The following is a 57,671-nucleotide window of genomic DNA, read 5'->3' as shown; positions in this document are numbered from 1 at the left end:
ACAACATCGAGGGCATCTGGTACAACAAGCAGATCTTCGCCGACAACGGCATCGAGGAGCCCGCGACGTGGGACGACCTCATGGCTGCGGGGGAGGCCCTCAAGGCCGCCGGCGTGACCCCGATGACCCAGGCCGGGGCTGCCGGCTGGCCGCTCACCCGACTCATGGGCATGTATATCGTTCGCAACGCCGGGCCCGACGCGATGGTCAAGGTCCGCGACGGCCAGGCCAAGCTGACCGACCCGGAGTACGTCGCCGGTGCCCAGGCGCTCGCAGACCTCGCGTCGGCCGGGTACCTCGGTGAGGGCTTCTCCACGCGTGACATGGACCAGTCGCAGAACCTCTTCCTCACCGGCGAGGCCGCCATGACCTACGACGGCAGCTGGTTCCTCGGCGCCGTCAACGACCCCGACCGCAACACCGTCGGCGCCGAGAATGTGGGCTTCATGCCGTTCCCCGCGGTCGACGGCGGCGCCGGGTCCATTGACCACTACCCGGCCAACGCCGGCGCGCCGATGGTGTTCTCCTCGAAGGCCTACGGCCCGAAGGTCGACGCCTGGGTCAGCTGCATCGCCGAGAACTACGGCCAGCAGGCCATGCAATCCGCGGGCATCATCTCGGGCTTCAAGGTCAACGGCGAGGTCACCGACGTGTCGCCGAACACCCTGGAGATCCAGGAGCGGATCGAGGGCATCGAGGAGACGGTCCTCTGGTTCGAGGCGCTGTTCGATCCCAAGAGCAACTCGCTCGCCTCCAGCAACGTCACCCTGCTCGCCACCGGCCAGATGTCCGCGGAGGACTACATGAAGGCCCTCCAGGACAGCATCGACGCCAACCGCTGACCGCACCGAGGTGAGGGGCCCGGACCGGCCGACGCCGCCGGGCCCCTCGCATCGCGCCCACCGATTCCCGTCTGGAGCGACGCATGAACTCGATCTTCGGAGATCGCAAGACGATCTTCATCCTGCTGGGCCCCGCCCTGCTGCTCTACACCGGGCTCAAGATCGTGCCCGTCCTCTGGTCCTTCGGGTTGTCCTTCTTCGAAGGCAACACGCTGCGGGGCTTCGAGTTCGTCGGCTGGGACAACTTCGCCGCGTTCTTCGCGGACCCTGCCGCGATCCAGTCGGTCAAGGTCAGCGTCGGCTTCGCCGTCGTCGCGACGATCGGACAGGTGACGCTGGGCTACCTGCTGGCGCTGTTGTACGTCTTCGGGCTGCGCCGCGGCTCGTCGCTGGTGCGCACCATCGTGTTCTTCCCGGCCATCCTGCCCACCGTCGCGATCGCCCTGCTGTTCAAGAGCTTCGTCGCCGTCGGCCAGAATCAGGGCCCGGTCAATGACATCATCAACTTCTTCGGCGGCGAGAGCGTGGAGGTGCTCGCCTCCACGAGCGGCACGATGATCACCGCCATCGCCATGACGTTGTGGACGTCGATGGGCTTCTACGCCATCCTGCTCTACGCCGGCCTTCTCGACATCCCCGACGAGGTGCTCGAGTCCGCGCGCATCGACGGCGCCAACGGCTGGCAGCTGGTGCGCTACATCGTGCTGCCGCTGTCGCTGCCGATCCTCATGTCGTCGATCATCTTCAGCCTCAACGCCACCCTCAAGGTCTTCGACAGCCTTCTGGCCCTCAACAACGGCGGCCCCGGCACCTCGACCGCACCGCTGACCCTGTACATGTACCGCACCGCGTTCGAGTACGCCGAGTACGGCTACGGATCGACCATCGCGCTCGTGCTCACCATGCTCAGCCTGGTGTTCACGCTGGCCATCTTCAAGTCGTCGCGCAAGCGCGTGGAGGAGTGACATGACCATCTCGACCCCCGTGCAGCCCGGCGCCGCACCGGCCCCAGCCCTCCCGCGCCGTCGCTCCCCGATGCAACGCGCCGCCCGGCGCGCCCTGCGCCGGCTCCCGATCTGGATCGGCGTGACGATCCTCATGATCGTCGTCCTCTACCCACAGGTCTGGATGATCCTCGGGTCGTTCAAGAGCCAGGCGGAGTTCCTCTCCAACCCGGCGCTCTCCCTCCCCGAGACCTGGCGCTTCGACAACTACGTCACCGCACTCACCAACGGCAACGTCGGCCGCAACTACCTCAACAGCATCATCGTCACGATCCCCTCGGTCATCCTCATCGTCCTCATCGGCGTCGCGGCCGGCTACGCGCTCGAGGTGATGATCTGGAAGGGCCGGGGCGGGGTTCTGCTCTACGTGCTGGCCGGGATCATGGTGCCTGGTCAGATGATCCTGGTTCCCCTGTTCATCGCGTACTTCAAGATCGGCATCACCGACACCCTGCTGCCCCTCATCATCACCTACACCGTGATGGGGCTGCCGCTGACCACGTTCCTCATGGCGACGTACTTCCGGTCCGTGCCCCGGACGATCTTCGAAGCCGCGACCGTCGACGGGTCCGGGCCGCTCAGGTCCTTCTTCGTCATCGGCCTGCCCATGATGAAGAACGCCATCGTCACGATCGGCCTGGTGCAGTTCTTCTCGGTGTGGAACGACCTGCTCATCGCACTGACCTTCACGACGCGCCCCGCGATGGCGACGATCCAGGTCGGTCTGTTGAGCCTCGGTGACGAGTACGGCTCCACGCAGTACGGGCCGCTGTTCGCCGCGGTGAGCATCAACATCATCGTGCTGCTCATCGTCTTCATCGGCTTGAACAAGAAGATCATGGCGGGCATGGCGGCCGGCTCTGTCAAGGGCTGATCCTTCGCGCGCTGTCTCGATGTGTGGAGACCCTGCCTGCCTCGTTCGCTGAGGTCGCGCCTGTCCATTCGCTGAGGTCGCGCCCGACGGCGGAGCCGTCCGGGCGAGTCTCGAAGCCGACGCCACCCCGTTCACTGAGGTCGCGCCCGACGGCGGAGCCGTCCGGGTGAGTCTCGAAGCCGACGCCAACCCCGTTCGCTGAGGTCGCGCCCGACGGCGAAGCCGTCCGGGCGAGTCTCGAAGCCGACGCCGTTGGCGTCGATCCCTTGACCCCATCCGCTGAAGGTGTGGGGAGACGTGACCCGACGCTCGGGCGGCCCTTGTGGACGGGTGGTCTGTTCAGGTGACCGACTGGCTGGGGTTGAGTAGCCGAGGCCGCCCGAGCGTCGGCTCCCGTCTCCCCACACTCGTTCTAGCGGTGGCGTGGCCGGGTCCGGGTGCGTGCCGGTGGGGCGGCCCTTGGGTCGGGTCTGCCCAAGCGGGACGCCAGTGAAGTGATCCTCGGGTTGGGCATCACTGCGCGCAGCCGCCCCCCCGTCCCACCCCCTCGCGGACCACGCACGCTGAGGTCGCGACCACCCGTTCGCTGAGGTCGCGCCTGCACCGTTCGCTGAGGTCGCGCCCGACGGCGGAGCCGTCCGGGCGAGTCTCGAAGCCGACGCCGCAGGCGTCGATCTTCCGGCCTTGGAAATCCGAAATTGTCAGTGGCCTCCGCAAGAATAGTTCACATGAGTGATTCGATGCGCGAGCAGATGCAGCGATCCATCGCTGCACTGTGGGATGCCGCGCTGTCACTCACCACCGAGGACACCCCCGCAGACCGCCTCTCCGGCCTCGTCGCCGCGGTCACGGAAGCCGAGGCGCAACTGGCCGGTCTACGCCTCCACCTGCTGCATGAGGCGAAGCTGGCCGGGGCGGAGGCCGTGATCGACGGGGTGCGGCAGTCGGTGCGCACCACCCCCGCGCAGGCCACCGCATCGTTGCGGCTCTCGCAGGACCTGTGCGACCGCTTCCCGCTGATCGGCGCCGCCTTGAACGACGGCTCGATCTCGCTGCCCCAGGCCGACGCCATCGTCACCGGCCTACGCAAACTCCCCGGGCGATTGACCCGCGCGGAGCTGACCCTCTGTGAGCAGGAGATCCTCGCCCACGTCGACACCCTCGGCCCGTTCGAGCTGCGGGTCCTCGCCGCACGGCTGGCGGAGATCATCGACCCCGATCAGGCCCACGCCGACGATGGAAAGCGTCTCGCCCGGGAGGAAGCCGCAGCTCATCGGGGTCGCTTCCTGCGCCTGACGCCGGACTACCACGGATCGATGCGCATCACCGGACAACTCCCCGTTGCCGACGCAGCCCTCCTCAGCGCGCAACTGGATGCCTTGATGCCCGACGCCTCCACCTACACCGCCACCGGCGAAGCCCCGTCCCGCGACGCCAGGCGTGCCGACGCGCTGGTCCTGCTGACCCAGAAAGCCGCCAACACCGGAACGCTGCCCATCCATGGTGGGGATCGGCCGCAGGTGCACGTCACCCTCGACCTCGACACCCTCACCACCGGCCTGGGGAAGGTCGGGCTGATCGGTGTCAACGACGTCGACGGCCTGACCGCCGGCGAGGTGCGCCGACTCGCGTGCGACGCCGGGATCGTTCCCGTCGTGTTGGGCGGAGCGTCGCGGTTGTTGGATGTGGGCCGCACCTACCGCGCCTTCACTCCCGGCCTGCGGGCCGCTTTGATGCAGCGCGACGGGGGTTGCGCGTTCCCCGGCTGCACCGCCACCCCGGCGTGCTGCGAAGCACACCACATCGTCCCCTGGTGGCAAGGCGGGGACACCCAACTAGGAAACGGGGTCTTGCTCTGCCCGCACCACCACCGCCTGGTGGAGCCCGACCCGTTGCAGTCCGAGGCCTCGCAGTGGCAGGTGGATCTGGATCCGGTGACCGGCCTGCCGTGGTTCACCCCACCACGGCACATCGACCCGGCCAGACGACCACGGCAACACCGCCGCTTCCGACTCCAACAGATCCGCGCCGGGGCACCACCGGACCCAGACGGCGACCCGCCAGACACCGACCCCCCAGACGTCGACCCTCCGGACACGGAGTTGTCCGACGTTGGCCGGCCGGACCTGGACGACCTCATCCGCCGCTCCGCCGCGATCTGGACCTGCGACGGATAGGTCGGAGTCCGCTGTCAGGGCGTGGCGACCCTGGGGTGGTAGACGGTGAGGTGGTGCGTTCCAGGGCCGAGGGTGTCTCCGTCGGCGCCGTCGACGCGGGAGCCGGCGGTGAGCGGGAGGTCGAGGACGGCGGTCGATCCGACGGGGACCGTGAGGTCCAGATCCAGGGTGTCGCCGGACAGCCGCCACGCGATGGCAACCGGGCCGAACGCGGTCTCGATCGATGCCTCGGCCCATGTGATGGCCGCCGTAGGCCGCGGGGCCACGAGCACCGTGCGGTAGCCGGGTTCCGCGGGGGCCAGCCCGGCGAGGGTGCGGTACACCCAGTCGATCATCGCGCCGTAGGCGTAGTGGTTGAACGACAGCATCGAGCCGCCGTCGGCGATGTCCATGTCCCCGCCGTGGATGGAGCCGTCGGGGAGGATGGCGTCCCAACGCTCCCACACCGTCGTTGCACCGCGGTCGACCTGATAGAGCCACGACGGCGCCTCCCGCCGCAGGAGCATGCGATAGGCCTGGTCGACATATCCGGCGTTCGACAGGGCGAACAGCACCAGGGGGGTGCCGAGGAACCCCGTCTGGATGCGGCCGTCGGTGCGGTCCACGCCCTCGGCGAGGGCGGCCGCGACCACCTTCCGCTCGTCCTCAGGGCAGAGCCTGAACTCGAGTGCCAATGCCGCGCCGGTTTGGGTGCGGGCCGCCTCGGCGCCGTAGATCCGCCACGTCTCGGCGGCCACTGCATCAGCCAGAGCAGCCAGCTCTGCCGACCGCTCAGGGTCTCCCACGAGCGTCTCGGTGCGGGCAAGGACTCGGGTCGAGTGCACGTAGAACGCGTTCGCCACGTAGTCCGGAGATGTCTTGCCCTCCCATGGCCTGTCACCCGGGGCGTCGGGATCCAGCCAGTCTCCGTACTGGAACGGCTCGTGTGGGAGCAGCAGCCCGGTCCCGGCCCGACCGCGGAGGTGATCGACCCAGCGGCGCATGCTGGACAGCTGGCGGCGGAGAGCGAGGGGGTCGCCCGTGGCCTCATAACAGCTCCACGGCACGATCGTCGCCGCGTCAGCCCACCCGGCCCGGCCCATCGACTCGACGGGCCCGGCCCCGAACACCAGGTCATCCGGGCCGACGATGTTCGGCACGACAGAGGCGACGGCCCCGTCGTCGGCCTGGTCCAGCTCAACGTCGCGCAACCACGACAACCAGAACGCCTGGGCGTCCACCAGAGTGTTCGCCGTCGCCGCGAACGCCTGCGCGTCGCCGGTCCATCCCAGACGCTCATCGCGCTGCGGGCAGTCCGTCGGCACCGACAGGAAGTTCCCCCGCAACGACCACACGACGTTGCTGTGGAACCGGTTGAGTGCCTCGTGGCTGCAGGCGAAGGTCGACCTGGCCGGCAGGTCGCTGCTGATGGCGACAGCCGTCGCCGACAGCACAGTGCCCGTGGTGACGACGTCGGCGTACCGGAAGCCGTGGAAGGTGAAGGCGGGCTCCAGGACCTGGGGGCCACCGCTGAGGACGTAGGTGTCGGTGGCCCTGGCGGTACGGAGCGCGGCGGTGTGGAGGTCGCCCGACGGCTCAAGGACCTCAGCGTGCCGGATCGTGACCACGGTGCCGGGTTCACCGTCGACCTCCAGCCGCACCCAACCCGACAGGTTCTGGCCCGAGTCGAGAAGCAGGCGGTCAGCCCGCGTCTCGATGGACATGGGCAGCTCGGCGATTGTGCGGATCGGCGCCGAGCGGCGCGGCTCGAAAGTCGCCAGGTCGGCCTCCCACACGCTGCATGGTGTCCACGCGGAGTCGTCGAAGCCGACCTCGGCGAAACCAGCTGCCGCCAGACGCAGGTCGGTGTCGGTTCCGTCGTAGATACCGGCGCTGCGCACGGCCCCGAATCCGCCGCGCCAGGAGGCGTCACTCGCGACGATCCGGCGGCTCCCGTTGGCGAGCTCCAGCTCGAGTTGGACGACGACACCGAGATCGGAGCCGTAGAGGTCGGTCCGGCCGGTCCAACCGATGCGACCGCGGAACCAGCCGTCGGCCACAATGACGCTGATCGCGTTGCGGCCCTGTCGGATGAGGGCCGTCACGTCGTGGGTCGCGATGACGGTGCGGGCCTGGTGCGCGGTCCATCCGGGCGCGAGGTGCTCGTCGTCCGTGCGCAGGCCGTTGATGCGGCACTCGTGGACGCCGTGTCCGGAGATCCTCAGCAGCGCCCGCGTCACGGCAGCGGGCGCGTCGAACTCCGTGCGCAGGTGCGGCGCCGGCCCTCCCGTCTGTGAGGGGATCCCGACCAGGCGGGCCTCCAGCTCGGAGCCGAGCACGCCCGCCTCGATCCTGATCGGCGCCGACCACGGGCCCCATCCGTCGCGGTCACGGAGGCGGACCGAGTACTCGCGGACCTCCCTGACGCCCAAGGCCCCGCCCGGGGCGCGCACGCCGACGCCGCCAGGCCCCTCCTGGGCATCGGCCTCGACCCACCCGGCATCACCGATCCGCGTCCGGAGCTGGTGGGACGTCGCCTCCGTCGTGGCGCGCCAAGTGAGCGTCACCTCCTCCAGAGGGACGCCGAGGAGCCCGGCGGGGAACTGGCTGTGGAGCTGGCTGGCGACCGGAGGCATCGGGGGACCTTTCAGGAGAGGTGGGTGGCGAGCCGGGCAACGCCCAGTTCAGGGCTCGTCAGGACGGGGACGTGGACGCTCACCCGCTCCGCGGCGCCGGCCATGGATGCCTGAGCGAGCACGATGACGTCGGAGTCAGTTGCCGCCGCCGCGATTGCGTCCGACACCAGGGCGTCGTGCCGGTCCCGGTCGCCCTCGACGACGGCGTCAAACGCGCCCTTGACGAGGATCTCAGTGAGCGCCGGCTCGGCCCCGGCAAGCTCGGCCCGCTCGCGGATCAGGCGAACAGTGGGGGCGAGCGTGGTGCTGAGGGTCGCGATGACGACGATCCGCGAGCCGGTCGCCACCGCTCGGTCCGCCATGGCCTCGTCGATGCGGAGCACCGGGATCCCGGCTGTCTCCGACACCTCGCCTGCGAACCCGGAGATCGATGAACAGGTGAGCATCACGACGTCTGCACCGGCCTCCTTCGCGTCGGCCGCGAGGTGGGAGAGGCGCCCGGGGATGGACTCCGCGGCGGCCCCGCCGGCGGCGAGGTCGGCCACGATCCGGTCGTCGAGCAGGTTCAGCACCTCGACGCCGGGCAGGTAGCGAGTGGCGAGGGCGGCCGTCACGGGGATGACGACGGCGCCGGTGTGCAGGAAAGCCACGCGAGTCATGCGAGTTCCGATCTGTCGGGTGCGGTGAACGTACGGATGAACAGGTCGACGGGGCCGACCTGACCGCCCTTGAGGAGGATGCGGAGGCCGTCGGGCCAAGCTCCCGGTGCCGCGAGCCGCGACACCACGACGTTGCCCGTGATGTGCCGGTCGATCTCCAGGCTCTCGGCCTCCATGAGGCGAAGCATGCGGCTGGACGTGTCGCCCCCGCACACGATGACGGTCGGGTCGCGGTCGCCCCGGACGGTGCGGACGAGACCGGTGAAGATCTCTGCCAGCCGGGGCAGCAGGCCGACGACGTCGCCCGGGAGGTCCCGGGAGTGGACGATGGCGCACCCCCCGTGCAGATGACCGCGCGCCCAGGCCGTGACCGCCGTCGCGTCGGTGAGATCGTCGACGGTGAGTGCCCGCACCGGCCAACCGTCCGCGCGGGCCGCCTCGATCTGGAGGCCGGTCTGCGCAGACCGGCTGCCAGACACGACCAGCACTCCATCGCCCGCGGGACCCCCGAGGGGCAGCGCCGCCGCAGGTCCACCGAGGTGGAGCCCCACGGCGCGGCTGAGCCCGCCGGAGCCGATCGCGAACGTGCCCCGGCTCTCCAGAACCAGCTCCCCGGCCGCGGACAGGTGCTCGTCGGTGAGGGCGTCGAGGACCGTGAGACCCGCGGCGTCGGGCAGGGGAGTGCGGTGAGCGTAGGAGGGGAAGGCCATCGACCGCACGGGCAGGCGCGTCTGCCGCGCGAGGAAGACCCGCAGGTCCGCCTCGTCGACGGGAGTGCTGGGATGCGAGCTCATCGTGGGATGGCGGTCCAGGCGGTACACCTCGCCCCGGTCGACGGCGAAGTGCGTGGCGAAGGCGGTGTAGCGGCCGAAGTCAGGCTGCGCCAGCAGTACCGGGACGTCGCCCTGCCCGGTGGCCTCGCGTCCCAGCTCCGCGGCGTGTCCGAGGCTGCCGATGGTGGGCGAGGAGTCCGCAGTGGAGCAGGCCTTGTACTGCAGGAGGCGTGGCCGTAGGTCCTGCAGGGCCGTCAACGCCGGCATGACCTCTGCCCGCATGTCGGGGGTCGCCAGGGACCGGGCGATCCCCGCGACCCCGACGACGGCGCGGTCGCCGTGCTCCCGCACGGCCGCGGGATCGACGCGCAGCAGCAGCACGCCGCGCAGCCCGCAGCGCGCCAGCTGGAACAGCGCGTCGGTGGCGCCGGTGAAGTCGTCGGCGTAGAAGCCGACCGAGGTCGTCATCGCCCGAAGGTCTCGATCGCCCGGCTGAGCGCCGGGACCTTCGACGCCCGCTCCGCCAGCGGCTCGCCGTGCTCGGCCGCGTCCCACGCCTCACGCATGCTGGCGACACCGGCCGCGACGCCGTCGGGATGCCCATGGATGCCTCCGCCGGCCAGCGTGAGCAGGTCCGTCGTGCCGACGGCGGCGTACGTCTCGTGTGCCAGCCCGGCCCACTGCCCCGACGACAGCACGGGGACCACTCCGTATCCGCCCAGGAGCGGCTCCCGGACCGCGGCGATGGCGGCGAGAACCTCGTCGTCGGACTCGTAGAACTTGTTGTGCAGCCCGTTGGTGTGGAGGTGGTCGACGCCGACGAGCCGCGCGAGCTTCTGCCACGCGCGGAAGTGGATGCCCACCTGCGGCGACCGCGACACCGCGCCGAACATGGCGCGATGCCCGTGGATCGGCAGCTGGCTGTGCCGGCGTAGCCAGTCGACGCCCGCCAGGCCGACCATGTTGATGCAGGCCATCACGCAGGTGCCGCCGGCCTCGAGGACGAGGTCGTGGTTGCGGCGCATGATGTCGAGGTCGTCGGTGATGTTGAATGCGTACAACGGCATCCGGCCGGTCCGGTCGGCGTGGGCCTTGAGAACAGGCATGACGGCCGCGACCCGGTCCCGCAGCGGAGAGTGGGGCCCGTTGGCCTGCAGTTCGTCGTCCTTGATGAAGTCGATGCCGGCCTCCACGAGCTCGGCCACCACCTCGGCCAGCTCCTCGGGGCTGAGCCCGATGCTGGGTTTAACGATCGTGCCGATCATGACGCCGGTGTCGCGGCCCATGAGGCGCCTCGTCCCTTCGAGCCCGAACGCAGGGCCGGGATAGCGGTCGGCGAACGGCCGGGGAAGGTCGAGGTCCATCAGCTTGATCGAGGCGAAGTCGCGCATCTCGAAGAGGTTGCCCGCGACGGCGGCCTGGAGGTTGGGGATGGAGGGGCCGAAGTTGTCCAGCGGGAACGCCAAGCGCACGAGGCCGCCGCGGATGGCCGCCGGGTCGCCCGTGGCGCCCGGCAGCGGCTGACGACCGCTCGGTTCGCGTTCCTCGATCGACACCACCTGCGCGGCGAACCGGGCGCGAAGCTCGTCGGTTTCCCGGGCGACGCGGATGAACGTGCCGGTGGACTGCTCGCCCGCCATCTGCTCGGCGGCCCGCTGCAGGGGAAGGGCTGACTCGACCCAGTAGGTCGCGATCACCGTGTCGGTCATGGGACTCTCCTCACCAGTGCAGCGGCAGCCACACGGTCATCTCGGACGGGCCGCGGTTGGCCCAGGCGTGGTAGGGGATGAACGAGGCCGCCACCGACGTCGGATCGGTGTCCGGCAGATCTGCGTAGAGCTCGTCCTGTGCCGGGCGCCGCAAGACGTCGGCGTCGAGGGCGACGACGTCGGTGCCGGCGATGGTCACGCGCCGCTCGGTGAACGCGGCACGCCGGGGGAGGAGGACCTCCGCGGGGCGGGCGCCGCCCTCAAGGTCGTGATGCTCGAGGCAGTAGACGACGGGGCCGCGCTGCAGGGCGACCTGGTTGGTGGCCTCTTCGACGAGGTGGTGCGCTGCCAACCGCCGGACCCGCATCGGCAGGTCGAGCTCGATGGTGTCGCCCACCTGCCACCGCCTGGTCAGCCGGGCGTAGGTGCCGGGCTCGGCCGGGGCGTCCTCGCCCACCACCGTGAGGGTCGCGCCGGTGGCCCAGCCCGGGATTCGCACTCCGATCGAGGCGTCCCCGTCGGGGGCGTCGGTGACCACGACGACCACCCGGCCGTCCCGGGGGTAATCAGTGTGCTGCTCGATCCCGAGCCTGCCCCATGAGGTGTCGGTCGAGACGGTGCCGGCGGCGAACTGATGGACGAGCAGTCCGTCCGGGGTGGCCGACCAGCACAGCTCGGGGAGCCGGGCCAGGGTGCGTGCGATGTTGGGTGGGCAGCAGAAGCAGCTCAGGTAGCGCTGTCGCAGTCGCTCGTCCGACGGCGGTGGAGCGGGCACGGGGTCCAGAGCCGTGTCGCCGGCGCGGCGCAGCGGGTAGGGCAGGCCACGGACCTGGCGCAGGGGGTTGGTGTAGAAGTAGCTGGCCCCGTCGAGCCCGATACTGGCGAGCAGCGTGTTGTTGACGGCGACGTCGATGGCGTCGGCGAACCGGGCGTCGCCCGTGCGCAGCAGCATCCGCCACGCCCAGAGGATGTTGCCGATGGTGGCGCAGGTCTCGTTGTGTGCGGTGGTCTGCGGCAATTGGTAGGGGCGGCCGTAGGACTGATGGACCTTGGTGATCTGGTCCTGCCACGGGAAGCCGTCGGGCGATGCGCCGTCGTACAACGCGCCGTGCCCGCCGGTGAGGTAGACCTTCGAGGTCGCCACGTCCGTCCACAGGCGGTCCAGACGGGCGGCCAGCTCCGGGTCGTCGTCCTCGAGAAGCAGGTCGGCGAGCCCGGCGTAGAGGTAGTTGGCGCGCACGGCGTGGCCGACGACGGCCTCGGTCTCGGTGAGCGGGATCCGGTCCTGGTTGTCGTCGCCGCCCAGCCCGGTCGCGGGAACCAGCTCACGGAGCCGGATGAGATCGTGCGCGAGCTGGCGGTATCGGGGGTCCCCGGTAGTCCGGAACAGTTCGACCGTGCCCATGTAGTGGGAGGGGCAGATCGCGGAGCGGGCGATGACCTCGGGGGTGTTCTCGACCAGGGAGATGAGGAATCCGGCCGCGTTCTCGGCGAGGCTCAGCATGGTCGTCTTGCCCGTGGTCCGGTGGTGCAGACAGCCCGCAGTCATGAGGTGCCCGAGGTTGTACGTCTCGAAGCTCAGCCGGTCCGCCAGGGTGCCGTCCGTCCCGGCGAGCCGCTGCTGGATCTGGGTGGGAGTGTGGACGTAGCCGTCGGCGCGCTGCACTTCCCCGATCAAGGCGATGATCTCGTCGAGGGTCGCCTCCAGCGCGGGGTCAGGGCGGTGCGCCAGCGTCGCGATGGCGGCCTCCATCCACTTGTACAGGTCGCCGTCGAGGAACGGTGGGCCGACGTGGTCTCCGTCGGCGCGGCCGGCTGCGACGCGGAAGTTCTCGACGGCGCCGCTGAGGTCGGCGTCGAGGAGGTCGTCGCGCATGGTGGGCACCGTCACCGCGTGTGTGCGGCTCCAGGTGTCCCCCCACAGTCCGGTGGTCAGATGGGCGTCCCGCAGATCCAGAGGGGTTGAGGGAAGGGCATGGTGCGTCATCGGTGAAGACCTCCTCGGATTATCTAACCATAACCGAATGCTTATGCGGAATCCTCGTCGTGAGTCGGTGGTTCGGACGCGCCGCGGGCGAGGGTCGTGCTAGTTTCCGAGCGTGTCCATGCGCGTTGCCCCCGAACGACTGCCCCTCGTCGTGAAGGTCGCGCGCCTTTACCACGAACACGGACTGCGCCAGCCGGAGATCGCCGCACGCCTCAACATGTCTCAGTCGCGGGTGTCGCGCCTGCTCAAGGAGGGCGTCGAGGCGGGCATCGTGCGGACCATCGTCGTCGAGCCGCCCGGCATGTTCTCCGAACTCGAGGACCGGCTCCGCGACGCGTATGACCTGCGCGACGTCGTGGTGGCCGGCGGCCCTGACGAGTCCGCCGAATCCGACGCCGCGCTGCTCAGCGCCATCGGCAGCGCGGGCGCCCGCTATCTGGAATCGACCATGCTCCCCAGCGACCGGGTGGGCCTGTCGTCGTGGTCCGCGTCGCTGCTGGCCGTCGTCGACGCCATGACGCCGCGCACCACCCGCACCGCCGAGCGCATCGTCCAGGTCATCGGCGGCGTCGGGGACCCACGGGCACAGGTGCAGGCCACCCGGCTGGCGGACCGCCTCGCGCAGGTGACCGGCGCCGAGGTCCACTACTTCAACGCCCCCGGGGTCGTCTCCAGCCAGGAGGTCCGCGACTCCCTGCTGTCCGACCCGCAGATCGCGGCGGTGCGCGGCGAGTGGCGCGACCTCACCATGGCCCTGGTCGGCATCGGCAGCGTGCAGCCGTCGGCGCTGCTCGTCAGTTCGGGCAGCACCCTGCCGGACCGGGACCTCCAGTCCCTGGCGGAGCGGGGCGCCGTCGGGGACGTCTGCCTCAACTTCTTCGACGCCGAGGGCGTGCATGTCGAGTCCGATCTCGTCGGCCGGACGCTGGGCATCGACGAGACGACGCTCAAGACCATCCCGCGCCGGATCGCCGTGGCGGGTGGGCGGCGCAAGCTCGAGGCGATCCGCGGCGCTCTGGTCGGGGGATGGTGCGACGTGCTCATCACGGACTCGGTCACTGCGCGCAACCTGCTGGAGGCGTAGCCGAGGGCAGGTGCCCGAATGGTCCGACCGAGTGCTAGGTTGCTGGTGTTCGACGATGAACGGAGCACACCATGCACTCGCACGTGGCCACCCCTCGGGCCCATTTCGATATCGGCAACCAGCAGGCGGTCGAGGCGCTGCAGGCGCTCCTCGGCCCCGACATGGTCAGCACCCGCGAACTCGACCGCGCAGCCCTCGCGGTCGATGCGTCGCACTATCTCCGCATCCCTGACGCGATCATGCGCGCCCGCTCGGCCGACGACGTCGCGGTGGCGATGTCGGTGGCCGTCCAGGCCGGCTGGCCGCTGACGCTGAGGTCCGGCGGCACCAGCCTGTCCGGGCAGGCGCTGTCGGAGGGCCTGACGGTGGACGTCCGCCGCCATTTCCGCGACATCGAGGTGCTCGACGGCGGACTGCGCGTACGGGTCCAGCCCGGTGCGACGATCCGCGAGGTCAACGCGCGGCTCGGCCGGCTGGGCCGCAAGCTCGGCCCGGACCCGGCGTCGGAGATCGCGTGCACCGTCGGCGGCATGATCGCCAACAACTCATCGGGCATGACGTGCGGGACCGTGGCCAACGCCTACCGCACGCTGGAGTCCATGACAGTCGTGCTGCCGAGCGGGACCGTCATCGACACCGGTGCCGACGACGCCGACGCGCGCCTCGTCCGCCACGAACCGGCCCTGGTCCAGGTCTTGACGACGCTGCGCGACCGGCTCCGCGGCGAGCGGTTCCGGGCGGACCTGGAGCGGCGCTACGCGATCAAGAACACGATGGGCTACGGCCTGAACTCCTTCCTCGACCACGACCGGCCCGTCAAGATCCTCGAGCACCTGATGATCGGCTCCGAGGGCACGCTCGGGTTCGTGGCGGAGGCGGTGTTCCGCACCGTCCCCGTGCCCGCTCGCACCGCGACCGGCCTGCTGATGTTCGACTCGCTCGATGCCGCGACGGCGGCACTCCCGCGTCTGGTCGGCTCCGGCGCCGACGTCGTCGAGCTCATCGACGCCGCCTCGATCAAGGCGATGGGCGACGACGCCGTCGACGTGCTGCCGCCCGGCTTCGTCGTGGACCGGCAGGCGTCGCTGCTCGTGGAGTACCAGGCCGCCGACGACGAGGGCATCGAGCGTGCCTCCGCGACCGGTGGCGAGGTCTTCGCCGGGCTCCAGGGTCTGGCGGCCGATCCGGAACTCACGCGCGACGCGGCCCGCCGCGCCCGCATGTGGGTGATGCGCAAGGGCCTTTACACCAAGGTCGCCCGGAACCGCCCCGCCGGGACGGCCGCGCTGCTGGAGGACGTCGCGGTACCGATGGAGCGCCTCGGCGCCGTCTGCTCCGAGTTGCACGTGCTGTTCGACCGCCATGGCTACCGCGACGGCGTGATCTTCGGCCACGCCAAGGACGGCAACATCCACTTCCTCGTCACCGAGGACTTCGCCGGCGACGCCTCGATGCGCCGGTACGAGGACTTCACCGAGGACATGGTGCAGCTGGTCCTCGGGCAGGAGGGGACGCTCAAGGCCGAGCACGGCACGGGCCGCATCATGGCGCCGTTCGTCCGCCGCCAGTACGGCGACGAGCTGTACACGGCCATGTGGGACGTCAAGAACGCCTGCGACCCGTCCGGCATCCTCAACCCCGGCTCGGTGCTGACGGAGGACCCGCACCTGCACCTCAAGGACATCAAGCCGACCGGCCCGGTGCGCGACGTCATCGACGACTGCGTCGAGTGCGGCTACTGCGAACCCGTGTGCCCCAGCCAGCACCTGACGACCACCCCGCGACAGCGCATCGTCGTCCAGCGCGCGATCGCCGCCGCGGAGCAGGCCGGCGAGACCCACCTCGCCGACCGACTGCGCGAGCAGGAGACCTACGACGTCATCCAGACCTGCGCCGTCGACGGCATGTGCCAGACCGCGTGCCCGGTCCAGATCAACACCGGCGACCTCGTGCGGACGCTGCGTCGGGAGAATCAGTCGAAGGTCCTGGACCGCGGCTGGAAGGTCGCGGCTGACCAGTGGTCGACGGTGCTGAAGGTCGCCTCCGTCGGGATGACGGTCGTCGACAAGGTGCCGACGCCGCTGGTCCGCGGGGCACTGGGCGTGGCCAGGAAGGTGCTGGACGAGGACATCGTGCCGCAGCTGACCTCGGAACTGCCCGGAGGTGGACCCATACGCCGTCCGGCGCCGGCCGAGTCGCCGCAGGCGATCTTCATGCCCGCCTGCGTCGGGACGATGTTCGGCACCGACCACGCGTGCGGCACCGGTGTCGCGGGGGCCGTCCGGCGGCTCGCGACGGTTGCCGGGGTGACCCTGAGCACGCCCGACGGCATCCAAGGCTTGTGCTGCGGCACCCCGTGGAAGTCGAAGGGGCTCCCGTCCGGCTACGACGTCATGCGGGAGCGCCTGGTGAGCTGGATCGTCGAGCACACGCGAGGCGGTGAGCTGCCGCTGGTCGGCGACAACGTGTCATGCACCGAGGGTGTCATCGTCGCGCTCAAGGCCGCCGGCGTGCACACCGTGCGGGTCCTGGACGCCACCGAGTGGGTCGCTGAGGCGGTCGCGCCCCGGCTGCCGGTGGTGCAGAAGGCCCGGCTGGCCGCCGTCCACCCGACCTGCTCGTCCACGCATCTCGGCGTCAACGACGCGTTGCTGATGCTTGCGGGGCTCGTGGCGGATCAGGCGGTGGTGCCCGACGGATGGCGCTGCTGCGCCTTCGCCGGCGACCGTGGCCTCCTGCACGAAGAACTGACGGCAACCGCAACGCGCGACGAGGCCAAGGCGGTTCGGCAACTCGACGCCGACCTGCACCTGTCCTGCAACCGCACCTGCGAGCTGGGTCTCACGCGGGCCACGGGGCAGACCTACGTGCACGTGCTGGAGGAACTGGCCGCCCGCGTCGACTCCGCGGTGGGCCGGGGGGCCTGAGCCCGCGGCCGGGCCCCGGCGCGCTGAGCGCCTAGGCCAGGACCCGCTCGATCTCCCGGACCGCCCCGGCGGGCCCCGGCGCCTGGTCGAAGGACTCCTTCAGCGTCGCCAGCCCGGCCGGGCGCGCCCCGGAGAGCAGGGCGTCCGCCACGCGGCGCACGCCCGACGGCGTGACGTCGGCCTTCCCCAGGACCCGGCCCGCGCCGAGCTCCTCCATCCGGTGGGCGTTGAAGAACTGGTCGGCGCCCATGGGAGTGAACACGGCGGGGACGCCCGCGAGAACCGTGTCGGTCGTGCTGCCGAACCCGCCGTGCGTGAAGCACAGGTCGGCTTCGCGCAGCACGTCCGTCTGCGGCACGAACGACCGCGCGATCACGTTGCCGGGTAGTTCCCCGAGCTGCGGCAGGCTTTCGGCGCGGCCGGTGGTGACCACGACGAGGGCGTCGCTGTCGGCGAACGCCGTGATGATGGCCCGGAAGTAGTCGAGGTCGCGGTTGAAGACCGTGCCGAGCGTGGCGTAGACGACGGGGCCGTCGTGGGCCCGGAGCCGGTCGAGCGGGAACGTGGGGTCAGGCGCGGACGCGGTGGTCGTCGGGCCGGCGAAGTAGCACGGGAGGTCGTCGAAGTCCTCGGCGAAGGGCTGGTAGTGCCGGGTCGCCGGCGAGATGTTCAGCGTCGAGGACATCGGCCTCAGCAGGTTGAGGATGTCCGGCGGGCGTGACCCGAACACCAGCGGCCCGAGGACCGCTGTCAGCCGGCGGCGTGCGGCGGTGGAGGCCATCAGCCGGCGCGCGGGGACTGGCAGGGTGGTGCTGATCCGGGCCAGGTGCGCGATCACCCGGTCGTTCTGGAAGAAGACCGGCGACAGGAAGATCACGGGGCGGTCGAGTTCGCGCTGCAGATCGGGGATCTCGGGGTTGAGACCGCCGGCCACGACTGCGTCGTAGTGCCGCGCCAGCCGGCGGATGCTCGCGTTCAGCGCGCGGAAGAGCCGGCGCCCCTGGAGCGCCAGCTGCGCGGGGCGGGTGATCGCTTCCCGTGGCCCGAACGGCACCAACGTGGCTCCTGCGGCCTCGACCCGGTCCCGGAAGGCCTCGCCCATGACGTAGTCCACCCCGTGGCCGGCGTCCACGAGCGCGCGCACGAACGGCAGCGAGGGCATGGCTAGGCCGTACGCCGGTGCCCCGGCCATCAGGATGCGGGCCATCTGCGGTCTCCCTCTCTCGGTGACCTCAGACTACGGCTGTGTCCGGCTGTCCGTCGGGATGGGATCAGGCGGTGTCGCGCACCACCAGGTGGACGTGCTGCACCGGAGCAGACTCCTCCAGCGGCGCGCCCTCCGCGAGGTGCAACGCGATGCTCGCCAGGTAGCGACCCAGACCAGTGACGTCGAGACGGATCGTCGTGAGGCGTGGCTGCGCGAGGGCGGCGAAAGGGGCATCGTCATGACCGACGACAGCCAACTCGCCCGGCACGTCGACGCCCATCCGCAGTGCCGCGCCCACGAGCGCGAGCGCAAATTCATCGTTGTAGGCGGCCACACCCGTGACGCCGGCCGCTCTCAGCGCGCGGACCGCCTCCGCGGCCGCGTCCTCGGACGGTTCGATGTCGTCGACGGCGGCCAGCGTGAGACCGAGGTCCGCTGCGGCCTCGATGGCGCTTCCCCGGCGGGCGGCGACGAGATCCGCGATCCGCGGATCGGTGGACCCCACGAAGGCGATGCGCGCGTGCCCGCGTTCCCGCAGGTGACGCACCTGGAGCCAAGGCCCTTCTTCCCGGTACTGCTCCACCTCGGGGTGGTCGGGGTCCGGGACGATGTGCTGGACCCCGGCCGCGCGGATGGCGGCGGTGCGCTCCGGGGCCATTGGGGCCATCGAGATGACCACGTCGGGCTGCAGCGACTCCCACAGCGGCCGCGTATGCGATGCGTGCTCCGGCGTGTACGTGATGAGCGAGTAGCCGTTGGCGTCCAGAGCGAGGGAGGCTTCCTCGATGTTGCGGCGGAGCGTGAAGTCGAGCGGCCAGTCGGGCAGCACCAGGAGGACGATGTGGCTGCGTCCGGACGCCAACGCACGGGCCGCTGAGTGCGGCCGGTACCCGAGTCGCGCGGCCTCGGTCAGGACGCGCTCGCGGGTGGCCGGCGGGATCGTCTGGCCGGGGGTGTCGTTGAGGACGAACCCGACGGTGGCCCGGGAGAGGCCCAGAGACCGTGCGACGTCGGCGGCCGTGACTCGCTTGCCGACCTGACGGGTGGTGCTGGCCATCGATCTCCTCGTTCACTTGCACGCGCTAGCGATCTGTGTTTACCATAGCAGCAGCTAGCACGCGCTAGTGCAATGACGATGGAGTCTCTCATGGATAATCTCCGCAACGTGGACGGCACACTGCCTGAATCGTCCGCTGCGATGCCCCTCCCGCCCGTGGCCGATCCCGACACCGCGATCGACTCGACCCCGCCGGGAACCGGTGCCGGACTCGCCCCGGTGAACTCTCGCTACATCTGGCTGATGGTGTTCGCGCAGTTCGGCGTGTTCATGGCTTTCATCACGCCGCTGGCCATCTCCCTGACCATCCGGGTCAACGGCCTGGCCCCCGGGCACCCCGAGTACCTCGGCTACATCACCGGGGCCGGCGCCCTGTTCGTCATGCTCACGGGCCCCTTCATGGGTATCTGGAGCGACCGCACCCGCTCTCGCTACGGGCGTCGTCGGCCGTTCATGGTGGGTGGCGTTGTCGTGGGTGTCGTGTCCCTCGTGGTCATGGCACTCGCGCCGAGCGTCGTGCTCCTCGGCCTCGGCTGGATCCTCGCCCAGTGGGGTTGGGGCACCGCGCTGGGCAACTTGCAGAATTCGACGGCGGATCGCCTGCCGGAGAGCCAGCGCGGCAAGGTGGCCGGCCTGACGAGCTTCGCGACGCAGGTGGCGCCGGTGTTCGGCGTCATCATCGCCCAGTTCTTCACGGGCGACCCGCTGCTGCTCTTCCTCGTCCCCGGCGCGGTCGGTGTCGTCGCCGTGCTGCTGTTCGTGTTCTTCGTGCACGAGGACGACAGCCGCGGCCTGCCCCGTGAGCCGATCACCGGCCGTCAGCTGCTGGGCAAGTACGTCTACAACCCGGCCCAGCACAAGGACTTCTCCTGGAACTGGCTGGCCCGCTTCCTGTTCTACTTCGGGATCACGCTCAACACCACCTATACCGCGTACTTCTTCGCCGACCGCCTCGGCATCACCGTTGAGGAGGTGGCAGGTGTCATCGCGATGCTCGGCCTCGGCGGCGTCCTCGCCACGACCATCGGCGCGATCGGTGGCGGGTTCATGTCCGACCGGTTCAAGCGCCGTCGCCTGTTCGTCCTGCTGGGCGGCGTCATCATGGCCGCCGGCATGGTCACCCAGGCCTTCGCGGGCGACCTGACGGTGCTGGTCGTCGGCTCCCTCACCGCGTCGATGGGCCTCGGGCTCTTCGCCGCCGTCGATCAAGCCCTCCTGCTCGACGTGCTGCCCGAGCGCGAGACCGACGCCGGCCGGTTCATGGCCATCACCGGATTCGCGACGTCGATCCCGCAGTCGGTGGCGCCGCTGGCTGCCTCCGCGATCCTGCTGGTCGGCGTGACCGGCGAGGAGCGTAACTACACCCTGCTCTTCGTCATCGCAGGCGCGCTGGTCGTCCTCGCTGGCTTGGCCGTCACCCGCATCCGCTCCGTCCGCTGACCCGAAGGCACACAGACATGACCGTCACCCCCACCGCACCCCGCTTCGACCACCACCGCACCGCCCTGGGTATCGGCGAGCCGCGACCACGGATCAGCTGGATCGTCGAGACCGCACCTCCCGGATGGGCCCAGGCTGCCTACGAGATCGAGCAGCGCGACGGGGCCACGGTCCGCGTCGCCTCGCCGGAGAGCGTCCTCGTGCCATGGCCGCTCGGCGACCTCGCTTCCCGGGAGCGGCGCGAGGTGCGGGTGAGGGTGACGGGCACGGATGGGGTCGTGGGCGGCTGGAGCGAGTGGGCCCCTGTCGAGGCCGGGCTGCTGGACCAGGCGGACTGGAGCGCGGTCATGGTCGGCCCGGCCGACGACGTCGTCGCGGCCCCGCTGCTCCGGCGCGACTTCGACGCCGCGGGAGCCGAGGTCGTCCGGGCGAGGCTCTACGCCAGCGCCCACGGCGTCACCCAGCTCGAGCTGAACGGTCACCGGGTCGGCGACGACGAACTCGCTCCGGGCTGGACGACGTACCAGTCGCGTCTGCGCTACGTGACCTACGACGTCACCGAGCTGGTTCGGGCCGGCGGCAACGCGCTGGGCGCCTGGCTGGGCGACGGGTGGTGGCGCGGGCACCTCGGCTGGGACGGCCGGCGCGCCCTTTACGGGGAGCAACTGGGCCTGATCGCCCAACTGGAGATCGAGTACGCCGACGGCACCCGCCAAGTGGTGGCTACCGACGACGCCTGGGTCAGCGCGGCCGGCCCGATCATCACCTCCGACCTCTACAACGGAGAGTCCTTCGACGCCCGCCTGCACGACCCCGCCTGGTCGACGCCGACGTTCGACGCCGCCGCCTGGGCGCCCGTCGTGATCCGGGAGTTCGACACCGCGACCCTCGTCGCGCCCGACGGCCCCCCGGTGCGCTGCGTCGAGCGGCTGACGGTGGCCGAGGTCATCACCAGCCCCTCTGGCGCGATCATCCTGGACTTCGGGCAGAACCTCGTCGGACGACTCCGGATCCGGGTGCGCGGCGCGGCGGGCACCGTCGTGACCCTCCGTCACGCTGAGGTCCTCGAACACGGCGAGCTGGCCACGGGGCCGCTGCGAGGCGCGAAGGCCACCGACACCTACACGCTGTCCGGCGCCGGCGTCGAGGAGTGGGCTCCCCGGTTCACGTTCCACGGCTTCCGCTATGCCGAGGTCATCGGCTGGCCCGGCGAGTTCGACCCCGCCGACGTCGTCGCGGAGGTCCTGCACTCCGACATGGAGCGCATCGGACGCTTCGAGGTCTCCCACCCGCTGGTGGCCCAACTGCACCACAACGTGGTGTGGGGGATGAAGGGCAACTTCCTCGACGTCCCCACCGACTGTCCGCAGCGCGACGAGCGCCTCGGCTGGACCGGCGACCTGCAGGTCTTCGCACCCACCGCGACCTTCCTGCACGACGCCGCAGGCTTCCTCGCCTCGTGGCTGAAGGACCTCGCCGCGGAGCAGCTGCTCCTCGGCGGGACGCCGATGGTGGTGCCCGCCATCAGCACCGGCTATTCCGGCCCGATGGCGGGATGGGCCGACGCCGCCACCGTCGTCCCGTGGACGCTGTTCCGCAGCTACGGCGACGTCGGCGTCCTGGAGCGACAGTTCGCCTCGATGACCACCTGGGTTGACGAAGTCACCGCCGCCGCCGGCGAGGACCGGATCTGGAGCAAGGGCTTCCAGTTCGGCGACTGGCTCGACCCCACCGCCCCCGCAGGCCGCCCCGAGCAGGCCCAGACCTACCCCGAGATCGTCGCCACGGCCTACTTCGCCCGCTCGGCGCGCATCGTCGCCGATGCCGCCGCCCTGCTGGGCCGCGACGCCGACGCCGGGCGCTACGGCGCGCTGGCCGATGAGGTGGCGCAGGCGTTCGAGGCCGAGTATGTCTCCCGCTCCGGCCGGCTGCTGTCGGACTCCGTCACCGCCTACGCGCTGGCGCTCGAGTTCGACCTCATCGGCGACGACGCCGCCCGCCGCCGGGCCGCCGACAAGCTCGCCGACCTGGTCCGCGGCAATGGCTACAAGATCGCCACGGGCTTCATCGGCACCCCGCTCGTCTGCGACGCGCTCAGCCGCAACGGCCACGCAGACGCCGCCTACCGGCTCCTCCTCCAGACTGAGAACCCGTCCTGGCTGTACTCGGTCAACGCCGGGGCCACCACCATCTGGGAGCGCTGGGACTCCCTGCTGCCCGACGGCACCGTCAACCCCAGCGGCATGACCTCGTTCAACCACTACGCCTTCGGGGCGGTGGCCGACTGGCTGCACCGCGTCGTCGCCGGCCTCGCGCCCGCGGAGCCCGGGTACCGGCGTATCCGGGTGGCCCCGCAGCCGCCGCGGCAGGGGATCGACAGCGCCTCCGCGACGCTGGACACCCCCTACGGGCGCGCCGCCACCGCCTGGCGGATCGTGGACGACCAGCTCACCCTCGAGGTGACAGTGCCCGTCGGCGCCACCGCCGAGGTGGCGCTCCCCTCCGGTGCACGGCACGATGTGGGCCACGGTGAATACACCTTCGCGGAGCCGTTCGAGACCGTCAAGGACATCCGCCGTGAGGTGACGGTGGATTCCCGCATGGGCGACCTCATCGACGACGCCGACGCCATGGCCGTCTTCCTGGGCGTGGTCACCAAGTACGTCCCGGAGGCCGCCGAGTACATGACGGGAGGGCTCCGCGGGCAGGACGACATCACGCCGCGACAGGTGGCCGGCATGCTCCCGCACGCCGACGCGGTGCTGGCCGACCTCATCACCGGGTTCGCCGCCGTCACGGCCGGCGAGCCGGTGCCGGCGGAGCTGTTCGCCGCGCCCGCCGTCGACAACGGGGCACTTCGCGCCAAGGCCGAGTTGCTCGGTGGCCGCGACTTCTGGACCACCCATGCGACCGAGGATGTGCGCAGCCTCACCCTGTTCGACGGACCCCATGGCGTCCGGCTGCAGCGGGCCGAGTCCGACCACCTCGGCATCGGCGACAGCCTGCCCGCCACCTGCTTCCCGCCCGGTGTCGCGCTGGGCTCTAGCTGGGATGTCGGCCTGGTCCGCGAGGTCGGGCGCGCGATCGGCGAGGAGGCCCGGGCCCTGGGCGTGGACGTCGTCCTCGGCCCCGGGGTCAACATCAAGCGCTCCCCGCTCGGCGGGCGCACGTTCGAGTACCTGTCTGAGGATCCGCACCTGAGCGGAGAGCTCGGCCTCGCGTGGGTCGACGGGGTGCAGTCGACGGGCGTCGGTGCCTCCGTCAAGCACTTCGCCGCCAACAACCAGGAGACCGACCGGATGCGCGTCGACGCGCGCATCGACGAGCGCACGCTGCGCGAGCTGTACCTCCCGGCGTTCGAACGGATCGTCACCGCTGGCTCACCGGCCACGGTGATGAGCGCCTACAACGCCATCAACGGGGAGTTCTGCTCCGAGAACCGGTGGCTGTTGACCGAGTTGCTGCGCGACGAGTGGGGCTTCGACGGCCTGGTGGTCTCCGACTGGGGAGCCATCAAGGACCGCGCGGTCGCACTGGAGGCCGGGCTGGACCTCGAGATGCCGTCCTCCGGTGACGCCGGGACCGACGCCATCGTCGCGGCGGTGCGCGAGGGTCGGCTCGACGAGGCGGTGGTCGACCGCGCTGTCGAGCGCCTCGTCGCCCTCGCTGAGCGCACCGCGCCGAGCGATGAGGCGCACATGGACCTCGACGCCCACCACGCCCTCGCCCGTCGGGCCGCCGCGGCGTCGGTAGTGCTGCTCCGCAACGAGGCCGAGGCGCTGCCGCTGCGCAGCGGGGAGCGGGTGGCCGTCGTCGGACGGTTCGCCGAGGACCCGCAGTACCAGGGCGGCGGGAGCTCGCGTGTCAACGCGACCCGCGTCGACACGCCGCTCGCTGCGCTGCGCGCCGAGCTCGGTGAGGGGAGTGTCGCCTACGCCGCCGGCTACGCCGACGACGACACCACCACCGACGAGCTCCTCGCGGAGGCCCGCGCCGCGGCGGAGGGATCCGACGTAGCGGTGGTCGTCGTCGGGCTCAGCGAGTCCGCCCAGTCCGAGGGCTTCGACCGGGAGCACCTCGACCTGCCTCAGGCTCACGTCTCGCTCATCCGGGCCGTGGCCGAAGTGGCGACGCGCACCGTCGTCGTCCTCATGAACGGCGGCGTGGTCTCGCTCGAACCCTGGCACGACGACGTCGACGCCATCGTCGAGGCCTGGGTGCTCGGGCAGGCGGTCGGCGGCGGCCTGGCCGACGTGCTCACCGGGCGGGTCAATCCGTCGGGTCGACTGGCCGAGACCATCCCACTCGCGCTGGGCGACACCCCCTCGTTCCACACCTTCCCGGGCGAGCACGAGGTGGTCCACTACGGCGAGCGGATGTTCGTCGGTTACCGGCACTACACCACGGCCGCCCGAGCAGTCCGGTACCCGTTCGGGCACGGCCTCAGCTACACCGCCTTCGAGCGGGAACTCGTGGGCATCGAGGTGACCGGCCCGGACAGCGCGCTGGTCACCGTGCGGGTGCGCAACACCGGTCAGCTGGCGGGGGCGGACGTCGTCCAGCTCTACGTCGCGCCGGCCGACGCCCCCGTCGCTCGCCCTGTCCGCGAGTTGCGGGCCTTCGCCAAGGTCCACCTCGAGCCGGGGGAGGAGCGGGAGCTCACCCTCGACCTGGGCCGGCGGGCCTTCGCCTACTGGGACGTCACCCGCGAGCGCTGGCGCGTCGAGGGTGGCCGGTACGTCGTCGAGCTCGGTGCCTCGGCGCACGACGTCGTCGACGCTCGCATGCTGCCCCTCGACGGCGACACCGACGCGCCGCCGCCGCTCACCGTCAAGTCCACCGTGAAGCAGTGGTTCGCCCACCCCGTCGTCGGGCCCGCCCTCATGGCAGGCATGATGCAGGGCGCGACGGCGGAGCAGCGCGAAGCCGCGGAGAGCAGCGCCGAGATGCTGAAGATGGTCGACTCGATGCCGATGGAGCAGTTCGCCCGGATGCCGATGGTGGGAATCCCCGACGAGACCCTCGCCCAGCTGGTGGCGCTCAGCCACACGATGGCCGGGTGAGCCGCGTGACTGACACGAGGACGCCGATGAATCCCTTCCTGCCGGAGGGCGTCTACATCCCCGACGGTGAGGTACATGTCTTTGGTGACCGCGTCTACCTTGTCGGCAGCCACGACCGTCCCGGCGGGCCCCTGTTCTGCATGGAGGACTACGAGATCTGGTCGGCGCCGGTCGACGACCTCGGTGCCTGGGAGAGCCACGGCGTCGCCTACCGGGCGGAGCAGGACCCTTACAACGACGGGAGCCATCCGAACCGGGTGCGCGGCGCCGAGCGCGGGCTGCATTACCTGTACGCGCCGGACGTCTGCCGGGGCCCCGACGGGCGGTTCTACCTGTACTACTGCCTGGACACCGTCTCCCGGGTCGGCGTGGCGGTGGCCGACGAGCCGGGAGGGCCCTACACCTTCCTGGACTACGTGCGCACGACGCGCGGCGAGATCCTGGGGGAGCGTCCCGACGACCTGGTGCAGTTCGACCCCGCCGTGCTGGTCGACGAAGGCAGGGTGTACCTGTACTCCGGCAACGCCCCAGTGAACCGCTTCCACAAGGCCACCGGGTACCGCCGCAACCACTCCATGGTCACCGAACTCGAGCCCAACATGGTCACCGTCAAGGACGGCCCGCACAGGCTGCTGCCCGACGTGACCGAGAGCAAGGGGACCACCTTCGAGGGCCACGAGCTATTCGAGGCCTCCTCCATCCGCAGGATCGGCGACACCTACTACCTCGTCTACTCCGACATCCACGCGCACAACCTCGCCTACGCCACCAGCAACTCGCCGATGGGGGGATTCGAATACCGGGGCGTGCTCATCTCCAACGGCGACATCGGGGTCGACGGGCGACGCTCCATCATGCAGGCGGCCATGCCGATCGGGAACAACCACGGCTGCGTCGAGCAGATCGGCGGGCGATGGTATGTCTTCTACCACCGCCACACCCATGGCCGGCAAGCGTCGCGGCAGGCATGCGCAGAACCCATCGAGCTGAACGCCGACGGGACGTTCACCCGCGCCCGGATGAGCAGCTCCGGGCTGAACGGCGGTCCGCTGCCCGGTACCGGCACCTACAGCGCCCGCATCGCCAGCCGCCTGACCACACGACGGGGAGGCAACACCTTCTCGTTGTCGCGGGATCGCTTCTTCCCGCACCTCGCGCAGGAATCCACCTCCGACGGACCGCTGCAGTACGTCGCCAACCTGCACTCCGGCGCGACGGCGGGATTCCCGAGCTTCGCCGGGCTGGGCCGGACGCTGTCGGTCGTGACACGTTCCTCCGGAGGCGGACGCCTGGTGGTCACGACGGGTGCCGGCCAGCGCCTCGCGGAGATCCCTGTCAATCGGAGCTCTGGGTGGGCCACGAGTGCGGCGGCGACCCTGTCCCGCCCAGCCGAGGAGGACGACGTCACCCTGCTGCTCACCTATCGCGGCAGGGGCCGGCTCGACCTGGCCTCCTTCAGCCTCGAGTGAGACCCACACGACCGGCGAGGGCCGGCCAGACACGCATGAACACCATGACGGAGGCCCGATGAGAAGCCACACCAGCACGAAGCGTCGCAGCTCGAACCGGCGCAGGGTTCTGCTGACGGGTGCGACGGGGAACTGGGGTCGAGCGACCCTGCGGGAACTCCGGGAGTATCCGGCGCTCGACGTCGTCGCCTTCGCGCTGCCCGGTGACGGAGACCGGGCAGTACTCGACAGGTTCGCCGACATGCCCAACCTCAGCGTGTTCTGGGGCGACTTGGCGAACTACGGGGACGTGGCGCGAGCCGTGCAGGACGTCGACGTCATCCTCCATGTTGGCGCGGTGGTGTCTCCGCTCGCGGATGAGCGACCGAGCCTCGCGCGCCGGGTCAACATCGGCAGCATGCAGAACATCGTGCGCGCGGTCCGGGCGCTGTCTGACCCGGGAGCCGTCGGCGTCGTCGGGGTAGGCTCCGTCGCCCAGACAGGTGATCGGCAGGCGCCCACGCACTGGGGCCGCGTCGGGGATCCGCTGCGGGTGTCCCAGTTCGACGAGTATGGACAGACGAAGGTCATCGCCGAACGGCTCCTGGTGGAGTCGGGTCTGCCGAAGTGGGCGTGGCTGCGGCAGACCGGCATCTTCCACCCGGGCATGCTGGAGATCCGCGACCCGATCCTGACCCACTCGGTCCTGAACGGTGTCATGGAATGGGTCACCGCGGAGGATTCCGCTCGGCTGCTGGCCGGCATCGCTTCGCCGGACCTACCCCACGAGTTCTGGGGCGGGATCTACAACATCGGCGGCGGCGAACAGTGGCGCCTCACCAACTGGCAGCTGCAGGAGATGATCGGCGGCGCGCTCGGGGTGAAGGACGTCCGCGCGTGGTACGAGCGCAACTGGTTCGCGACCCGGAACTTCCATGGGCACTGGTACAGCGACAGCGACCGCCTGGAAGAGCTCGTGCCGTTCCGTCGCGACACGATCGAGTCCGCCCTGGCCCGCGCCACGGCCTCCCTGCCACCGGTCGTACGGTCGGCGGGCAGGGTGCCGTCATGGATCGTCAAGAACCTGGTGATGCGCCCGCTAGCCGGTCGGCGGCGCGGCACCCTCCACGCGCTGCGCACGAATGATCAGGAGGCGATTGCCGCTCACTTCGGTTCGCACGAGGAGTGGCGGGACATCGGTGACTGGGCGACGTTCGAAACTCCCGACCCGCCACGGGAACCTCGCCTCATCGGCCATGGCTACGACGAGTCGAAGCCCAGCGCCGAATGGGGCGCGCCGGACTACGTTGCGGCGGCCGCTTTCCGTGGGGGCGCTCTCCTGTCCGCCGAGGTCAGGACCGGCGACCTCTCGACCCCGCTCATCTGGCGATGCGCCTTCGACCACGTGTTCGCCGCCAGTCCACGCCTCGTGCTGGTCGCGGGGCACTGGTGCCCCGACTGTGTGCGGGATTCAGCCGGCTACCGACGCCAGGCGGAGCGCAATCCGTTCCTGGCTCAGGTCGAACTGTCGGCGTGAGCAGACTGAGGTGACGCTCGCCTAGTCGCCGAAGGTCGTCTGCGCGGCGGGGTCCGGCTCCTCCTGCGCAAGGCGGTCCTCGATCGTCTCCTCACGGGTGAGATCGTCGAAGTGCATCGCCCGGTCGACGGGGACCGGCCCCGCGTCCGGCACCATCGCGGCGGCGTCCGCGCCATCGTCGATGAGGTCGTGGGTCCCGAGATCCTCAGCAGTGACCTCGCCGTAGGGGTGCTCGGCGTCCGCGATCTCCTCCTGGTCCAGATCCTCGATGCCGTCGATGTTGCCGTCCTGCGCATCCATGCTCATGTCCCCAGCCTTGCACGAGATGCACCTCACGCAAGTGCATCGAGGAGTAGCCGGTACACCCGTTCGTATCCGGCGCCCATCACGGGCAGGTCGAACCGGGCCTCGGCGTCGGCGCGGCAGGCGTCGGGATCGATGCTGTCGACGGCCATCACAGCGGCCACGAGTTCGTCCACCGACCCGCAGACGAAGCCCGTCTCGCCGTGCCGCACGACCTCCGGCACGGAGCCGCGGGGAGTGGAGACGACGGGGGTGCCGCACGCCAGCGCCTCGGCCATGACCATGCCGAACGGTTCGTCCCATTGGATCGGGAACAGCAGGCAGGACGCGCCGGCCAGCAGTTCACGCTTCTGTGCGGCGTCGACCTCACCCACGTATCGGACCCTGGGCCCCAGGGACGGCCGGATCTCCTCGCTGAAGTAGGACCGCTCCGCGGCGTCGTTGAGTTTGCCGGCGAGGATGAGTCGACGGCCGGCCCGTGCCGCGACCTCGATCGCGACGTGAGCGCCCTTGTCCGGGCTGAATCTCCCCAGCCACACGACGTCGTCGGACTTGTCCCTCCGGAGGGGGAAGCTGGCCACGTCGACGGCGTTGTGGACCGTCCCCACCCAGTTGAGGTCCGGCGCCAGGCGACGCTGCGCGTCCGAGATCGCCACGAGATGGACCGAGCCGTCCAGACGCCGGAGCAGATCGCCGTTGATGCCGTCGACGGTCCCGTGGACAGTGACGACGGTGGGCCGCGTGCTGGCGCCCGCCAGCAGCGGCCCCGCAGCGGAATGGTCGTGGACGAGGTCGACGTCCTCGTCGGGCAGCGCTCGCCGCGACTCGAGGGCCTGGATGAGCTCCGGGGCGATGCTGATCCCCAGCAGGTCGGACGGCGGCTCGTCGAAGACCCGCACGTAGCGCTGCGCGGCGGTGCCGGGAGGGCCCGACGCCACCAGCGTCACGTGGTGGCCGCGGGCGACGAGCTGATCGACGAGAGCGGCGACGACCGCCTCGGTGCCGCCGTACGCGGATGGCGGGATCCGGTACCACGGCGGCGCCACCACGCCGATGCGCATCGGAACAGGGGTGAGAGCGCCTTCGGTCTCGAGCGACATGCCGGCTCCTCCTGGCCGCGGCCGACGACCCTGGCCGGGGACGCACATCGTCGCGGTCCACTCGCCTCCATTCATACCACCGTAGGCTTCTAAGGTCACGACGCGGCAGTGCGGGAGGAGTGACGCCATGATGACCCTGTCGTCCGACAGCACGTGGACCACCACGGCGATGATCCAGGAGGACCCGCGGCGTCCTCTGGGCCTCGGCCCCGTGCACCGGCCCGCGGAGACCGTGACGGTGGTGGAGGGATCGTCGTTCAGTACGTCGCGCCCGAACGGCGACATGCACCCGCATCACGCGGACGGGCTGTTCGTCCGCGACACCCGGGTTGTGTCCCGCTGGGAACTGCGGGTCGATGGTCAGGAGGTGGAGCCGCTCGGCGTGGTCGCGCCCGAGCCCTACGAGTGCCGCTTCGTGGGCCGCGCCCCCGCGCGCCCCGGACAGGTCGAGCCGACGCTCGTCGTCGAGCGGCACCGCATGGTGGGGCACGGGATGCGCGAGGACCTCGCCGTGACGAACTTCGGCACGGAGACCGCGGGCCTCGATCTCTCGCTGCACGTCGAGGCCGACTTCGCCGATCTTTTCGAGGTCAAGGAGCGACGCCCGGTCCGGGCGCTGGCCATCACCTCCGACGCCGCCGCCGGCGAGCTGACGTTCCGCCTGGCCGCCGACGGCGCCGCGGAGGGTCGCCTGGTGCGGGTGGCGTCGCCGGACGCCCGTGTCGCCCCGGGCGTGCTGCTCTTCCAGGTCCTGGTGCCGGCCAAGGGGACCTGGCGGGCCACCGTCGAGGTGACCACCAGCGGCGACGGCGCCCCGCCCGGACCGCCGTTCCCGGTGGGTCAGCCGCTGGAGGCCGCCGCCCCGGCGAAGCGGATGCGCAGCTGGCGCCACGCGACGGCGAGCGTCTCGGTGGGCAACCCCGTCCTGGATGCCGCGCTGCGCACCAGCCGGCGCGACCTCGGCGCCCTGCGCATCGTCGACCCCGAACACCCCGGCGATGACGTCGTCGCGGCGGGCGCGCCCTGGTTCATGGCCCTCTTCGGCCGCGACTCGCTGCTGACCAGCCACATGATGATGCCCTACGCGCCCGACCTGTCCATGGGGACGCTGCGGACCCTGGCGCGACGGCAGGGGCGCCGCTACAACCCGATGACGGAGGAGCAGCCCGGCCGCATCCTGCACGAGGTCCGCCTCGGCGTCGACGAGTCGCTTGCCCTGGGCGGCGGCCGGATCTACTTCGGCTCCGTGGACGCCACCCCCCTCTTCGTCGTCCTGGCAGGTGAGGCCCTGCGGTGGGGGGTCGGGACAGCGGTGTTGAGCGAGCTCAAGCCCGCCGTCGACGCCGCCGTCGCGTGGATCCTGGGCGACGGGGACCTCGACGGCGACGGGTTCGTCGAGTACCGGCGCAGCAGCGACCGGGGACTCCTGAACCAGGGATGGAAGGACAGCACCGATTCGATGAGCCACCTCTCCGGCGCTGAGGCACGGGCCCCCATCGCGCTGGCGGAGGTGCAGGGGTACTGCTACGCGGCGCTGCTGGCGGCCGCGGACCTGGGCGAGGCACTGGGTGGGGGACGTGACCCGGAGGAGCTCCGGGCGCGGGCCGCCGCCCTCAAGGAGCGGTTCCACGACGCCTTCTGGGCGCCGGACCTCGAGTGCTACGCCATGGGACTGGACGCCGACAAGCGCCGCCTCGAGGTGGTGTCGTCGAACATCGGCCACTGCCTGTGGTCCGGCATCGTCGACGACGACCACGCGGAGGCGGTCGTCGCGAGGCTCATGGCCGACGACATGTTCACCGGGTTCGGCCTGCGCACGCTGTCAGCTGAGTCGGCCCGGTACAACCCCATCAGCTACCACAACGGCTCGGTGTGGCCCCACGATTCCGTCATCGCCGCCACGGGGATGCACCGGTATGGCCGCCGCGCGGAGGCGCTCCGGCTCGTGCGCGGGCTCCTCGACGCGTTGGAGGCGTTCGACGGCCGTCTGCCCGAGCTGTTCGGAGGGTTCGGCCGGTCCGAACAGCCCGTTCCGGTTCCCTACCCCACCTCCTGCTCCCCGCAGGCCTGGGCGGCCGCCACGCCCTTCGAGATGCTGCGCATCCTGCTGGGTCTCAGCCCCGACCAGGAGTCGGGGGCCGTGCGGGCGCAACCGGTCCCGGACTTCGTCGGCGCGGCGGCCGTGACCGGCATCCGACGCGGCGGCCGGCTGTTCGATGTGCTGGCCGACCTCGACGAGGCCAGGATCGGCGAGCCGTCGGGCGACCGCCCGGACTGACGCCGGCCCTCAGCCCTCGAACAGCCCGCGGATATCCGCGGCCGTGATGCGGCCCGAGGAGAAGGACCCCGAGTCGACGACCGAGGTGAACAGGTCGCGCTTGCGCTCCTGCAGCGCCACCACCTTCTCCTCGATGGTGTCCACCGACACCATCCGGTAGACGTTGACCGAGCGGGTCTGGCCGATGCGGTGCGTCCGGTCGATGGCCTGGTTCTCCGCCGCGGGGTTCCACCACGGATCGAGGACGAACACGTAGTCCGCCTCCGTCAAAGTCAGCCCGAACCCCCCGGCCTTGAGTGAGATGAGGAACACGGGGTCGTCGCCCTCGCGGAAGCGGGCGATCCGCGCCGGCCGGTCCCGGGTGCGCCCGTCGAGGTACACGTAGCCGACGCCCGCCTCGTCGAGCGCCTCGCGCACGAGCGCGAGGTACCCGGTGAAGCTGCTGAAGACGAGCGCCCGGTGTCCCTCCGCCGCCAGCTCGGTGATCTGCTCCACCAGCGAGGTCACCTTGGCCGAGCGGCCGTGCCCGTGGGCGTCGTCGACGGCGTCGACGAGGACCGGGTCCAGGGCCAGCTGCCGCAGCATGGTCAGGGCGCGGAAGATGGCGACGCGGTTGCGGTCCAGGTCGTTGAGCATGCCGAGCACCCGCTGGCGCTCGCGCTGCAGGTACCGGTCGTAGACCTTGCGGTGTGCCGGGGTCAGGTCGATGCGCTGGAGCTGCTCGATCTTCTCCGGCAGTTCCTGGACGACCTCCCGCTTGGTGCGGCGTAGCACGAAGGGCCGGATGCGGCGGCGGAGCGTCTCCAGGGCGCCGCGGTCGCGCTCGACCTCGATGGGCTTGCGATACCGCTCGGTGAACTGCTCCGGCTTCGGAAACAACCCGGGCGCCGACAGCGAGAGCATCGACCAGAGATCCATCAGCGAGTTCTCCAGCGGCGTGCCGGTGATGGCGAGCGTGAAGGGGGCGCCGAGCCGGCGGGCGGCCTGGTAGGTCCGGGAGCGGTGGTTCTTGACGAACTGCGCCTCGTCGAGGATCAGCCCGCTCCAGGTCAGGGCGCGGTACTCGGCGTCCTCGAGCCGCAGCAGCGTGTAGGAGGTGACGACGACGTGCGCGCCGGAGACGGCGGCCGCGACGTCGTCGCCGCGCTTGCGCCCGGTCGCGGTGATCGCGACGACCCGCAGGTCGGGGGCGAACCGGGCCGCCTCGTCGAGCCAGGTGCCGACGACGCTCGCGGGCGCGACGACCAGCACGGGGGCGCCCTCGAGCTGGCCGTCCGCGCGGGCGCGTTCGAGCAGGGCGAGGGTCTGCAGGGTCTTGCCGAGCCCCATGTCGTCGGCGAGCACCCCTCCGAGGCCCGCGTCCCACAGCGCCGCCAGCCACCGGAAGCCGCGCTCCTGGTAGGGGCGCAGGTCGGCGCGCAGGCCCGCTGGCACAGGAATATCCTGACGGTCGCCGTCGGGGAGGAGGCGCTCGACCGCCTCGCGCCACCGTCGGCTCTGCCGCGCCACGACGCCCAGGCCGACGAGTTCCTCCCACAGGCCGGCCTGGAACGGGTTGAGCCGCAGCGTGCCGGGGCTGTCGGGGTCGACGAGGTCGCGGGCCTCCTCGATGAGGCGGCGCAGGTCGTGCAACTCGGGAATGTCGAGGCTGAACCATGTGCCGGAGTCGAGTAGCAGGGCCTCGTCGCCCGCGGCGAGCGCCGCGAACAGCTGGTCGAAAGGGACGTCCTGCCCGTCGACGGTGACGGTGATGTGCAGGTTGAACCAGTCGCGCTCGGCGCCGTCGTCGGCGCTCAGGTGGATGACCGGGGCCTCGTCCGCCTCGGCGTACTCGGCGGCGTCACCCACCTCGACGACGTCGACCCCGGCCGCGCGCAGGTCGGGGAGGGTCTCGATGAGGAACGTGGCCAGCGCCATCCCGGCCAGCTCCGCGGTGCCGAGGAGGGGCTGCCTCCCCGTGCCGAGCAGGGCGGGATGGGCGCCCAGCAGCCTGGCCCCGTGGTCGGTGAGGCGCTGCTCGGCGGCGTGGTCGCGGGGCGGGCCGTCGGGCTCCGGGTCGAGGGGCAGCACCGTCGGCGCCCCGCCGGGCACCGGCGACGGATACGTGAAGCCCCAGGTCAGGCCGGCGACGTGCGTGGGACGGTGGCGGACGGTGAGGTGGAGCCGCGGTGGGCTGAGGTCCGGCGGCTCGACGGATCCGTCCACCGAGCCGACGGCGCCCGAGCGGGCCAACGCGGGGTAGTAGAGGGACAGGAAGCGGCCGGCGTCGTGGGCGGGGACGTCGACGGTGTCGCCGCCGGCGATGAGGCGGTCGAGCCCGTCGGGCGGGGGAGCGGCCAGCGCCCAGAGCGTGAGCGTGCCGCCGTCGAGGTGGCCGAGGCCGTGGGCGGGGGAACCGAGCAGGAGGAGGCGCCCGGGGGCCCCCGCCGGCAGGACGGAGGCGCGGGGGCGCGCGTGGATGGCGCCGTCGTCGTCGCGGGCGAGGTCGAGCGTGACCGTGGCGGCCCCGTCTGCCATGCGCACCGACCGCAGGCCCTCGCCGGCCAGCAGCTCCACGCCGAGCGCGGCGGCCCGCTGCAGCAGGGGCCACACCAGCGGTCCGAGGCCGGCCAGATCGAGGGTGGGTGCGATGCCGTAGCCGTAGCCGCCGTCCGGGCTCAGCTGGTGGATCTGCGCGAGCACGCCGCGCTGGGGCTGGTTGAGGTCGGGGGACCGGTAAGCCTGGATGAGGTCGCCCCACGTGGCGCCCGTCTTCACCCACGGCGTGCGGCTGCCCTCCCGCAGCGGCTGAAGCGTGATGCGGGGCGTGCCGGTGTAGGTCGTCGCAGCGACGGCAAACTCGAGCGCGAGTCTGCGGCCGGCGGACGCCCGAGCATCGGTCCCCGCGATCAGCGGGGCGAGCTGGTCCTCCCATGACGGCGCCGGGCCGAAGGCTGCGTCGACGTGGGCGCGGGCCTCCAGCATGATCGCGACCACATGCTTGCACGAGTGGCCCAGCGGGCACGTGCAGTGGGTGCGCAGCCGCCGGCCGGTGCGCTCGGCCTCGGTCTCGTAGATCTGGCGGCCGCTGCCCGTGACCAGGGCGCGGCAGTAGCCGTCGGCGACGTGCAGATCCTTGACGTGGCCGGACTCGTGGTAGCTGCGGCCCCGGAAGAAGGTGGGTGCGCCGAAGAGTCGCTTCAGCTCAGCCTCCGGGAAGTCCCGGACCCACTCGACCCCGGGTTCCATAACGGTCGAGGGTACTCGGGTGGGGCGCCCGCCCGGTTCACGGCCCGCCCGGCGCCACCGTCGGCCACCCCGGGTTGAGCCTGACACGCGGTGTGCGGGGCACGGATGAGCCTGACTCGCGGGTCATCGGGGACGAATGAGCCTGCCGCTGGTCCCAACCCTCGAATGGGCGAGTTGGCGCGCGATAATGCCCGTGAGACTTGGCCCAGGCTCATTCCGCCAGGGTCCCGCGAGGAGGCACCCACCCATGAATCAGGCTCAAGCCCATCTGCCCACGCTCCTCGCCACCCTCGCCCCGGCGGTCCGGCCCGGTCGCTACGTCTTCGTGACGAGCGACGGCGGGCGCGGAGTCGACGACGCCCTCGCGAGCGTCGTCGAAGAGGAGGGGCTCAGCCTCCTGCTCCGCCAGGACGACGCCGACGCGCTGGGGCTCGACTACGACTACGTGGCCGGCTGGATCACCCTGACGGTCCACTCGGCCCTCGACGCCGTCGGCCTGACCGCCGCGGTGAGCGGCGCGCTCGCGGAGTCAGGGATCAGCTGCAACGTCATCGCCGGCCGCCACCACGACCACCTGCTCGTGCCGCTGCATCGCGTCGACGACGCCCTGGCCGTCCTCGTATCCCTGTCCCTGGGCTGATTGGGCGATCATCGGACTGTCTGCCGGCCCGTCGCCGCGACACCGACCGCGCCGCTGAGCCCGACGCCTGCGGAGCGGCCCCACCTCGCCTACTGTGGAACAGATCGACCGGTGGATTCCCACCGCTGAACGAAGGGGTTCTCATGAGCGATCACACCTACAAGGTCATCGAGATCGTCGGGAGTTCGTCCGAGGGGCTGCAGCAGGCCATCGAGGGCGCGGTGGCCCGCGCGTCGCAGACCGTCCAGCACCTGGACTGGTTCGAGGTCGCGGAGATCCGCGGCCACATCGCCGACGGCAAGGTCGCGCACTACCAGGTCGGGTTGAAGATCGGGTTCCGTCTCGACGACCACAGCGTCTGACCCGTCACGCGGCGAGGGGTGGGATGGGTGCCCGCCCGGCGGGAGCGGGTGGGTAGTCGATAGGCTCGGTGGGTAGTCGACGACGACCACAGGAGGTCCTCATGCCCACGCTCGCCATCATCGGTGCCGGATCGCAGCTCGGCGCCGCGACCGCCCGGCGCTTCGCCCGGGAGGGGTTCGCGGTGGCGCTCATCTCCCGCACGGCGGAGCGCGTCCACGCGCTGGCCGACGAACTCGCCGCCGAGGGGATCACCGCGCGCGGGTATGCGGCCAACGTCCGCGACCACGACTCCCTGCGCTCAGCTCTCGACGATGCCGCCGCCGATCTCGGCCCCATCGACGTGCTCCAGTACAGCCCGCTGCCGGCCAAGGAGTTCCTGCGCCCCGTGCTCGAGACCACGGTCGACGACCTGCAGCCGGCCATCGAGTTCTCCGTCTACGGCCCGCTGGTGGCGATCCACCACGTCATGCAGCACATGCGCTTCCGCGGCGGCGGCACCATCCTGCTGGTCAACGGCGGCAGCGCCGTGCGCCCGGTGGCGAAGTTCGCCGGCACGTCGGTCGCGTTCGCGGGGGAGTCGGCGCTGGGGCAGATGCTGCACGACGCCCTCAAGCCGGACAACATCCACGTGACGCAGCTGATCATCCCCGGCGGCATCATCGAGGGCCATCCGCGCAAGGACCCCACCGTCCTGGCCGAGCGGCTGTGGGAGATGCACGCCACGAAGGAGCAGTTCCGCCACTTCGCCGGCGACATGGACCTCGACGGCTGACCCGCCCGGGGGTCCTGACAGGATGGACCCCATGACCGACGACCGCCCCTGGGTGCAGCACTACCAGCCGGGGGTCCCGGCAGACATCGAGATCCCCACCACCTCGTTGGTGGAGATGTGCGAGGACGCCGTCGAGCGAGGCGGCGACGGCGTCGCGCTCCAATTCTTCGGCCGCGAGACCACCTACCGCGCCCTCGGAGACCAGATCGCGCGGGCCGCCGAGGGGCTGCGTCGGCTGGGCGTCCGCGCGGGCGACCGCGTGGCGCTCATCCTCCCCAACTGCCCGCAGCACGTCGTCGCGTTCTACGCCGCCCTGCGGCTGGGCGCGATCGTCGTCGAGCACAACCCGCTCTACACGTCGCGTGAGCTGAGGCATCTGTTCGAGGATCACGGCGCGCGCGTGGTCATCGCCTGGGACGCGGCCGTGGCGAAGATCCGGCAGCAGCCCGCCGACATCGAGGTGGAGCACATCGTCGCGGTGAACCTGCTGCGCGCCTTCCCGACAGTCAAGCGGCTCGCCCTGCAGCTGCCCGTGCCGAAGCTCCGCGCCACCCGCGACCGCCTCACCCAGCCGGCCCCGGGGACCACCCCCTGGGAAGACCTGCTCAGCGGCCCGGCGGTGGACCCCGCCCATCCGCGACCCGACGTCGACGACGTCGCGGTCATCCAGTACACCAGCGGCACCACCGGCCGCGCCAAGGGCGCCGTCCTCACCCACCGCAACCTCTACGCCAACGCGCTGCAGGGCGCGGCGTGGATGCATGACGCCGTCGACGGCCGCGAGGTCATCTACGCCGTGCTGCCCATGTTCCACGCGTTCGGCATGACCCTGTACCTGACCTTCGGCATCCTCAAACGAGCCCGCATCGTGCTGTTCCCCAGCTTCGACGCCGACATGGTCCTCGACGCCGCCCGCCGCACCCCGCCGACGGTGTACTGCGCCGTCCCGCCCATCTACGAGAAGACGGCGCGCCGGGCGATGGAGCGCGGCATCAGCCTGCGCTCCGCGCGGTTCTGCATCTCGGGCGCGATGAACCTCACCGACGACATCGTGGCGCTGTGGGAGTCGGTCGCGGGCGGGCTGCTCGTCGAGGGCTACGGGCTGACGGAGTGTGCGCCCGTCGCGCTCGGCAACCCCTTCCACCCGTCGCGGCGCACCGGCACCATCGGCATCCCGTTCCCGAGCACCCGCATGCGGGTGGTGGATCCCGATGACCCGTCGCGTGAGGTCGAGCCCGGCCAGCGCGGCGAGCTGCTCCTGGCCGGGCCGCAGGTGTTCCAGGGCTACTGGAACGCGCCCGAGGAGACCGAGGCGGTACTGCTGCCGGACGGATGGCTGCGCACCGGGGATCTCGTGACGGTCGACCCCGACGGCTTCACCACCATCGTGGACCGCGTGAAGGAACTCATCATCACCGGCGGCTTCAACGTGTCGCCGACGGAGGTCGAGGCGGTGCTGCGCTCGCACGAGGACATCGACGACGCGGCCGTCGTCGGGCTCCCGCTCGCCGGCGGCGGCGAGCGGGTGGTGGCCGAGGTCGTCGCCCGGCCGGGCGCCGCCGTCGACGGCGAGGCCGTGCGCGCGTACTGCCGCGAGCGGCTGGCGGCCTACAAGGTGCCGCGTGAGGTGGTGGTGGTCGAGGAAATCCCGAAGTCGATGCTGGGCAAGGTGCTGCGCAAGCAGGTCCGCGACCGGCGTGCGGCGAGCGTCGTCGGCTGAGCGAACCGTGACAGGATTCACACCAGTTGCTGTGGGCAGCCCCAGATGGGCCGAATTTCCCCACTGATGTGAGTTCTGTCACGCCCCATGCAGCGGAACCCACCCCCCGCGGCGTATAGAGGGCATGGAGGCAGTGATGGACCGTGCGGTCGAGGTGACGGCCGGCGGGTTCGACAGGTATGTCGCGGCCCGCGGCGGTGAACTATGGGCCGCCGCCTGGCTGCTCACAGGAGACCGGCAGCACGCCGAGGACCTGGTCCAGACGGCGCTGTCGAAGACCTACTGGCGCTACGACACCTTCGTCAACGACCGCCACTTCGAGGCCTACGTGCGCACGACGATGTACCGCACGTTCGTGTCGTGGTGGCGGCGGCTGCAGTGGCGCTCCGAGGTGCCGTCCGACAGCCCGCCCGACACGCCGTCACCGCTCGAGGACCCCGCCCCGGGCGCCGACCTCCGCCGCGCGCTCGCCACCCTGCCCCGCCTCCAGCGCACGGTCCTGGTGCTGCGCTACTTCGAGGACCGCCCCACGCGGGAGGTCGCCGAACTGCTCGACATCCCCGAGGGGACCGTCACCTCCCACGTCAGCCGCGGGCTCGCCGCCCTGCGACGATCCCCCCACCTCGCCACTCCGGAGGACCAGTCATGAACGACAACGACCTCTCCGACGCCTTCCGCGCCGCCGTCCCGCCGCGACCGGATACCCGGGAGTGGGCCGAGGGCGCCCGCCGCAAGGCGCGCCGCCGGCGAGTGGGGGGCACGTTCGCCGCGTTGCTCCTCGTCGCCGCGATGGCGACCCCGCTCGCCTTCAACCTCCCCGGCCGCTCCACCGTCCTGGCCACCCCCAGCCCCACGGCGACGGCAACGCGGCTGGTCCCCGACATCTGCAAGGACCCCGTCCCGAGCGCCTCACCCCTGGTCGACGGCGACCTCCCCGACGGCGCCACCCGCGTCTGGCTGTGCGGGCGCTCCGACACCGGCTCGGAGCTGGAGCTCGTGGGGCTGCCCGACCCCCTCGTCGAGGGCGCGGGCCAGGCCGTGGCCGCGTTCAACGCGCTGGAGAAGTCGGAGGGCGTGCTCGACTGCCTGCCCAACCCGCTCGACTACACCGTCGTCGTCGAGTACCCCGACGACGTGCACCGGGCGCTACGGGTCGCCGGCTGCGGCGACCTCCGCGACGCCACGGGCATGTTCGACATCTTCCGCGCCGACGGCGCCGGATACCTGGCGGAGCTGCAGGCATTGTGGGCCGCCGAACGTGCCCAGACCGAGTTCGCGTTCACCGGCGCCGACGTCTGCGACGCCTCGTACTCCTCCGTCCTGCGCCCCATCGAGGCCGACGACCTCGCCCGGGCGGTCGCCTGTGGCGCGGACGGGTCGGCGGCGGAGCTGGAGGAGGACCTGACCTCAGACATCCTCGCCGAGCTGACCGCCGGGACCTCCGTGACCGGCGGCGACGCCCTCTGGGGCGCGCCCCTGCCGGACCTGGTGCTGCTCACCGCGACCGGAGACCCGGTGGCGCTGCACCGCGAGAGCGAGGGCGTCTACTGGTGGGACGACGGGTACGCACGGTTCCGGTGGGGGCTGATCGACCCGGCCCTGGAGGCGCGCATCCTGGAGGCACAGGGGCCCGACGGGGGTCCCATGCCCACCGGAACGCCCATGCCCAGCTTGCCGGAGGAGCCGCGCGTCGGCCTCGTGTCCCAGGTGTGCGACGACATCCAGTCGGGCCGGATCGCCGCCGAGGATCTGCCCGACACCGAGGAGGTGCCGCAGGGCGCGACGCGCGCATGGCTGTGCGGCGATCGGTGGGAGACCTTCGGCGGCGTCGGCCCCCTCGAGCCCCTGACCACCGACCCCGACCGGGTGGCCGCGGCCATCAACGCGCTGCCCAGCCCTGACTACGAGGCGTGCACCGAGATGGGGGGCATCACGTACCACGTGGTGCTCGACTACCCCGACGGCGACCGCCGGATCGTGTCGGCGGAGACCGTCAACTGCGAGTGGGTCGGTGGATGGGGCAACCGCGCGGGCGGCGCCCAACTGCTCCAGGACCTGCTGCCGTTGTGGGCCGCCCAGCGCGAGGCGGAGCCGGAGCCGTTCGTCGAGGAGGTCGACGTCTGCAGCGACACTGCTGCACTGGTCGGGCTCAACGCGCTGGGCACCGTGGAGCGCGGCTCGCTGTACCGCGGCGTCGTGTGCGGGAAGCCCGCCGACGCGGCCGACGGCGAGGACTGGATCCAGCGCGAACTCCCCGGCGACCTGGTGCTCGCCATCTCGCAGGCCCAGCCCGTGCCCGACCAGTCGGGGGTGTTCACGCAGGGAGGCGCGTACCTCGTCCTGATGAACCAGTTCGGGGACCCGGTGACGTACGCGGTGACGCAGCCGGCGGGGGAGAGCCCGCAGATCCGGACCTGGGAGTGGGTGTGGGCCCCGGGCGCCGACCTCATGCCGCTGTGGGTCGAGACGCTGGCGGGGCTGCGCCTCGAGTGAGGCGCCGAGGGCTTAGTTGAAATGTCAATATCCCTGTGGGATAGTTGACATGTGAACAACCTCGCGATCATCGTCTCGTCCACCCGTCCGCAGCGCATCGGCGGGCGCGTCAGCGCCTGGGCCCGGGAGATCCTGGCCGCCGACTGGAACGTCACGATGCTCGACCTCGCCGAGATCGACCTGCCGTTCCTGGACGAGGACGCGCCCGCCGGCTCGGGCATCTACACCAAGTCGCACACGCTGGCGTGGAAGGCCGCCATCGACGCCGCCGACGCGATCGTCGTCGTGACGCCGGAGTACAACGGCTTCTTCCCCGCCCCGCTGAAGAACGCGATCGACTACCTCTACGCGGAGTGGGAGGGCAAGCCCATGGCGCTGCTCGGCTACGGCTTCGGCGCCGGCCAGCGCGCGACGACCGCACTCACCCAGCTGCTGCAGAACGTGAAGGCCGACGTCGTGGGCGCGACCGGCCTGAAGTTCACCGAGGACGTCAGCATGGAGGGCGAGGTCACGGCTGGCGCCGCCAAGGTCGCGGAGCTGACCGCGCTGTCGGAGAAGCTCGCCGACGCCGTCGATTCGGACGACGCCGCCGCCTGACCGCGGACCGGCCGGCGGCGACGCTCAGTCGTTGCCGCTGGCCGGGGGCGCGCCCAGCGCCTCGATCTCGTCGAAGAACGCGTCCGGCACGTCGGCCGCGACCAGGCCGGCGAGCGCGTCGAGCCGCGCCAGCGACGGGATGCCCACGACCGTGGTGTCGACGAGCGGGTGCCTCGTCGAGAACTGCAGGGCTGCCGCGGCGAGGTCCACGCCCGCCTCCCGGGCGAGGTCCCGGACCCGCGACACGTGTGCCGCGAACGCCTCGGGCATCTGGTGATACCCGTAGGTCGCCTCGCCGTTGGCGAGGGTCCCGCCGCCGAACGGCGCGGCGTTGAACACCTGCATCCCCAGCTCCCGCGCCCGCTCGAACAGGGGCTGCGCGGAGCGGTCGACCAGCGTGAACCGGTTGTGGTTGAGCACGACGTCGAACAGCCCCGTCTCGACGTACGCGCGCGACTCCTCCAGCGGCCCGTACGCGATGCCGATCGCGCCGATGACGCCCTCGTCGCGCAGCCGCACGAGCTCCGCCACCGGGCCGTCGGGGGCTAGGGCCTCGGCGACGGAGATCGTGAACGGGTCATGGAACTGGTAGAGCGGCAGCCGGTCCAGCCCGAGCCTCTCGAGCGACTCCTCCAGGGAGCGACGGACCCGGGCGGCGTCGAAGCCGCCGGTGACGGGGTCGCGGTCCGCCTTGGAGTAGATCAGCGTGGCCTCGGGCAGTCCCCCGGCGCGACGGATCGCGTCGCCGAGCAGGGCCTCGCTGCGCCCGTCGGCGTAGTTGTTGCTCGTGTCGACGTTGCCGAGCGGCGAGGCGAGCAGGGCGTCGGCCAGCGCCTCACCGTCGGGCCGTTCGCCGAGCCGCGACGCGCCGAGCGTGACGGGGGAGAGTGCCAGGGCCATGAAAGTGCTCCTCACAGTGATGGGTGCGTACGACCCTAGACGACGGTGGCGTCGCTCCGGCCGCCGTTCAGATGCTGTTCAGAGCCTCCTCGATGCGCCGTGCCGCCGCGGGCTGCAGCTCGCCCTTCTTGACGAGCTCGTCCAGTTGCCTGGTGATCTCCCGTACCTGCTTGTCAACGTCCCCGTCCCCCTCCTGGAGTTTCTTCTCCAGGTCGTCGAGACGCTTGTCCAACTCCTCGGCCTTCTTGGGCAGAAGACTGCCGTCCGCCGCGGCGTCGTCGATCACCCGGCGGGCCTCATCAAGTCCGCTTCCGGTCGACTCCGGGCCGGGCTCATCATCCGGGTCCGCCGGCGCTGGCGCGCTCGTGGGCGGGGAGGGTGGGGGATCTGCGGGGGACTCTGACGGGGCGGTCGCAGCCGACTCGGTGGATGACTGGTCCCCGCCCCCGACGGTCCCCCGGTCCGGAGCGATCATCTGGGCTCCGATCGCCACCACGGCGGCGAGGGCGAGTGCTGCCAGGATCGCCGGCACGACCCAGCGCCGGGCGGCTCCGCGGGTAGGCGGAGGGTAGGTCACGGGGTGCCCCGGCTCCGACGAGCCGCGTGGCGGTGCGCCGGTCGGCAGCGGCACTGTGTGGCTGGGCTCCGGGGACACCGGCATCGGCCGAGTCGCCTCCGGGCGGGGCAACGGCACCGTGGCGGTCTCCGGGACGGCGGGGGAGGACAGGGTGCTGAGCTCGTCGCGGACCTCGGACGCCGATGAGGGGCGGTCATTCGGGTCCTTCGCCAGCAGCCGGTGTACCAGTGCCTCCATGGCCAGACTGATCGCGGGCCGACGGTCGCGCAACGCCGGCGGGGCCGACGCCACGTGCTGCCGCATCACCGACAGCGGGTGCTCGCCGGCGAACGGCGGATGACCGGTCAGCATCGTCGTGAGGACGCACCCCAGGGCATAGAGGTCGCTGCGCTCATCGGCTGGAGCGCCGGAGGCCTGTTCGGGCGACAGGTAGGCGGCACTGCCGAGAACCGAATTCGTGGCGGTGAGCCCGGCCCCGTGCGCGAGCCGGGCGATACCGAAGTCGACGACCTTCAGATCACCCGAGGTGCTGAGCATGAGGTTGCCCGGCTTGATGTCCCGGTGCACCACCCCTGCCTGATGCGCTGCGGCCAGGCCGGCCGCCACCTGGGTGGCGAGGCGGGCCGCCTCCGGCTCTCCCAACGCGCCACGATCTCTGACGATCTGTTCCACCGTCGGCCCGGCCAGCAGCTCCATCACGATGAACGGCGCTCCCGCGTGGGTCCCCACGTCGAAGATCGTCACGATATTGGGGTGCTGAAGAGCAGCCATCGCCTCCGCTTCGCGCCGAAAGCGCTGCAGCGCCGCGTCGTCGGCCGTCGTCATTGCTCCGAGGAGCTTCACCGCGACCTCACGCGCCAGCACCGTGTCCCTCGCGCGCCACACCTCGCCCATGCCGCCGGCCGCGAGCCGGTCACGCAGCAGATACCGCTCCGCGAGCAAGGTGCCTGGTTCCATGCCACCATCCTGCCCCAGGGAACCCCATGGTTCCCGCCGGCGGACAGGAGCGCCGACTCAGCGCGCGAGGACGGCGTCGAGTCAGGACGTCACGTCGGCGGAGCGGAAGCGTGCCCACGCCAGCGAGCCGAACACCGCGACCCATCCCACCTGCACCAGCAGTCCCGACGCCAGCACGCTCCAGTCCACCTCGATGCGCAGGAACTCCGCGAAGTCGAACCAGTGGTGCGTCAACAGGTACGGGTGGATGGCGGCCAGTTGCGGCAGGGAGTCGAGGACCGTGGACACGACGGAGACCACGACGGTCGCGGCCATAGCCCCGACCGGCACCTCGGTCAGCGTCGAGATGAACATCCCGACCGCCACCAACCCGGTCAGCGACAGCGCGACGTAGCCGGCCACGCCCAGCATCCGGCCGATGCCGTCGCCGAGGGACACCGTGGTGCCCGACAGCAGCGTCAGGTCGCCGAGGCCGAAGAAGGCGCCACCGGCGGCCAGCGACATGGCCGTGATGACCAGCACCGCCGCGGCCGCGAACGCCAGCGCCACGAGCGCCTTCGCGAGCAGCAGGCGCGTCCGGGCCACTGGGAGAGTCAGCAGGTAGCGCAGCGTCCCCGTCTGGGCCTCGCCGGCGATGGTATCGCCGGACGTGATGGCGATCGTGAGCGGCAGCAGGAACGGCAGGCACATGAACAGCGCCGCGACGACGAGGAACAGCCCGTTGCCGGTGACCCTCCCGATGAAGCCCGGCCCCTGGCCGTCGAGCCCCTGGCCCTGCGCGATGAACAGCACCACGGACAGCAGCACGGGCACGGCGGCGAGGCCGGCGAGCAGGGCGAGTGTGCGGCGTCGTCCGAAGAGCAGCGCGAGCTCGCTGCGCAGCAGCCGCCCGAAGGATCCCCTAGCGCGCGACATCGAAGCCCTCCCCGGTCAGTTCCACGAACAGCTGCTCCAGGCTGCGTCGCCGGACCTCCAGCCCGGCGAGTGGGACCCCGGCGTGTACCAGGGCTGCGGAGACCCGCTCCGGCTGGATCGCGCCGAGCCGAGCGGTCAGCTCGAGGCCGTCGACGGTGACATCCGCCAGGCCCAGCCTCTCCAGCACCGGCCCGGCCTCCGCGACGCCGTCGGGCGTGGTGGTGACGACGACGCGGGGGTCGTCGTCGACGGCCAGGTCCTGCCGCTCGGCCTGCGCCAGCAGCTCCCCGCGGCCCATGATGCCGATGTGGGTGCAGACCTGGTCGATCTCGGCGAGCAGGTGCGAGGACACCAGCACGGTGGATCCCTCGGCGGCGAGCTCCCGGATCAGGTGGCGCACTTCGCGCGTGCCCTGCGGGTCGAGGCCGTTGGTGGGCTCGTCGAGGACGAGCAGTTCGCGGGGCCGCAGCAGCGCCGCGGCGAGGCCGAGCCGCTGCTTCATGCCGAGCGAGTACTGCCGGTAGCGCTTCCGGGCGGCCGCGGTGAGGCCGACGCGCTCCAGCGCCGTCTCGATGCGGACCCGTGACGTGGCGGGGTCGGCCGTGGCGTCGCAGGCGTCGAGCCGGGCCAGGTTCGCGCGCCCGCTCAGGTACGGCTGGAAAGCCGGTCCCTCGACGAGCGCCCCGACCTTCGGCAGCACGCTGCCGGCGTCGTCGGGCATGGGCTGGCCGAGGAGCCAGGCGGCGCCCGCCGTGGGTCGGACGAGGCCGAGCAGCATGCGGATGGTGGTGGTCTTCCCCGACCCGTTCGGGCCGAGGAAGCCGTAGACGGCGCCGCGGGGCACCACCAGGTCGATGCCGTCGACGGCCACCTGGCCGGAGCGGAACCGCTTGGTGAGCCCCTCGGTGCGGATCGCGGGGGCGCTCACGCCATCGCGCGCAGGGTCTCGGCGGGCACCGCGCCCACCAGGACGCGCCCGTCGTCGGTGATGAGGACGCTCAGCAGCGTCGAGCTGAGCAGCCGGCCCTCGGGCACTTCGGCGGTGAGCTGCTCGAACAGCGCGCCCGTGTCGAGGTCCATGCCACCGGCGCCGTGCTCGGGCTTGAACTCCTCCATGAGGTCCTCGGCCTCCTCGGAGCCGGTGAAGTCCTCAGGCATGCCGCCCATGGCGGTGGGATCCTGCGCCAGCATGGCCGCGACGTCGACGCCGGCCAGCTCGATCACGGTCTCCCAGCCGGTGCCGTGCACCGTCGGCTCGGGATGCTCGCCCTCGTGGGCCGGCATCTCCGCGGGCATCTCGCCACCCTCGGCGGGGATCGGCACCACGACGTCGCGCTGCGTGGCGCTCGCGGGGGCCGAGAACTCGAACACGGACTCGGCCGGGGCGGAGAAGTCGACGTCGGTGAACGACACCTCGACGGCCGGTGCCGTCTCGTCCTGCGTGCTCCACGTCTGGACGCGCAGCGGGGTCATCGTCTCGCCGTCGACCGCCAGCACGACGTGGTCGACGAGGGTGCCGTCGGTGTCCGGGGTGACTACGAGCTGGTAGGCGTCGCGGCCGGCCACGGTCACCTGCGAGTCGACCCGCACGCTCGAGTGCTCCTCGACCTTCGCCAGGGCATCGGCGGCCGCCTCCTGCGGCGTCGGCAGCTCGGCGCGCTCGGCCAGGGCCTTCGCCCGGCCTTCCTCGCCCATGGCCTCGAGCCGGGCGCGGTCGGCGTCGCTCATGGTGTAGCGCACCACTTCGTCGTCGGCGCTGGAGTAGGTCCACACGTCCGTGCCGTCTGCCACGACGGAGTACTCGCTCATGGTGCCGAGCAGGGACACCCGGGCCCGCTCGTCGCCGTCGGTCCACAGGCGCAGGGTGGAGCTGCCGCCCAGCAGCGACATCGGGTCGGCGCCGGAGGCCTCGGTGAACAGCAGGTCGGGCAGGCCCAGGCGGGCGGTGTGCACGACGGTGCCGGACATGGCCTGCGGCTCGGCCTCGAGCACGCGCGCCACGAGCTCCTCGGCCGTGAGGTCGGGCAGGTCGCTGCCCTCCCCGGAGGCGAGCAGCGGCTGCGCGATGAGGCCCATGGCGACGGCGGCGGCCACCGCGGCCGGGGCCAGCCACGGGGAGCGGAACGGGGTTCGACGGTCGGTCATGCCCCCACGGTAGACCGGCGTCGCTGAGAGGACGCTGAGAGAGCGGGTGCCGCCTGCCGGGGCGCTGGCAGGATGGGGGCGTGCGGGTACTGGTGGTCGACGACGAGCGCGGGCTCACGCGGACGCTCCAGCGCGGGCTGACCGCGGAGGGCTTCGCCGTCGACACCGCCCACGACGGCGACACCGGCCTGTCGCTGGCCACGCACGGTGACTACGACGCGATCGTCCTCGACGTCATGCTGCCCCGCCGTAACGGCTACGACGTCGTGGCCGCCCTCCGCGACCGCCAGGTGTGGACCCCGGTGCTGATGCTGAGCGCGAAGGACGGCGAGTACGACGTGGCGGACGCCCTGGACCTCGGCGCCGACGACTACCTGACCAAGCCGTTCTCCTTCGTGGTGCTGGTGGCCAGGCTCCGGGCGCTGGTCCGGCGGCCGGTGGGGTCGCGGCCGGCCGTGCTGTCGGTGGGCAGGCTGGAGCTGGACCCCTCGGCCCGTACGTTGCTGCTCGACGGGCAGCCGGTGGAGCTGACCACGCGCGAGCTGGCGCTCCTGGAGTACCTGATGCGGCACGCCGACCGGGTCGTGGGCAAGGTGGAGCTGCGCGACCACGTGTGGGACGGCACCGGCGAGGACCTCAACGTCGTGGAGGTCTACGTCGGGTACCTGCGGCGCAAGCTCGGCCGCGACGTCGTCGTCACGGTCCGGGGCGCCGGCTACCGAGTGGCGGGCTGAGCCGTGGCCGGCTCGGGCCGACGGTGGGGCGGGCTGTCGCTGCGGCTGCGGCTGACGCTCGTGACCGCGGGCCTGGTGGCGGTCGGGGTGGCGCTCGGCGCCGTCGCGCTGACGTGGGTGGTGTCGACCAGCCGGATCGCCGCGCTTGACGAGGCGGCGGGGGAGCGGGCGGCGACGGTGTCGCGGCTGGTGGCCGACGACCGGCTGCCCAGGTCGCTGCCGGTGACCGAGCCCGGCGAGATGACGCAGGTGCTGGACGCTGACGGCAGGGTCGTCGCGAGTTCGGCGAACGCTAGCCGGACACTGCCCATCCTCGACGGCCCAGACCTCGCGGCGCTGCGCGCGGCGGGCCCGGCGACGTCGCGGACGGCGTACGACGAGCGGGCGCGGGTCGTCGCGGCCCCGGCGTCGTGGCGTGGCGAGCCGGTCACCGTGGTGGTGGCGTTGCCGCTGCGCGATGTCGAGGGTGTCGTGCGCGCGCTGCGGGTGTCGCTGATCGGCGTGGTGCCGACGCTGACGCTTCTCCTGGCCGGCGTGATCTGGTTCGCGGTGGGGCGCGCGCTGCGTCCGGTGGAGGAGCTGCGCCGCGCGGCGGCCCGGGTCGCCGTCGAGGGTGGGCCGGGTGTGCTCCCCGTGCCGTCGGCCGACGACGAGCTGGGCGCCCTGGCGCGGACCCTCAACGAGATGTTGGACCGGCTGGACCGCGCGGCCGTGCGGCAGCGCGGGTTCGTCGAGGACGCCGCGCACGAGCTGCGGTCCCCGCTGTCGTCGTTGCGGGCCAGCGTCGAGGTGGCGGCGGCCCACCCGGAGGCGGTGTCGGCCGCCGACCTGTCAGCGGAGCTGCAGCCCGAGGTGCTCCGGATGCAGGCCCTGGTCGACGACCTGCTGCTGTTGGCGCGGGTCGGCGCCGCTCCGTCGGCGCGGCGCCCGGTCGACCTGGCGGCGGTCGCGGCGGAGGTGGTCGCCGCGGTGCCGTCGGAGGTTCCGGTCGGCCTGCGGGGCGCGGGGATGGCGTGGGGCGACGCGGCGGCGCTGGGCAGGGTCGTGCGCAACCTGGTCGAGAACGCCGTCCGGCATGCGAGCGGCGCGGTGCGGGTGACGGTCGCGGCGGGCGCTGTCGTCGTCGAGGACGATGGGCCGGGCGTGCCGGAGGGCGAGCGTGAACGGGTGTTCGAGCGGTTCGTCCGGCTCGACGAGGCGCGGGAGCGGGGCGCCGGCGGGACCGGGTTGGGGCTGGCGATCGCGCGGGAGATCGCGCGCGACCACGGCGGCGACGTCACGCTGGGGGAGTCCGAGCTCGGCGGGCTCGGGGCGAGCCTGAGCCTTCCCGTTCACGGCGACGCCGCGGTGTGAGCCCCGTCAGGTCGTGGCGGGCTCGGGCGGCCGGTGCCGGTAGGTCCACGAGGTGAGCGCGGTCCCCAGCCCGACCAGCAGCACGCCCAGGAAGATGTGGAGGGAGGTCGAGCCGGCCACACCCAGGCCGTACTGGACGCTGGCCGCGACGGCCACCGCGACGGCGAGGCCGACGTTCACCGGCCCCGCCGTGCGACGCAGCGCGACGTAGACGACGGCGGCGGCGACGCACACGGCCAGCGTGATCCCGGCCATCACCTCGTGGTGTCGGCGGTAGCCGGTGTCGCCGCCCAGGAACGCGGCGGCCCACCCGGCCTGGGCGATGAGCAGGCTGATCACAAGGGTGGCCACGCTGCGCAGCGCGATGAGCCGCGGGGGTGGCATCTGGGGGAGGGCCATGGACGCCACTGTGCCAGAGTCAGGGGCTGGTCACCGGGTCTGGCGCGAGACCATCTCGGCGATCCATGTGGGGGCCAGGCCGGGCGGCGACTCTTCAGGCGTCCCGCCGTTCGAACCAGAGCCAGGCCAGGGTGAGGACCGCGACGCCGGCGCCCGCGGCGAGGAACATCCAGGTGGGGATGAACAGCGACGCTGAGCTGACCACGTAGGGCGCGAGGAAGCCGATGTAGGTCAGGCTGTAGACGACGGCCGTCGTCGGGGCCATCAGGTGCGGCGGCGTGTGGTGCTCGACGATCGTGATGCTGCCCACCATGAGCAGGCCGTGCGCCGCCCCCAGCACCACGGCCGCGGGCGCCAGCCAGAGCGGATGCGGGGACAGCGCGGCCGCGGTCGCGATCAGCATGCCGACGCTGAGCACGGCCATGCCCAGCGGTGGCGTCCGGCCGGGATCGTGGTGGGCGTAGCGCCGGACCGACGGCTGAACCATCACGCTGGTGCCGAGCGTCAGACCCGCGGCAAGGCCCGCGGCGGCGATCCTGGGTAGGCCCGGCACGGGGCCCACGAGTGCGGGGATGACGGCGAACGCGAGCGTCGCCGCGCCGAACACCCAGGGCGCCGACGGCACGATCAGCTTCCAGAACCAGCCCTGCATCACGTGCGCCGCGGCGGTCGCGACCGTCGGCGTGGGCTGCTCGGACGTGTCGAGCTCCGGCGCGTTCCAGACCCAGGCAGCGGCGACCGCCTGGGCGACCAGGTGGACCACGTAGGTGAGCTGCAGTGGTGCCGGGAACCACTGCGCAAGGACGCCGGCGACCATGGGGCCGATCGCGAAACCGGCCGTCAGCGCCACCGTGGACCGGCGGGCACCCGTGCCCACAGGCAGGCCGGCGGACAACTCCTTCACCCACGCCGTGCCGGGGGCCATGACCAGGCCGACCCCGATCCCTGACGCGATGCGACCCGCGAACAACAGCCCAGGGGAGTCGGCACCCGACAGGAGCAGGACGCTGCCCGCGAGCATCAGCACCGACGAGATCCGCACCCACGGCCGTTTGCCCGTGTGCTGCGACACCCACGCCGCCGCGAGCATGGCGGGCACGAGCCCGCCGACGTACGCGGCGAACATCCCGGTCACGAGTTGCTCCGACAATCCCCGCTCGTCGCGGTAGGCCAGCAGCATCGGAGCGAACTGGTTGGCGCCCCACCCTGCGGCCATCATCGCCAGCGCCACCCGCCGCCAGCTGCGGGGGGTGGCGCCGGCGTGCAGGGCTTCCATGGGTTCATCCTCCCCGATCGACGGCATCAGGGCTCGGCGCGGTCACCGGCTGGTCAGTCCAAGCCGAAGTACCCGGGATCGGCGAGGAATCGCCGGTACAGCGCCACCGACATCAGGTTCTTCCACTCCCGGGTGCGGAACCCGTCCTCGTCCAACTCGACGATGCGGGCCCCGGGGATCGCGGTGAGGATGGGGGAGTGGGTCGCCATGAGCACCTGGATGCCGACGTCGCGTAGCTCCGCCAACAGGTTGGCCACCTTGACCTGGGTGAGGAACGAGAGTCCGGCCTCGGGCTCGTCGAGCACCAGGAGGCCACCCCGGCGCGACAGATGCACCAGCTTGGTGCTGAGAAGCTCGGTGAAGGCCTGGCCGTGTGAGCGTTCGTGGTAGGGGCCGTCTGCCCCCGGGTTCTGCTCGAGGAAGGTCAACAGGCCGTGCATGGTCTCGGCGCGGAGGAAGTAACCCCAGCGGGAGTGGGCCAGGCCGCGAACCAGCCGAATCCTCTCGTGCAGCGGCGACTCGGTGGGGCGCAGGGACGGCCGGACGTGCGTGCTGCCGCCCTCGGGACTCAGCCCATAGGCGATGGCGATCGCCTCGATGATGGTCGACTTCCCGACCCCGTTCTCCCCCACCAGCACCGTCAGCTCGGACAGCTCGAGCCCGTCGCGCAGCAGCTGGCTGACCGGGCCCATGCTGAAGGGCCAGACGGAGCCGTCCGCGATGGTGTCGCCGATCACTTCACGGATGGGCAGTGAGCTGAAACGGGTCACGGGGCCAGGCTAGAGCCCGGGGCCGAAGGGAGACCGCCGACCTCCGAGCTCCCCGCTAGATGTGAGCTTCACACGTGTGTGAATGTTTCACCATGACGCCATCGTCTTCGCGCCCTGCCACCGGGATGTAGCCCTCCGAGAGGTACAAGTTCCGGGCGTGGTTGTCGGGCTCGACCGACAGGCTGAGCGTGGCGATCTGCCGAGACGAGGCTGTTGCTCGAAGGCGTTGTAGCAGAGCTCTGCCGATGCCCATTCGACGGTGACCTGCGCTCACCCACACAGACACTTCTGGAGTCCGCTCGTCGACGAATCCGTAGCCGGCATCGTCGTGCGGCAGGAATAGGGCCCATGCCGCCCCCACCGCAACCCCGTCGTCCTCGGCAACCCAACCAAAGTCCCCTCGGTCGAACCGCACGTCGAGGTAGTGGCGGAATTCGCTCCGTTCGAGAATCTCCTGCTCGGTGAACCGTGCCTCCTGCCAATTCAGGTTTCCCAATGTCGCAGCCAGGAGCAGGGACCGATCGTCGGACCGTAGCTCGCGGACGCTGAATGAACCGGTCACGCGGAAAGCCTAGAGGTACCTCGGCGCATGCCGCAGTGGCGCCGAGCAAGGGCGTGAGGCGTAGCGTGGGTGCTGCAGCAGGTTGCGGGCCTGACGATCTCCGCCTCATCGTCCTGACCCACGGCGATGTCGACCATGCGGGCAACTGCGCACATCTTCGCAGTACTCACCATGCCCCCATTGCGATCCATCGCCACGATGCCGAGATGGTCCGCAGCGGTGACATGACTGCCGGCCGGACGGATAAGCCCGATAGACACACTCTCGCGTTTCGGTTCCTGACATGGGCTTCTCAACACCCAACACGCCTGGTACTCCGCAGACCACACCCCGGCCTGCTGGCCCGAACACCCAGGTTTGGTCCGCGAACTGTCCACCCTCGCCGCGATGCGCTACCAGGCCGGGGAAGCCACCAGCCCCATGGCGCTCGAGGAATGGCACCGCTACACACTGCCCGGCTACCTAGACCGCACCCGCGACCAACGCCGAGCCTGCGACGAGAAACACCAACCCTGGCCCCGACGCGCAGCCCACACCCGCCACGCGGATGGGGCGGCGCGGCGCCGGCACCTCTTCGATGAGGATGTCGACCGGAACGCCTGACGCCGAGGGACTGTACGTTTTCCGGTGTAACTCCGATGTAGGAGGTACCCGATGAGGATGCAGGTTGAGCCGGTCGCTGAGGCGGTCGTGATGGAGGGTGACGAGGTGACGGCGACGGGAACGCCCCAGCTGGTGGACAAGGATTTGGTGGCGCAGCTCGTGGGCGACGCGCAGCGGCTGGGGCTGTCCGTGGAGGGCGAGGGCGGGCTGTTAGCGCAGCTGACGAAGCTGGTCCTGGAGTCGGCCCTGGAGGGCGAGATGACCGCGCATCTGGGCTATGACAAGCACGAGCGGGTCGAGGGCAGCGACAACGCCCGCAACGGCACCCGGTCGAAGACTGTGCTGACGAAGGCCGGCCCGGTCGAGATCGCTGTGCCGAGGGATCGGGCCGGGTCGTTTGAGCCGGTGGTGGTGGCGAAGCGGCAACGGCGGCTCGGGGCGATCGAGGACGTGGTGTTGTCGCTGTCGGCTCGCGGGCTGACACACGGTGACATCGCGGCGCATCTGGCCGATGTGTATGGCTCTGAGGTGTCGAAGACCACGATCTCGACGATCACCGACAAGGTCCTGGACTCGATGGGCGAGTGGTAGAACCGGCCACTGGACCCGGTGTATCCGGTGGTGTTCATCGACGCGATCCATGTGAAGGTCCGTGATGGGCAGGTCGCGAACCGGCCGATCTACGTCGCGTTGGCGGTCACCGTCGAGGGGAACCGCGACATCCTGGGCTTGTGGGCCGGGGACGGCGGCGAGGGCGCGAAGTACTGGCAACAGGTGCTGACCGAGATCAAGAACCGCGGCGTCGCCGACGTGTTGATGCTGGTGTGCGACGGCCTGAAAGGTTTGCCCGAATCGGTGGGTAACGTGTGGCCGCAAACGATCGTGCAGACCTGCGTGGTCCACCTGATCCGCGGGTCGTTCCGCTACGCGGCAAGGCAGGACTGGGACAAGCTGGCCCGCGCGCTACGGCCGATCTACACCGCCGACACCGTCGCCGCGGCCGAGGACCGGTTCCTGGAGTTCACCGAGCAGTGGGGTAGTAGGTACCCGGCGATCGTGCGCTTGTGGGAGAACGCGTGGCCGGAGTTCGTCCCGTTCCTGCAGTTCGACAAGGAGATCCGCCGGATCGTGTGCACCACCAACGCGATCGAGTCGGTCAACGCCAGGATCCGCAAAGCCGTCAAGGCCCGTGGGCACTTCCCCAACGAGCAGGCCGCGCTCAAGTGCGTCTACCTCGCTGTGATGGCGCTGGACCCCACAGGCAAGGGACGAGTAGGTTGGACACAGCGCTGGAACGGCGCCCTCAACGCGTTCGAGATCACCTTCGACGGACGGCTCTCCGCCGGCCGCCGATACTGAGAGTCAAACAACCATGAGATACACCGAAAACTTGACAGACCCGTCTTGGCTTGTCGGGCAGCTGGAAAGCTTGGATGTTCTATGGTTGCGCTCGTTACTGTTCATGCTCTCAACCTCACAAAGAAGTACAAGAATTCTGAAGCAAAAAACGCAATTAGGCACTTCTTGTGGGTCGCGGGGCTTTCTCTGGTGATGGGGCTCGATCATGCCAGGAGTATCGCGGCGGCGCATGAATCCGGGCTACTCAATTTCGCTGAGACTAGGGCAGACAGTCGCAGAGACAGGGCAAAAAATGCCTTCACGCTCACCTGGATGAAGAACAAGTATGGGAACCGCAGGGTCGCCATTTCCGGAGTGTACTCGTACATGCTGAGCCTCAGGAAGACGGCGGAACGACTATTTAATGAAGGGAAGTTCACGTGCGTCTAGGCATGCGGAAGAGCCTCGTAGTCTGGCTGGTAGTCGTTTTCGGGGGAGTTGCTCTCACGGGATGTATTCAAGACCCAACATGTTCTCCCGCGGGTCGTTCGCGGATGAACGCCGCGATCGTGGAGCTGTTGCAGACATCCCCTGGGCAAGTGGGATACCTGAGTACGCCGGATTGTGAGTCCGGGGATCGACTCAGCACCACTCTCGAGTTGCAGATCTCCTGGGAGGAACTCATGTCCCGGCTTTCTGATAGATGTCGCGCGGAGGGCGAAGAGGCCGCATGCCGGTTGGGCGATGAGGAGTTCACTGTGTACCTCCATTCTGAGCTAGAGTCAGGCGTCGAGGTTACTATCTTCGAGGCGGAGTGATGTTCGGCGTTTGTCTCACCGATGCGCAACTGGCTGCCGCAACCGGGGCTGCTGCACGAGTAGGTGACAAACGATCTGTGGGGTCGTGAGGCCCCTGTTGGAAGGATGCGCACCGTGCCGGAACCCCCTCCAAGTGCCATCAGGTCAGGAACGCAACCGCCTGCCAGGCAACGCGTTCTTCCCCGGACCCCACGGAAACGCCCTCTCCCGCGACGCCATCGAGCACCGCCTCGCGACCCATGTCCGCACCGCCGCGAAGACCTGCCCCTCAGTGGACAGCAAACACGTCACCATGCACACCCTCCGGCACACGACCGCCATGAACCTCCTCCACGCCGGAGTCGACATCACAGTCATCGCGCTCTGGCTAGGCCACGAGCAGACCTCCACCACCGACATCTACCTCCACGCCGACATGGAGACAAAGAAGGCAGCCCTCGACAAGACCAGACCCCCAGGAGTCACCCCAGGCACATTCACCCCGCCCCCCGAGATCCTCACCTGGCTCGAAGCCCTCTGACTATGCCGACACCACCAGGAGACGATCGTCTCTGACAAGGGTAAACGTGGTCACGGTCGGCATAATCCACACGTCGGCATAAGCCCTCAAATGCCGATGTCGGCATTTGAGGGCCTCGGTGGGACCGTTCGAGGTGCCGGGCCGGTCGAAGTAGGCCAGCACTGGTGCGGGCGGCGTCACTGCCGGTGGTGGCGCTGACCGCCTGGCAGGCGCTGGTCGAGATCGGACACCTGCAGCCCGGACAGCGGGTATTGGTACACGGCGGATCCGGAGGTGTCGGATCGGTGGCCATCCAACCTGACTTGGCTCATTTAGTGCCCATCGTTCGGGGCCATTGAGCGGCTATCGGCGCTGGTGGATCCGATCCAAGAGTTGGGTGACGTTGTCGGGTAGGGGGTCTTCGGCGGTGACGGTCTGGTCGCCTGCCTGGATGTCGATGGTCCGGTAGCGCCGCAGCGTCTTCACGAGCTGTTTGATGCTCACGCCGGTCGATGTCTCGAGCCATCGGGCGACGGCCAGGGCGGCGAACACGATGGTCAGGTGCGCCTCGATCGAGTCGCGTTTGTGGTGGTAGATCGGCCTGGCGCGCAGGTCCGACTTGGACATCCGGAACGACTTCTCGACCTGCCAGAGCTGGTGATAGGCGCCGATCACCATCTCCGCGGTCGGGTCGGGCAGGTTCGTGATGTAGCCCTTCCACCCTGCCAGCGTGCGGGCCTTGGCCTCCAACTCGAGGTTGATGCTCTTCTTGCCGCCGTCGAGGCGGACGAACCGGTTGCGTTTGACCGCGGTGCGGCCGGCGACCGCGTCGGCGGCCTTGCGGACCTGCTCATCGATCCCGCGCAGGCTCCGCCGGGCCCGATCGGCGCGGTACTGGTAGTAGATCGTCTCCGCCTGCTGCGCCTCCAACGGTCCGCGGGCCCACGGTTGGGTCAGGACCATCCCGTCCGTGGGTTGTTCGCCGGGGTGGGTCTTCTGCCATTGCTCGAGCTGGTAGAACACCTGCGGGATCCGCTGCCCGACGATGAACCGCAACCCCGCCCCCGCCAACGCCTTCAAGTTACTGTCGGACAGCATCCCGGCATCCGCGACCACGGTCACCTCGGGGAGCCGGTGCGCGGCCATAAACTGCGTCAGCACCGGGATCATCGTGCGGGTTTCGGCCCTGTTCCCCTCGAACGCGTTGACCATCAACGGGAATCCCGTGGCGTCAGCGAGCAGGCCGACGGTGATCTGTGGTTCGAGGCGTCGTTCCTTCGAGAACCCGGACTCGCGGAACCCGTCACCCTCATCGGTCTCGAAATACAGCGTCGTCACGTCATACAAGACCAGGGTCGCCGGCCCCAGACCGGCGTGCTGGGCGAACCCTCCGGCGATCCGGCGCCGCCACTCACCAGCCGCATATGCCGGGAGTCGGCGTTTGATCGTCGGATACGACGGAGGCGTGATGCCGATCTCGTCGAGGACCCGGATCGAGTCCAGCTTGCTCGTCGGCTCGACAAGCCGGGCCAGGACCAGCTGCTTGAACACCTCATCCCCAGCACACGTGCCCTCCAAACCGACGGCACGGTAGCCCCCTGCCAACGCCTCCCACAGATGCTCCGACCGTGACGCTTGGATCGTCAACGCCCGCCCACGCGGCCTCCCATCGCCAAGATCCAACTCATCCTGACCAGCCGTCATCCGCTGCTGAGCGATGGTCTTCAGGACCTCGAGATCCTCCGGGGTGTGTGCGGAACCGATGTGGTCCATGTCCTTCTTCCCGCGACGATTGGACCAGAGTTAAGTCCCTCATAGTGGTGTAGCCCTCGGTGGCCGTGACCGTCAGGGACGTCAGCGCGGTCACCGTGGGATCCTTCGAGTTCACCCTTGCAAAGCTCTCTCGAAAGGACATCGCCACGATGACC

At 70.7% G+C, this 57,671-nt stretch carries 42 protein-coding genes and 3 pseudogenes (1 of these 45 running past the window's edge); 25 read left to right on the top strand and 20 right to left on the bottom strand.

All coding sequences use genetic code 11. The features are described from left to right. The 4 genes from BCR15_RS11140 to BCR15_RS11125 form a co-directional block, all read left to right on the top strand. Positions 1-842, top strand: the 3' portion of a protein-coding gene (locus BCR15_RS11140) for an ABC transporter substrate-binding protein (protein ID WP_068752286.1). The gene continues 535 nt to the left of window position 1, outside the view; 842 of the gene's 1,377 nt are visible here — the last part of the coding sequence; the start codon falls outside the window, past its left edge; it ends in the stop codon at positions 840-842. Between the two features lie 83 nt (positions 843-925). Next, positions 926-1,807: a carbohydrate ABC transporter permease gene (locus tag BCR15_RS11135; RefSeq protein ID WP_068752285.1), complete on the top strand. Its 882-nt coding sequence runs from the start codon at positions 926-928 to the stop codon at positions 1,805-1,807. Between the two features lies 1 nt (position 1,808). Then, positions 1,809-2,720: a carbohydrate ABC transporter permease gene (locus tag BCR15_RS11130; RefSeq protein WP_068752284.1), complete on the top strand. Its 912-nt coding sequence runs from the start codon at positions 1,809-1,811 to the stop codon at positions 2,718-2,720. A gap of 728 nt (positions 2,721-3,448) precedes the next feature. Beyond that, complete coding sequence (locus BCR15_RS11125) at positions 3,449-4,897, top strand: HNH endonuclease signature motif containing protein (RefSeq protein WP_068752283.1); 1,449 nt, start codon at positions 3,449-3,451, stop codon at positions 4,895-4,897. 14 nt (positions 4,898-4,911) lie between these two features. On the opposite strand, the gene BCR15_RS11120 is transcribed toward BCR15_RS11125, so the two are convergent. From BCR15_RS11120 to BCR15_RS11100, 5 genes are read right to left on the bottom strand one after another with little or no spacing between them, the layout of a single operon-like run. Continuing rightward, on the bottom strand, positions 4,912-7,512 hold the full coding sequence (locus BCR15_RS11120) for an alpha-L-rhamnosidase (RefSeq protein WP_078919807.1): 2,601 nt from the start codon (positions 7,510-7,512) through the stop codon (positions 4,912-4,914). Between the two features lie 11 nt (positions 7,513-7,523). After that, complete coding sequence (locus tag BCR15_RS11115) at positions 7,524-8,162, bottom strand: aspartate/glutamate racemase family protein (protein ID WP_197971712.1); 639 nt, start codon at positions 8,160-8,162, stop codon at positions 7,524-7,526. Positions 8,163-8,167: 5 nt separating this feature from the next. After that, the gene (locus tag BCR15_RS11110; protein WP_068752281.1) at positions 8,168-9,412 is read right to left on the bottom strand and encodes a four-carbon acid sugar kinase family protein; all 1,245 of its coding nucleotides are present in this window, start codon (positions 9,410-9,412) and stop codon (positions 8,168-8,170) included. Then, complete coding sequence (locus BCR15_RS11105; RefSeq protein ID WP_068752280.1) at positions 9,409-10,653, bottom strand: ribulose-bisphosphate carboxylase large subunit family protein; 1,245 nt, start codon at positions 10,651-10,653, stop codon at positions 9,409-9,411. The genes BCR15_RS11110 and BCR15_RS11105 overlap by 4 nt, the downstream gene beginning before the upstream one ends. 10 nt (positions 10,654-10,663) lie before the next feature. Further along, positions 10,664-12,640 (bottom strand): glycoside hydrolase family 127 protein, encoded by a 1,977-nt coding sequence (locus tag BCR15_RS11100; RefSeq protein WP_068752279.1) that lies wholly within the window; start codon positions 12,638-12,640, stop codon positions 10,664-10,666. A gap of 118 nt (positions 12,641-12,758) precedes the next feature. On the opposite strand from BCR15_RS11100, the gene BCR15_RS11095 reads away from it, so the two are divergent. Beyond that, the gene (locus tag BCR15_RS11095) at positions 12,759-13,724 is read left to right on the top strand and encodes a sugar-binding transcriptional regulator (protein WP_068752278.1); all 966 of its coding nucleotides are present in this window, start codon (positions 12,759-12,761) and stop codon (positions 13,722-13,724) included. A gap of 161 nt (positions 13,725-13,885) precedes the next feature. Then, positions 13,886-16,651: an FAD-binding and (Fe-S)-binding domain-containing protein gene (locus BCR15_RS11090; RefSeq protein ID WP_408647393.1), complete on the top strand. Its 2,766-nt coding sequence runs from the start codon at positions 13,886-13,888 to the stop codon at positions 16,649-16,651. 31 nt (positions 16,652-16,682) lie between these two features. On the opposite strand, the gene BCR15_RS11085 is transcribed toward BCR15_RS11090, so the two are convergent. After that, complete coding sequence (locus BCR15_RS11085) at positions 16,683-17,858, bottom strand: nucleotide disphospho-sugar-binding domain-containing protein (protein ID WP_068752276.1); 1,176 nt, start codon at positions 17,856-17,858, stop codon at positions 16,683-16,685. Between the two features lie 64 nt (positions 17,859-17,922). After that, entirely contained in the window at positions 17,923-18,915 is a 993-nt protein-coding gene (locus BCR15_RS11080; RefSeq protein WP_068752275.1) for a LacI family DNA-binding transcriptional regulator, read from the bottom strand. Between the two features lie 90 nt (positions 18,916-19,005). Between BCR15_RS11080 and BCR15_RS11075 the strand changes: the two genes are divergently transcribed. Genes BCR15_RS11075 through BCR15_RS11060 form a run of 4 tightly spaced genes read left to right on the top strand, consistent with a single transcriptional unit; the run spans position 19,006 to position 28,403 of the window. Continuing rightward, the gene (locus tag BCR15_RS11075) at positions 19,006-20,355 is read left to right on the top strand and encodes an MFS transporter (protein ID WP_197971710.1); all 1,350 of its coding nucleotides are present in this window, start codon (positions 19,006-19,008) and stop codon (positions 20,353-20,355) included. A gap of 17 nt (positions 20,356-20,372) precedes the next feature. Then, complete coding sequence (locus BCR15_RS15355) at positions 20,373-25,418, top strand: family 78 glycoside hydrolase catalytic domain (protein WP_068752274.1); 5,046 nt, start codon at positions 20,373-20,375, stop codon at positions 25,416-25,418. 26 nt (positions 25,419-25,444) lie between these two features. Continuing rightward, positions 25,445-26,887 carry a family 43 glycosylhydrolase gene (locus BCR15_RS11065; RefSeq protein ID WP_068752273.1) on the top strand — a complete coding sequence of 481 codons (1,443 nt, stop codon included), beginning with the start codon at positions 25,445-25,447 and terminating at the stop codon, positions 26,885-26,887. Between the two features lie 58 nt (positions 26,888-26,945). Next, on the top strand, positions 26,946-28,403 hold the full coding sequence (locus BCR15_RS11060) for an NAD-dependent epimerase/dehydratase family protein (protein WP_068752272.1): 1,458 nt from the start codon (positions 26,946-26,948) through the stop codon (positions 28,401-28,403). A 21-nt stretch (positions 28,404-28,424) separates the two neighbouring features. On the opposite strand, the gene BCR15_RS11055 is transcribed toward BCR15_RS11060, so the two are convergent. Continuing rightward, on the bottom strand, positions 28,425-28,709 hold the full coding sequence (locus tag BCR15_RS11055; RefSeq protein WP_068752271.1) for a hypothetical protein: 285 nt from the start codon (positions 28,707-28,709) through the stop codon (positions 28,425-28,427). Between the two features lie 26 nt (positions 28,710-28,735). Next, the gene (locus tag BCR15_RS11050; RefSeq protein WP_068752270.1) at positions 28,736-29,806 is read right to left on the bottom strand and encodes a glycosyltransferase family 4 protein; all 1,071 of its coding nucleotides are present in this window, start codon (positions 29,804-29,806) and stop codon (positions 28,736-28,738) included. A 127-nt stretch (positions 29,807-29,933) separates the two neighbouring features. Here BCR15_RS11050 and BCR15_RS11045 point away from each other — a divergent pair, with 127 nt between their 5' ends. Beyond that, positions 29,934-32,084: an amylo-alpha-1,6-glucosidase gene (locus tag BCR15_RS11045; protein ID WP_141680116.1), complete on the top strand. Its 2,151-nt coding sequence runs from the start codon at positions 29,934-29,936 to the stop codon at positions 32,082-32,084. A gap of 9 nt (positions 32,085-32,093) precedes the next feature. Here BCR15_RS11045 and BCR15_RS11040 read toward each other — a convergent pair whose 3' ends face one another. Next, a complete protein-coding gene (locus BCR15_RS11040; RefSeq protein ID WP_068752269.1) occupies positions 32,094-35,312 on the bottom strand; it encodes a DEAD/DEAH box helicase in 3,219 nt (1,072 codons plus the stop codon). A 247-nt stretch (positions 35,313-35,559) separates the two neighbouring features. On the opposite strand from BCR15_RS11040, the gene BCR15_RS11035 reads away from it, so the two are divergent. The 7 genes from BCR15_RS11035 (at position 35,560) to BCR15_RS11005 (ending at position 41,897) form a co-directional block, all read left to right on the top strand. Beyond that, on the top strand, positions 35,560-35,952 hold the full coding sequence (locus tag BCR15_RS11035) for an ACT domain-containing protein (RefSeq protein ID WP_068752268.1): 393 nt from the start codon (positions 35,560-35,562) through the stop codon (positions 35,950-35,952). A 143-nt stretch (positions 35,953-36,095) separates the two neighbouring features. Next, positions 36,096-36,314 carry a dodecin gene (locus BCR15_RS11030; RefSeq protein WP_068752267.1) on the top strand — a complete coding sequence of 73 codons (219 nt, stop codon included), beginning with the start codon at positions 36,096-36,098 and terminating at the stop codon, positions 36,312-36,314. Positions 36,315-36,415: 101 nt separating this feature from the next. Continuing rightward, a complete protein-coding gene (locus BCR15_RS11025; RefSeq protein WP_068752266.1) occupies positions 36,416-37,087 on the top strand; it encodes an SDR family NAD(P)-dependent oxidoreductase in 672 nt (223 codons plus the stop codon). Between the two features lie 31 nt (positions 37,088-37,118). Further along, positions 37,119-38,807, top strand: a complete 1,689-nt coding sequence (locus BCR15_RS11020; protein ID WP_068752265.1) for a long-chain-fatty-acid--CoA ligase — start codon at positions 37,119-37,121, stop codon at positions 38,805-38,807. 136 nt (positions 38,808-38,943) lie between these two features. Further along, positions 38,944-39,456 carry a SigE family RNA polymerase sigma factor gene (locus BCR15_RS11015; protein WP_068752264.1) on the top strand — a complete coding sequence of 171 codons (513 nt, stop codon included), beginning with the start codon at positions 38,944-38,946 and terminating at the stop codon, positions 39,454-39,456. After that, entirely contained in the window at positions 39,453-41,300 is a 1,848-nt protein-coding gene (locus BCR15_RS11010; protein WP_068752263.1) for a hypothetical protein, read from the top strand. The genes BCR15_RS11015 and BCR15_RS11010 overlap by 4 nt, the downstream gene beginning before the upstream one ends. Positions 41,301-41,351: 51 nt before the next feature. Continuing rightward, the gene (locus BCR15_RS11005; protein WP_068752262.1) at positions 41,352-41,897 is read left to right on the top strand and encodes an NADPH-dependent FMN reductase; all 546 of its coding nucleotides are present in this window, start codon (positions 41,352-41,354) and stop codon (positions 41,895-41,897) included. Positions 41,898-41,921: 24 nt separating this feature from the next. Here BCR15_RS11005 and BCR15_RS11000 read toward each other — a convergent pair whose 3' ends face one another. From BCR15_RS11000 to BCR15_RS10980, 5 genes are all read right to left on the bottom strand, one after another. Next, positions 41,922-42,797, bottom strand: coding sequence for an aldo/keto reductase (locus BCR15_RS11000; protein ID WP_068752261.1), 876 nt, complete (start codon positions 42,795-42,797; stop codon positions 41,922-41,924). 67 nt (positions 42,798-42,864) lie between these two features. Next, positions 42,865-44,331: a protein kinase domain-containing protein gene (locus BCR15_RS10995; RefSeq protein ID WP_068752260.1), complete on the bottom strand. Its 1,467-nt coding sequence runs from the start codon at positions 44,329-44,331 to the stop codon at positions 42,865-42,867. Positions 44,332-44,412: 81 nt separating this feature from the next. Then, positions 44,413-45,246, bottom strand: coding sequence for an ABC transporter permease (locus tag BCR15_RS10990; RefSeq protein WP_068752259.1), 834 nt, complete (start codon positions 45,244-45,246; stop codon positions 44,413-44,415). Next, positions 45,233-46,174, bottom strand: coding sequence for an ABC transporter ATP-binding protein (locus BCR15_RS10985; protein ID WP_068752258.1), 942 nt, complete (start codon positions 46,172-46,174; stop codon positions 45,233-45,235). Before BCR15_RS10985 ends, BCR15_RS10990 begins: the two co-directional genes overlap by 14 nt. Continuing rightward, on the bottom strand, positions 46,171-47,391 hold the full coding sequence (locus tag BCR15_RS10980; protein ID WP_068752257.1) for a LolA family protein: 1,221 nt from the start codon (positions 47,389-47,391) through the stop codon (positions 46,171-46,173). Before BCR15_RS10980 ends, BCR15_RS10985 begins: the two co-directional genes overlap by 4 nt. Before the next feature lie 80 nt (positions 47,392-47,471). Between BCR15_RS10980 and BCR15_RS10975 the strand changes: the two genes are divergently transcribed. After that, positions 47,472-48,125: a response regulator transcription factor gene (locus BCR15_RS10975; protein WP_068752256.1), complete on the top strand. Its 654-nt coding sequence runs from the start codon at positions 47,472-47,474 to the stop codon at positions 48,123-48,125. 3 nt (positions 48,126-48,128) lie between these two features. Continuing rightward, entirely contained in the window at positions 48,129-49,478 is a 1,350-nt protein-coding gene (locus BCR15_RS15435) for an ATP-binding protein (protein WP_068752255.1), read from the top strand. A gap of 6 nt (positions 49,479-49,484) precedes the next feature. Here the strand turns inward: BCR15_RS15435 and BCR15_RS10965 are convergent, their stop codons facing one another. The 4 genes from BCR15_RS10965 to BCR15_RS10950 form a co-directional block, all read right to left on the bottom strand. Next, on the bottom strand, positions 49,485-49,877 hold the full coding sequence (locus tag BCR15_RS10965) for a hypothetical protein (RefSeq protein ID WP_068752254.1): 393 nt from the start codon (positions 49,875-49,877) through the stop codon (positions 49,485-49,487). 94 nt (positions 49,878-49,971) lie between these two features. Then, positions 49,972-51,153, bottom strand: a complete 1,182-nt coding sequence (locus BCR15_RS10960) for an MFS transporter (RefSeq protein ID WP_068752253.1) — start codon at positions 51,151-51,153, stop codon at positions 49,972-49,974. Positions 51,154-51,206: 53 nt separating this feature from the next. Continuing rightward, positions 51,207-51,923: an AAA family ATPase gene (locus BCR15_RS10955; RefSeq protein WP_068752252.1), complete on the bottom strand. Its 717-nt coding sequence runs from the start codon at positions 51,921-51,923 to the stop codon at positions 51,207-51,209. Between the two features lie 55 nt (positions 51,924-51,978). Then, the gene (locus BCR15_RS10950) at positions 51,979-52,485 is read right to left on the bottom strand and encodes a GNAT family N-acetyltransferase (protein WP_068752251.1); all 507 of its coding nucleotides are present in this window, start codon (positions 52,483-52,485) and stop codon (positions 51,979-51,981) included. Between BCR15_RS10950 and BCR15_RS15490 the strand changes: the two are divergent. From BCR15_RS15490 to BCR15_RS10935, 5 genes and pseudogenes are all read left to right on the top strand, one after another. Beyond that, positions 52,473-52,811 (top strand): annotated as a pseudogene (locus BCR15_RS15490) (MBL fold metallo-hydrolase); the annotation flags it as partial. The gene BCR15_RS10950 and the pseudogene BCR15_RS15490 overlap by 13 nt on opposite strands. A gap of 61 nt (positions 52,812-52,872) precedes the next feature. Beyond that, entirely contained in the window at positions 52,873-53,088 is a 216-nt protein-coding gene (locus BCR15_RS15345) for a hypothetical protein (RefSeq protein ID WP_228383452.1), read from the top strand. 90 nt (positions 53,089-53,178) lie between these two features. Continuing rightward, positions 53,179-54,447, top strand: a pseudogene (locus BCR15_RS10945) (IS256 family transposase). Between the two features lie 81 nt (positions 54,448-54,528). Then, positions 54,529-54,876, top strand: a complete 348-nt coding sequence (locus BCR15_RS14710) for a hypothetical protein (protein WP_141680115.1) — start codon at positions 54,529-54,531, stop codon at positions 54,874-54,876. Between the two features lie 501 nt (positions 54,877-55,377). Continuing rightward, the gene (locus tag BCR15_RS10935; RefSeq protein ID WP_068752249.1) at positions 55,378-55,764 is read left to right on the top strand and encodes a tyrosine-type recombinase/integrase; all 387 of its coding nucleotides are present in this window, start codon (positions 55,378-55,380) and stop codon (positions 55,762-55,764) included. Positions 55,765-56,106: 342 nt separating this feature from the next. Here the strand turns inward: BCR15_RS10935 and BCR15_RS10930 are convergent. Next, positions 56,107-57,546, bottom strand: a pseudogene (locus tag BCR15_RS10930) (IS1634 family transposase); the annotation flags it as partial. Between the last annotated feature and the right edge of the window lie 125 nt (positions 57,547-57,671).

This window comes from Tessaracoccus lapidicaptus, from assembly GCF_001693815.1.
In the GTDB taxonomy this organism is placed as follows: Bacteria; Actinomycetota; Actinomycetes; order Propionibacteriales; family Propionibacteriaceae; genus Arachnia; species Arachnia lapidicapta.
The sequence above is the reverse complement of the archived record's forward strand: the minus strand, read 5'-3'. Positions and strand labels throughout refer to the sequence as shown.

What these genes read in the sequence shown, in the direction of transcription:
- BCR15_RS11135 (WP_068752285.1), top strand. Translation starts at nt 926, where the DNA reads ATGAACTCGATCTTCGGAGATCGCAAGACGATCTTCATCCTGCTGGGC.
- BCR15_RS11130 (WP_068752284.1), top strand. Translation starts at nt 1,809, where the DNA reads ATGACCATCTCGACCCCCGTGCAGCCCGGCGCCGCACCGGCCCCAGCC.
- BCR15_RS11125 (WP_068752283.1), top strand. Translation starts at nt 3,449, where the DNA reads ATGAGTGATTCGATGCGCGAGCAGATGCAGCGATCCATCGCTGCACTG.
- BCR15_RS11120 (WP_078919807.1), bottom strand. Translation starts at nt 7,512, where the DNA reads ATGCCTCCGGTCGCCAGCCAGCTCCACAGCCAGTTCCCCGCCGGGCTC.
- BCR15_RS11110 (WP_068752281.1), bottom strand. Translation starts at nt 9,412, where the DNA reads ATGACGACCTCGGTCGGCTTCTACGCCGACGACTTCACCGGCGCCACC.
- BCR15_RS11105 (WP_068752280.1), bottom strand. Translation starts at nt 10,653, where the DNA reads ATGACCGACACGGTGATCGCGACCTACTGGGTCGAGTCAGCCCTTCCC.
- BCR15_RS11100 (WP_068752279.1), bottom strand. Translation starts at nt 12,640, where the DNA reads ATGACGCACCATGCCCTTCCCTCAACCCCTCTGGATCTGCGGGACGCC.
- BCR15_RS11095 (WP_068752278.1), top strand. Translation starts at nt 12,759, where the DNA reads ATGCGCGTTGCCCCCGAACGACTGCCCCTCGTCGTGAAGGTCGCGCGC.
- BCR15_RS11090 (WP_408647393.1), top strand. Translation starts at nt 13,886, where the DNA reads ATGGTCAGCACCCGCGAACTCGACCGCGCAGCCCTCGCGGTCGATGCG.
- BCR15_RS11085 (WP_068752276.1), bottom strand. Translation starts at nt 17,858, where the DNA reads ATGGCCCGCATCCTGATGGCCGGGGCACCGGCGTACGGCCTAGCCATG.
- BCR15_RS11080 (WP_068752275.1), bottom strand. Translation starts at nt 18,915, where the DNA reads ATGGCCAGCACCACCCGTCAGGTCGGCAAGCGAGTCACGGCCGCCGAC.
- BCR15_RS11075 (WP_197971710.1), top strand. Translation starts at nt 19,006, where the DNA reads ATGGATAATCTCCGCAACGTGGACGGCACACTGCCTGAATCGTCCGCT.
- BCR15_RS15355 (WP_068752274.1), top strand. Translation starts at nt 20,373, where the DNA reads ATGACCGTCACCCCCACCGCACCCCGCTTCGACCACCACCGCACCGCC.
- BCR15_RS11065 (WP_068752273.1), top strand. Translation starts at nt 25,445, where the DNA reads ATGAATCCCTTCCTGCCGGAGGGCGTCTACATCCCCGACGGTGAGGTA.
- BCR15_RS11060 (WP_068752272.1), top strand. Translation starts at nt 26,946, where the DNA reads ATGAGAAGCCACACCAGCACGAAGCGTCGCAGCTCGAACCGGCGCAGG.
- BCR15_RS11055 (WP_068752271.1), bottom strand. Translation starts at nt 28,709, where the DNA reads ATGAGCATGGATGCGCAGGACGGCAACATCGACGGCATCGAGGATCTG.
- BCR15_RS11050 (WP_068752270.1), bottom strand. Translation starts at nt 29,806, where the DNA reads ATGTCGCTCGAGACCGAAGGCGCTCTCACCCCTGTTCCGATGCGCATC.
- BCR15_RS11045 (WP_141680116.1), top strand. Translation starts at nt 29,934, where the DNA reads ATGATGACCCTGTCGTCCGACAGCACGTGGACCACCACGGCGATGATC.
- BCR15_RS11040 (WP_068752269.1), bottom strand. Translation starts at nt 35,312, where the DNA reads ATGGAACCCGGGGTCGAGTGGGTCCGGGACTTCCCGGAGGCTGAGCTG.
- BCR15_RS11035 (WP_068752268.1), top strand. Translation starts at nt 35,560, where the DNA reads ATGAATCAGGCTCAAGCCCATCTGCCCACGCTCCTCGCCACCCTCGCC.
- BCR15_RS11030 (WP_068752267.1), top strand. Translation starts at nt 36,096, where the DNA reads ATGAGCGATCACACCTACAAGGTCATCGAGATCGTCGGGAGTTCGTCC.
- BCR15_RS11025 (WP_068752266.1), top strand. Translation starts at nt 36,416, where the DNA reads ATGCCCACGCTCGCCATCATCGGTGCCGGATCGCAGCTCGGCGCCGCG.
- BCR15_RS11020 (WP_068752265.1), top strand. Translation starts at nt 37,119, where the DNA reads ATGACCGACGACCGCCCCTGGGTGCAGCACTACCAGCCGGGGGTCCCG.
- BCR15_RS11015 (WP_068752264.1), top strand. Translation starts at nt 38,944, where the DNA reads ATGGACCGTGCGGTCGAGGTGACGGCCGGCGGGTTCGACAGGTATGTC.
- BCR15_RS11010 (WP_068752263.1), top strand. Translation starts at nt 39,453, where the DNA reads ATGAACGACAACGACCTCTCCGACGCCTTCCGCGCCGCCGTCCCGCCG.
- BCR15_RS11000 (WP_068752261.1), bottom strand. Translation starts at nt 42,797, where the DNA reads ATGGCCCTGGCACTCTCCCCCGTCACGCTCGGCGCGTCGCGGCTCGGC.
- BCR15_RS10995 (WP_068752260.1), bottom strand. Translation starts at nt 44,331, where the DNA reads ATGGAACCAGGCACCTTGCTCGCGGAGCGGTATCTGCTGCGTGACCGG.
- BCR15_RS10990 (WP_068752259.1), bottom strand. Translation starts at nt 45,246, where the DNA reads ATGTCGCGCGCTAGGGGATCCTTCGGGCGGCTGCTGCGCAGCGAGCTC.
- BCR15_RS10980 (WP_068752257.1), bottom strand. Translation starts at nt 47,391, where the DNA reads ATGACCGACCGTCGAACCCCGTTCCGCTCCCCGTGGCTGGCCCCGGCC.
- BCR15_RS10965 (WP_068752254.1), bottom strand. Translation starts at nt 49,877, where the DNA reads ATGGCCCTCCCCCAGATGCCACCCCCGCGGCTCATCGCGCTGCGCAGC.
- BCR15_RS10960 (WP_068752253.1), bottom strand. Translation starts at nt 51,153, where the DNA reads ATGGAAGCCCTGCACGCCGGCGCCACCCCCCGCAGCTGGCGGCGGGTG.
- BCR15_RS15345 (WP_228383452.1), top strand. Translation starts at nt 52,873, where the DNA reads ATGCGCTACCAGGCCGGGGAAGCCACCAGCCCCATGGCGCTCGAGGAA.
- BCR15_RS14710 (WP_141680115.1), top strand. Translation starts at nt 54,529, where the DNA reads ATGGTTGCGCTCGTTACTGTTCATGCTCTCAACCTCACAAAGAAGTAC.